The organism is Streptomyces sp. NPDC030798, from assembly GCF_055572275.1.
Genome location: NZ_JBVIDR010000004.1, coordinates 421,447 through 479,117, shown reverse-complemented (window position 1 = coordinate 479,117; position 57,671 = coordinate 421,447). Strand labels below are relative to the sequence as shown.

Below are 57,671 nucleotides of genomic sequence, written 5' to 3'. Positions count from 1 at the left end.
CCGGGGCCGCGTGCGCGGGCGGGCGCCGGGCCGCGCGTGCGTCCTGTCCGTCGCCGCCACGGTCCGGGTGCGCGGTCGCCGGCGCGTCGGTGGTCATCTCGCTCCCTTCAGCCGGCGTCCGCACTCGCCTCCGCAGTACACGGAGTCCGCGGGGCCGAGCCATCCGCAGTCCGGGCACTCGACGAGGTCGTCGGCGCCGGCCGGGGCGCGGGCGTCGGTGCCGGGCGGGGCGGCGGCCGGCGGGGAGAGCTGCTCCGGCGGTGCGGTCATGGCGCTGGAGAGGATCAGGTGCTGCCAGTCGACGTCCTTGAGGCCGTCACGGACCCGGCCCGCGCCCGGCTCCGCCTCGATCCGGCGCAGCGCGCCCAGCAGATGGGCGTCGCCCAGTTCCCCGGCCAGCGTCAGGGCCCGGGCGAGCGCCCGGTCCGCCTCCGCCCGGCCCTCCGCGCGGCGCAGCCAGGCCCGGTACGCCTGGGCGACCGCCGCGCTCGCCTGCTGGTACAGCTCGTACCGGCGCACCCCCGGATGCTGCCGTGACGCGTCGAGCGGGTCGTCGGTCCAGCGCACCAGGACGGGCCGCGGCGGGGGCAGCCGTACGGTGCGCCCGAAGTCCGGCACGGCCACCTCGACGGCGGCCAGCTGGAGGTCCTCGCCCGTCTCGCGGCCGGTCGGGTCGGCGCTCAGCACGACCTGGAAGTGCCGGGTCTCCTCGCCCCAGGCCCGGGTGACGTACTCGGCGCCGCGACCGCCCGACTCCGGCCCGGTGGCGAGGAGTTCCTGCTCGCCGGGCACCACCTGCTTGACCTGGCGGATCACCGTGCCGGGCGTCGGGGTGAGCCGGATGCGCAGCTCGGGGACGGCGGTGCCGAGCAGGCCGTTCACCAACTCCTCGTAGGCGGCCGGGAGTTCCGACTCACGGCGGACGGCTCCGGCCCGGCCGTGCAGCCGCCGGGTGATGCGCAGCAGCAGATCGGCGTCCCAGTCGTCGCCGATGCCCCAGGCGTCGCAGACGAAGCGGCCGTCGCAGGCCTCCAGGGCGGTGTCCAGGCTCATGGTGGCGCGGTGGTCGTGCTCGTTGCGTCCGTCGGTGAGCAGCAGGACGTGTTTGATGGGGGCGGTCTGCCGGCTCAGCAGTCGCCGGGCGAGGTCGAGCCAGTGGCCGATGGCGGTGCCGCCGTCCGCGTCCAGGATCCGTACGGCGCGTTCGGCGGCCTCGCGCTCGGCGGGTCCGGCGACGGCCATCGCCTCCTGGCCGGGGCCCGGGTGGACGAGCGTGGCGTCGAACCGGCCGGAGAGCACGGCGAAGGCGGTGCCGTCCGGCAGCAGGCGCAGGGCCGCGACCGTGGCGTCCTTGGCGGCGTGGAGTTTGGCGGCCGGGTGGAGCATGGAGCGGGAGGTGTCGACGACGAGCACCTCGGCGAGGGCGGGTCCGGAGCCGGGGGCGGGGCCGGCGGCGAGGACCGGGGTGCCGTTGTTCCTGACGCCGATCTCCAGGATGGCGTGCATCTCCCGGTCGCGCGGCTGCCCGGCGCCGGCCGGAACCACGGGCAGTTCCTTCTCCTGGCCGACCTCGAGGGTCACCACGACGTCCTCGGTGCCCTCGGCCTGCTCGGCGCCCCCGGTGCCTCCGCTGCTCCCGCTGCTCCCCGCGTACTCGGGGTGTGCGCCGTACTCGGTGTCCCCGGCCCCGCTCATGGCTGCGTCCCCCTCGCTTCCCTGTGCCGTCGGTGTCGTCAGAACCTGCTCATCGGCCGTACCGCGTGCGCCAGGTCGAGCAGCCGGCCGTGCTCGCTCGCGGTGCGCGCCTGGGCGGCGAGCTGCCGGAAGGACTGCTCCAGCAGGGTGCGCAGATCGCCCTCGCTGCCGGAACCGAGCAGGTCCCCGGCGGGGAACGCCGCTCCCCAGCCCGACTCCGGGCGGCCGTGCAGGGCGTTCTCCCGGACCTCGGCGACCAGCCGGGCCCGTGACTCGCCGGTGGCGGCGCCGCCGTCCAGGCGCAGTTCGGGCAGCCGCCGGGCCGCGTCCCGCAGGTCCGCCACGGACGGCGCCGCACCGTGCAGGAGGCCGGCGCGGATGCGGACGGCCGCGATCCGGGCGGCGTCGTAGTGGCGGGAGGTGGAGGGGACGTCGTCCAGGACCCGTACGGCCGCGTCCCGGTCACCGGCGGCCAGGTGTCCGCGGGCCAGGCCGAACGCTGCGGCGGTGTGCGCGAAGTCCCGGGCCCACACGGCCTCGTACGCCCTCATCGCGCGGGACGTGCGCCCGTCGGCGCCGTGTTCGGCGCAGTAGCCGAGGGCGAGCTTGGGCACGTACTCGCCGGGCAGCGCCCCGTAGACCGCCTCGAAGCAGATGCCGGCCCGACGCACCTCGCCCTTGCTCAGGTGCAGCACGCCCCGGTGCCAGGCGATGCGCCAGTCGTAGCCGGCGGCGTGTTCGCCGAGCTGGGTCTCGGCCTCGGCGAGCCAGCTCTCCGCCTCCCCCTGCCGGTCCTGCCTCAGATAGGCGCGGCACAGCCACAGCGCGGTCTCCGGGGTGCCGAGGCGGGACTCGCGGGGCCACTGCCGGGCGACGCGGTCGGGGGCGTCGGGCGGGAAGGTGTCCAGCAGCAGCGCGGCGCCGTCGTCGGGATCGGGGACCGGCTCCGGGAGGGCGCCGGCCACCTCGGCGGGGTCGGGCGGCGAGACGTTCAGCCCGGCGGGGTGCGCCCCCGGGCGGGTGGTCCAGTGGTCCAGGGCGGGAATGGCGCCGAGCCCGGCGTCGAGTCCGGCGTCGGTGGCGCGGAACCGGGTGGAGCTCTCGGGAAGCTGCTCGCCGAACTGCAGCGAGCGGAACTCGCGCAGCACCTCCCAGAGTTGGCGGGACATCTCGGCGGCCGAGCGGAACCGGGCGCGGGGTTCGGGGTGGGTGGCGCGGTCGACGATCCGGCGGAAGGAGTCGGGGGCCAGGCCCCGGGCCGGCTCGGTGCCCCGGAACAGGGCCTGCAGGGTCATGCCGACGGTGTAGAGGTCGCTGTCGACGTGCCAGCCCCGGCTCTCGATCTCCTCCTTGGGCGGGGCGAAGGTCGCGGTGTACACGTAGGCGGAGGTCCGGTCGCCGATCGCGCGCACCGCGCCGAGGTCGATGACCTTGACGGCCCGGCCGAAGTGGATGACGTTGGCGGGCTTCATGTCGCAGTACAGCAGCCCGCGTTCGTGCAGGTACTGCAGGGCGCCGAGGATCTTGCAGCCGTAGGTCAGGACGTGGTCGAGGCGCGGGCGGCCCTGGAAGATCCGCTCGGCGTCGTCGGCGTCGAACAGCTGCTGCAGGGAGCGGCCGCCGATGTAGTCCATGACGAGGTAGCCGGTGGGTGGGCGGCCGGGGGCCCGGTGTTCGGCGTAGGTGATGATGCGGACGATGTCGGGGTGGTGCAGGTCGGTGAGCGAGCGGCGTTCCTCGACGGCGTTGCGGCGGGCGAGCGCGTCGTGGACGTCGATCAGCCCCTTGAGGACGACGCGGTGGCCGTCGGCCTGGGTGTCCTCGGCGAGGTGGATCCAGCCGAGGCCGCCGCGGGCCAGGCAGCCGAGGATCCGGTAGTGCCGGTCGACCACGTCGCCCTGCTCCAGCTGGGGCAGGAAGGAGTACGGGGTGCCGCAGCGGGGACAGCGGCCGGTGGCGCGGGCGGGCTGGCCGCCGTAGCCGACGCCGATGGTCATGGTGCAGCCGTTCGCGCCGCAGCGGCGGCCTCCGGTGGGCGGCCGGGGGTCCTCGATCAGGCCGCCCTCGGGTGCGGGCACGTCGGGCAGGACGACCAGTCCGTGCTGGTCGAGTTCGCCGACCCCGGCGACGACGTGGACGGGCTGCGGCGCGGGCGGTTCCTCGGGGCCGGGGCCGGGAGGCGGGGACGTGGGCTCGGACGCGGGTGCCGACGGGGGTTCGAGGTGCCGGTGGCCGCAGGTGTCGCAGTAGCCGGTGCCCATGATGTGGCCCGCACAGCCGGGCCGGATGCACGAGGTCATGAGGCTCCCTCCCTTCCGGGTGCCGTGCCGGAGCAGAAGCCGACGAACCGCTCGACCGCGCCCTCGGCCCGGTCCACGTCGCAGGGGGTCTGCCGGAGCAGGGTCAGGGCGTGCTCGTAGAGCCGGTAGGCCTCCATGACCCGGTCGCCCTGGGCGGCCGCACGGTCCCGGCACAGCGGCCAGGCGGCGGTGACGCGGCCGAGGAGCTCCGCGCGGCGGCGCAGCCGGGCCTCCAGGAGGCCGGTCGCCTGTTCCAGGCGCAGGCGGCGGCGTTCGACGGCGTCCTCGAAGGTGAACAGCAGGTCGGCGCGGCCGGGTTCGCGCTCCCGGTCGGGGGTGTGCTCGACCCAGGCGCGCAGCATCCGGGTGCGCCGTACGCCGGCCTGCGCCTGGTCCAGGAGCTGCCGGGTGGCCGGGTCGGGCAGCACGAGGTCGCGCTGTTCCTCGAGAGCCGGGCCCAACGCGCCGACGATGTGGTCGATGTCGCGGTGCAGCCGGGTCCAGCGGTCGCGCAGCGGGCGCCGGACAAAGGATTCAGCGGCCTGGGTGGCGTGGCCGGTCGCGCGGCGGAAGACCAGCAGGAGCCGGGCTCCCTGCCGGGCGAGGTGGTCCAGCAGGCCGAGCAGCGCCTCGGGTTCGGCGGCCCGGTCGACGCCCACCAGGACGGCGGCGAGCGGGACGCGCAGGGCGCCGAGCCGTTCGGGCCGGGGATCGCCGCGGATGCCGAGCCGCTCGGCGATCCGGTCCATGACCTGATGGGCCGTCATGTCCTTGACGTCGAGGGCGAGGTCGTGGCCGCCGGCCGGGGGCACGGTCTCGGGCGGGTCCTGGCCGGTGGCGCTGGTGTTCTGCCGGGTGCGCAGCTCGCGGTCGGCGAGGGTGACGGCGCGGGTGAGGGTCCAGGCGCGGGCGCCGCGGGCGGGGACCACGGTGACGAGCACCGGCCAGCCCTCGCCGCGGAACCAGGCGGCGAGTTCGGTGGCGAACGGCACGTCGAGCCGGCCGGCGGCGGTGGTGCGCAGCGCCGGGTCGACCGCTTCGGCGCCGTGGGTCCAGTCGGCGACCTGCGGCAGATGGCTGATGATGGTCTCGGTGGGGCTCATGTAGCTGAAGACGGAGCCGGGTCCCTGGTCCACGCTGAGGACGATCCCGATGACCTCGCCGGTGGCGTGGTCGACCACCGCCCCGCCGCTGAATCCGGGGACGGCCCGTTCGTCCGGGGTCTGCGGGCGCAGTTGCACCTGGCTGTCCCGGCCGCGGGCGGCGAGCAGGGTGGCGCCGTGCCAGCGGCCGCCGTCGTCGCCGGCCGGGAAGCCGTACATGCTCACCGGCCCGTGCGGCGTGGCGCGCCGGTGGAGCCGGATGGTGTGCCCGGCCGGGCGGGGCTGGGCCAGCCGGAGCAGGGCCAGGTCGCCGCTGCGGTCGCCGGAGCTGTCCTCCCGCTGCGGCACGTACTCGTCCTCGTGGACGGTGGCGGTCACGCCGGGTGTGCCGGGCGCGCCGACGAAGTGGACGACGTAGGACCGGCCGGGCCGGACCACATGGGCGGCGGTGAGCACCCGGTCGGGGGCGAGCAGCACCCCGGCGCCGAGGACGCGCCCGTCCGGTGTTCCGACGCGCGCGATCCAGGGCGGCGTCCTCAACCGCGACGTGACGGCTCGCTCCCCCGTGCCGGTCATGTCATCGAAGGTTACTCCGCGTGCTCTTCCGGTACCACTGGTGTGCACGGGGTTCAACGGCCGGAACGCTCCTGGCGTGCCTCCCAGCCCGTCCAGTGCCGCACGGTGACGGTGATCACGGGACCGGTCGGCGGGCGGTCCCGGTACTGCGGGTACTTGGCGCGGAGCAGGGCGACGGCGGTGGCGTGGGCCTGCCGTACGGCGGGGTCGGCGGCGTCCGGCGGGAGGAGGCGGGCGTCGCCGTCGGCGCGGGCCCACCACAGGTGGTCCCAGTTCTCGTCGTAGGCGTCCGCGAGCAGGCACACCGCCGGGTGGGCGGCGATGTTCCGCAGCCGTTCGAGGCGGGTGGTGGTCTTCGGTTTGTGGTCGACGGCGGTGACGAGCCGGTCGGTGCCGCCGGCGGCGTGCCGGGCGAAGACCACCGGGACCAGGCAGGGCCTTCCGGCCGCGTCGACCGTGGCCAGCCGGGCCACCCGGGAGGCGTCGAACCGCCGCCGGGCCTCGGCCGGGTCCAGCCGGGGCATCGTCGTCCTCAGTGCGGGGCGTGCAGGGCGTCGAGCACGTCGGCGTCGGTCAACTGGTCGAAGTCGTCGTACCACTGGCCCACGGCGCTGAAGGCGGCCGGCCGGTACGGGCAGACGACCAGGTCGGCCTCGGCGGCGAGCAGGTCGAGGGAGTCGGGGGCGCCGACGGGGACGGCGAGGACGACCCGGGCGGGCGCCCGGCGCCGGACGTGGCGCAGCGCGGCTCGGGCGGTGGCGCCGGTGGCCAGGCCGTCGTCGACGACGATCACCGTACGGCCCGTCAGGTCCGGGGCGGGCCGGTCGCCGCGGTAGCGCCGCTCGCGCCGGGCCAGTTCGCGCCGCTCGCGCTCGACGACCGGGGCGAGCCGCTCCTCGGTGAGGCCCAGATCGCCCAGGGTGCCGGTGTCGAAGAGGGGCGGGTCGCCGGCGGCGAGGGCGCCGACGGCGAACTCCTCGTGATGCGGGGCGCCGATCTTGCGGACGACGAGCACGTCGAGCGGGGCCCCCAGGGCACGGGCGACGGGCGCGGCGACGGCGATCCCGCCGCGGGGCAGAGCCAGCACGACGGGGTCGGGGAGTGCGCCCCCGCTGCGCAGGTCGCTCAGCAGGCCGGCGAGTGCGCGTCCGGCCTCGGCGCGGTCCCGGTAGCGCATGACTGGTCCTCTCGCCGGGGGTGGTGGTCCGCCGGCAGGTTCTCCTGCCGGCCTTCCCGCACCTCCATGGTGCTACGGCGGTCCGGTCCGCTGCCCGCACACCCGAGGATTCGCACACATGCGCTATACACAGTGTGTATAGTCCGGGCATGCCTCTGACGACTTCGCCCACGAGTTCGACCGAAGAGAACCCGGTCTCACAGCCCGCACCCAGGAAGATGCGCAGACCGGGCCGAAGGTTGCGTCCGGCGGCGCTCGCCTCGGTCGCCGCCTGTCTGGCCCTGACCCTGTCCGGCTGCGCGGAGGTCGACACGACCGCGCCGAGCACCGCGCGCGCCGAGGCGGCGCACGGGGCACCGGCCCGGTTCGGGACCGTCGACTGCCGCGAGGCCAAGTGCGTCGCGCTCACCTTCGACGCCGGGCCCAGCGAGAACTCGGCACGGCTGCTGGACATCCTCAAGGAGAAGAAGGTCCCCGCGACCTTCTTCCTGCTCGGCAAACGGCACATCGAGAAGTACCCGGAGCTGGTCAAGCGGATGGCCGCCGAGGGCCACGAGGTCGCGAGCCACACCTGGGACCACAAGATCCTCACGCGGATCTCCGACGCGCAGATACGCGAGGAGCTGAAGCGGCCCGACGACGCGATAGAGCGGCTCACCGGCCGCAAGCCCACCCTGATGCGCCCGCCGCAGGGCCGCACCGACGCCGACGTGCACAGGATCTGCAAGGAGCTGGGCCTGTCGGAGGTGCTGTGGAGCGTGACCGCCAAGGACTACACGACCGACGACTCCTCCCTCATCACCCAGCGCGTCCTCGACCAGGTGTCCCGGGACGGCATCATCCTGCTGCACGACATCTACCGGGGCACCGTGCCCGCCGTGCCCGGCATCATCGACGCGCTCAAGGCCCGCGGCTACGTCTTCGTGACGGTGCCTCAGCTGCTCGCGCCGGGCAGGGCGGAGCCGGGGAAGGTGTACCGGCCCTGAGGCACCGGGTCACCGGAGCAGGTGAGCCGGCGGGCGAAGGCGCAGGTGGCCGCCGCCGGTTCTCTACGATCGTGGCGTGCCCCTCTTCACTGTTGAACGCACCGTGCCGCTGCCCCTCGAGGAGGCGTGGCGGCGGCTCACCCAGTGGCCCCGTCACGGTGACGTGGTTCCGCTGACCCGGGTCACCGTGGTCACCCCGGGGCCGACCCGCGAGGGAACACGCTTCGTGGCCCGCTCGGGCGTCGGCCCCCTCGCCTTCGACGACCCGATGGAGGTGACGGTGTGGCGCCCGCCGGCGGACGGCGAGCCGGGGCTGTGCCGGCTGGAGAAGCGGGGCCGGGTGATCCTCGGCTGGGCGGAGATCGAGGTACGCCCGGGCCCGGGCGGCCGCAGCCGCGTCGTCTGGCGCGAGGAACTGCGGGTCCGCTTCCTCCCCACCGCCCTCGACCCGCTCCTGCGCCGCACGGCCCGCTCGGTCTTCGGCCGCGCCGCCAACCAGCTGCTGCGGCGGGCCTGAGGGGGCCCGGTCGTCTTCCGGCTGAGGGACCACCGGAAGCCCGGTCGAAGGCCCTCGGCATCGTCGTACCGGGGGCGGTGGCACTTGGGCCGGACGGTTTTGCCCGGGTGGGGCCGCTGGTCCCGGCGACCCTGCGCCGGCCGGGGCCGTGCGGCGCCCGGAGGGCGGGGTGGGGCTGTACGTGGCCGGTCGGCACGGACCGTCCCGCGCTCCTGCAGCGGCGGCTTCGGGGAGCCGTCAGGCCACCGATCCGATGCGCCGGGCCGGTTGCGACGGGGTGTCGTGGTGGATGGGGGTGTGCGCGCCGGTCAGGGAGGCGCCGCTGCCGCCGCGCCGGGCGGCGACGATCTCCGCGGCGATGGACAGCGCCGTCTCCTCGGGCGTACGGGCGCCGAGGTCGAGGCCGATGGGCGAGCGGAGCCGGGCCAGTTCGAGTTCGGTGACGCCGACCTCGCGCAGGCGCGCATTGCGGTCGAGGTGGGTGCGCCGGGAGCCCATCGCGCCGACGTAGGCGACCGGCAGGCGCAGGGCGAGCTGCAGCAGGGGTACGTCGAACTTGGCGTCGTGGGTGAGGACGCACAGGACGGTGCGGCCGTCGACCTCGGTGCGCTCCAGGTACCGGTGGGGCCACTCGACGACGATCTCGTCGGCCCCCGGGAAGCGGGCCCGGGTGGCGAAGACCGGGCGGGCGTCGCACACCGTGACGTGGTAGTTCAGGAACTTGCCGACGCGGACCAGCGCGGAGGCGAAGTCGATCGCGCCGAAGACGATCATGCGGGGCGCGGGGACGGAGGACTCCACCAGGACCGTGAGCGGGGCGCCGCAGCGCGAGCCCTGTTCGCCGACCTCCAGGGTGCCGGTGCGGCCCGCGTCCAGGAAGGCGCCGGCCTCGGCCGCGATGGCGCGGTCCAGCTCGGGGTGGGCACCGAAGCCGCCGTCGTAAGAGCCGTCGGGGCGGACGAGCAGGGCCCGGCCCCGCAGCTCCGCCGGGCCCGACACGACCCGCGCGACCGCCGCCGCGTCCCCTCGCGCGGCGGCGGCCAGCGCGGCCGCGACCACCGGCCGGGCGGGACCGTCCGCCCGGACCGGTGTGACGAGGATGTCGATGACGCCGCCACAGGTCAGGCCGACGGCGAACGCGTCCTCGTCGCTGTAGCCGAAGCGTTCGAGGACGGTCTCCCCGTCCTCGAGCGCCTGCCGGCACAGCTCGTACACGGCGCCCTCCACGCACCCCCCGGAGACCGAGCCGACGGCCGTGCCGTCCGCGTCCACCGCGAGGGCGGCACCGGGCTGGCGGGGGGCGCTGCCGCCGACGGCCACCACGGTGGCGACGGCGAAGTCACGGCCCTGCTCGGCCCACCGGTTCAGCTCCTCGGCGATGTCCAGCATCTCTCGGTCTCCTAACGGGATGGTGCGACAGGGGCGTTGACGGGCTAGTGGACGCCCAGCCAGCCCTCGATGGGGTGCAGGGCGAAGTAGACGAGGAAGACCACCGTCAGACCCCACATGAAGGCGCCGATCTCGCGGGCCTTGCCCTGGGCGGCCTTGATGGCCACGTAGGAGATGACGCCCGCGGCGACACCGGTGGTGATGGTGTACGTGAACGGCATCAGGACCACGGTCAGGAACACCGGGATCGCGGTGGCGCGGTCGGCCCAGTCCACGTGCCGGGCGTTCATCAGCATCAGGGCGCCGATGACGACCAGGGCGGCGGAGGCGACCTCCTGCGGGACGATCGCGGTGACCGGGGTGAAGAACAGGCAGGCCGCGAAGAACAGTCCGGTGACGACGGAGGCGAGCCCGGTGCGGGCGCCCTCGCCGACGCCCGTGGCCGACTCGATGAACACCGTCTGGCCGGAGCCGCCCGCCACACCGCCGATCGCGCCGCCGGCGCCGTCGATGAACAGCGCCTTGGACAGGCCCGGCATCCGGCCCTTGGCGTCGGCGAGTTCGGCCTCGGTGCCGACGCCGATGATGGTGGCCATCGCGTCGAAGAACCCGGCGAGGACCAGGGTGAAGACGATCATGCCGACGGTCATCGCACCGACCTTGCCCCAGCCGCCGAACTCCACGTGCCCGAAGAGCGAGAAGTCCGGCATCGACACGGCGCTGCCGTGCAGCTCGGGGCTGCCGCCCGCCCACTGGTCGGGGGCGACGACGCCGAGGCCGTTGAGAACGGCGGCGACGACGGTGCCGGAGACGATGCCGATGAGGATGGCGCCGGGCACGTTGCGGGCCTGCAGCATGAAGATCAGCAGCAGGGTGCCGGCGAAGAGCAGGACCGGCCAGCCGGCGAGTTCCCCGGCGGGGCCGAGGGTGACCGGGGTGGCCTTGCCCTGGTGCACGAAGCCGGACTTGTAGAAACCGATCAGGGCGATGAACAGGCCGATGCCCATGGTGATCCCGTGCTTGAGCGCGAGCGGGATCGCGTTCATGATCATCTCGCGCAGGCCGGTGACGACCAGCAGCATGATGACGACGCCGTACATGACGCACATGCCCATGGCCTGCGGCCAGGTCATCTGCGGGGCGACCTGCGAGGACAGGACACCGGAGACGGAGAGGCCGGCGGCGAGCGCCAGGGGCACCTTGCCGACGAAACCCATCAGCAGCGTGGTGAAGGCCGCGGCGAACGCGGTCGCGGTGATGAGGGCCTTCTGGCCGAGCGTGTCGCCGGCCGCGTCCTTGCCGGACAGGATCAGGGGGTTGAGAAGGAGGATGTAGGCCATCGCCATGAAGGTGGTGATGCCGCCGCGCACCTCTCGCGCGACCGTGGATCCTCGCCCGGATATGTGGAAGTACCGGTCGAGCCACGACCTGCCGGCCGGGATACGGGTGCCGGCACCCGCTTCCTCCGCGGTGGTCGTCGGCTCCAGTGACTGCTGGGTCATGTGGGCCTGCTCCCAAGGTTCATAGGGGCACCCGTGCGATCGCCCTCGGGCGTTGCGCGGGATTTGGGGAGGTGCACGACCCGGGGGACGGCCCGAGACGAACAGTGGGGGGTCCTGGGGGACTCGCGTCCCCCAGGACGACTCAGAGGTTCAACCCTCGGAGTGTCACGTGCCGGTGAGGTGCTCTGGGCGCACCGGCGTGCGGTTCAGCTCCAGCCCGGTCGCGTTCCGGATCGCCGCGAGGACGGCCGGGGTGGACGACAGGGTCGGGGCCTCGCCGATGCCGCGGAGCCCGTAGGGCGCGTGGTCGTCGGCGAGTTCGAGCACGTCGACCGGGATGGTCGGCGTGTCGAGAATCGTGGGGATCAGATAGTCCGTGAAGGAGGGGTTCCTGACCTTCGCGGTCTTCGGGTCGACGATGATCTCCTCCATCACCGCCACGCCCAGCCCCTGCGTCGTGCCGCCCTGGATCTGGCCGATGACGGAGAGCGGGTTGAGCGCCTTGCCGACGTCCTGGGCACAGGCCAGTTCGACGACCTTGACCAGGCCGAGCTCGGTGTCGACCTCGACGACGGCGCGGTGCGCGGCGAAGGAGTACTGCACGTGGCCGTTGCCCTGGCCGGTGCGCAGGTCGAAGGGTTCGGTGGGGCGGTGCCGCCACTCCTCCTCGACCTCGACGGCCTCGTCGCCGAGGACGTCGACCAGGTCGGCCAGCACCTCGCCGCCGTCGGTGACGACCTTGCCGCCCTCCAGCAGGAGTTCGGCCGTCGCCCAGGCCGGGTGGTAGGTGCCGAACCTGCGGCGGCCGATCTCCAGGACCTTCTCCCGGACCAGTTCGCAGGCGTTCTTCACGGCGCCGCCGGTGACGTACGTCTGCCGGGAGGCCGAGGTGGAACCGGCGCTGCCCACCTGGGTGTCGGCCGGGTGGATGGTCACCTGGGTGACGCCCAGCTCGGTGCGGGCGATCTGCGCGTGGACGGTGACACCGCCCTGGCCGACCTCCGCCATCGCGGTGTGCACGGTGGCCACCGGCTCGCCGGCGATCACCTCCATGCGGACGCGTGCGGTGGAGTAGTCGTCGAAGCCCTCGGAGAAGCCGACGTTCTTGATGCCGACCGCGTAACCGATGCCGCGTACGACGCCTTCGCCGTGCGTGGTGTTGGACAGGCCGCCGGGCAGCTGCCGTACGTCGGCGCCCTCGCTGGACTCCCACTGGCGCTCGGGCGGCAGCGGCATCGCCTTGACGCGGCGCAGCAGTTCGGCGACCGGGGCCGGGGAGTCGACCGGCTGCCCGGTCGGCATGATGGTGCCCTGCTCCATCGCGTTGAGCTGCCGGAACGCCACCGGGTCCATGCCGAGCCGCTGGGCCAGCTTGTCCATCTGCGCCTCGTAGGCGAAGCACGCCTGGACCGCGCCGAAGCCGCGCATGGCGCCGCAGGGCGGGTTGTTGCTGTAGAGGGCGAGGGCCTCGATGTCGACGTCGTCGACGACGTACGGGCCGACCGAGAGGGAGGCGGCGTTGCCGACGACGGCCGGGGAGGCGGAGGCGTAGGCGCCGCCGTCCAGCACGATGCGGCACTTCATGTGCGTCAGCTTGCCGTCGCGGGTGGCCCCGTGCTCGTAGTACAGCCGGGCGGGGTGGCGGTGGACGTGCCCGAAGAAGGACTCGAAGCGGTTGTAGACGATCTTCACGGGCTTGCCGGTGCGCAGCGCGAGCAGGCAGGCGTGGATCTGCATCGACAGGTCCTCGCGCCCGCCGAAGGCGCCGCCGACGCCGGCCAGCGTCATCCGCACCTTGTCCTCGGGCAGGCCGAGCACGGGCGCGATCTGGCGCAGGTCGGAGTGGAGCCACTGGGTGGCGATGTAGAGGTGGACGCCGCCGTCCTCCTCCGGCACGGCGAGGCCGGACTCCGGGCCGAGGAAGGCCTGGTCCTGCATGCCGAAGGTGTACTCGCCCTCGACGATCACGTCGGCACGCCTGCGGGCCTCCGTCACGTCGCCGCGGACGATCGGCTGCCGGTGGACGATGTTGGGGTGCGGGACGTGACCGGCGTGGTGGTCGGTGCGGTTCTCGTGGACGAGGATCGCGTCGGGGGCGGTCGCGGAGGCCTCGTCGGTGATGACGGGGAGTTCGCGGTAGTCGACCTTGATCTTGGCGGCGGCGCGGCGGGCCGTCTCCGGGTGGTCGGCGGCGACGATCGCGACCGGCTCGCCGTGGTGGCGTACCTTGCCGTGGGCGAGGACCGGGGTGTCCTGGATCTCCAGGCCGTAGTTCTTCACCTCGGTGGGCAGGTCGTCGTACGTCATGACGGCGTAGACACCCGGTGTGGCCAGGGCCTCGGAGGTGTCGATGGAGACGATCTCGGCGTGGGCGACGGTGGAGCGCAGGATCTGGCCCCAGAGCATGTCCTCGTGCCACATGTCGGAGGAGTACGCGAACTCGCCGGTGACCTTGAGGGTGCCGTCCGGGCGGAGCGTGGACTCGCCGATGCCGCCCTTGGTCTGCGAGCCCTGCGTGATCTTCGTAGGAGCGCCGTTGGCCGGCATGTTCAGACCCCCTCGGACTGGCGGGCGGCCGCCAGGCGGACCGCGTCCATGATCTTCTCGTAGCCCGTGCAGCGGCACAGGTTGCCCGACAGCGCCTCGCGGATGTCCGCGTCGGTCGGGTTCGGGTTGCGCTCGAGCATCTCGTCGGCGGCGACCAGCAGGCCGGGCGTGCAGAAGCCGCACTGGACGGCGCCGGCGTCGATGAACGCCTGCTGGACGGTGCTGAGCTCGGTGCCCTCGCCGGTCTGGGAGTCGGTGCCCTTGGCCTGCCACTGCTTGGCCTCGTCCAGCGAGGTGCCGCACGCGCCCGTCGCGCAGGAGCGCTGCTTGGCGTAGTCCGCGAGGCCCTCGACGGTCACGACGTCGCGGCCCTCGACCTGACCGGCCGCGACCAGACAGGAGCAGACGGGGACGCCGTCCAGGCGGACGGTGCAGGAGCCGCACTCGCCCTGTTCGCAGGCGTTCTTCGAGCCGGGCAGGCCGAGGCGCTCGCGCAGGACGTACAGCAGGGACTCGCCCTCCCAGACGTCGTCGGCCTCCTGCGGGCGTCCGTTGACGGTGAAGTTGACGCGCATTACGCAGCTCCCTCCGAGGTGGTGCGGGTGCCGCGGTACGACTCCCAGGTCCAGGTGAGTGTCCGGCGGGCCATCACGCCGACCGCGTGGCGGCGGTAGCTCGCGGTGCCCCGGACGTCGTCGATCGGGTTGCAGGCGCCGGCGCACAGGTCCGCGAACTGCTTGGCGACCGACGGAGTGATGATCTTTCCGTTGTCCCAGAAGCCGCCCTCTTCCAGGGCCGCGTTCAGGAAGTCCTCGGCCGCCTTGGCCCGCACGGGCGTGGGAGCGGCGGAGCCGATGCCGGTGCGCACGGTGCGGGTCTCGGGGTGCAGGGCGAGACCGAAGGCGCAGACGGCGATGACCATGGCGTTGCGGGTACCCACCTTCGAGTACTGCTGCGGGCCGTCCGCCTTCTTGATGTGCACGGCGCGGATCAGCTCGTCCGGGGCGAGCGCGTTGCGCTTGACGCCGGTGTAGAAGGCGTCGATCGGGATGCGGCGGGTGCCGCGGGCCGCCGACTCCGCCTCGACCTCGGCGCCGGCCGCGAGCAGGGCGGGATGGGCGTCACCGGCGGGTGAGGCCGTGCCGAGGTTGCCGCCGACGCCGCCGCGGTTGCGGATCTGCGGGGAGGCGACCGTGTGCGAGGCGAGCGCCAGGCCCGGCAGCTCGGCACGGAGATTTTCCATGATCTTCGTGTAGGGGACGGAGGCGCCCAGCCGCACGCTCTCCTCGCCGACCTCCCACTCGTAGAGGTCGCCGACGCGGTTCAGGTCGAGGAGGTACTCGGGCCGGCGGTGGTCGAAGTTGATCTCGACCATCACATCGGTGCCACCCGCAATCGGCACAGCGGTGGGGTGCTCGGCCTTCGCGGCGAGCGCCTCCTCCCAGCTGGCGGGGCGAAGGAAGTCCATGACCGGCTCTCTTCTTCGTCTCGAGGTCGTACAGATTGAGCCAATCCGTGTGCGGCGGGCGCGGCTCGTTCATGTGCTGTTCACGCGGAGTGGACTCATTACACGGCGCCGTACTCCGGCGGGGTCAGTCACCGAAACCATGAAGGAGTTGGCTGGCCAGCGCGATCGTCTTGTAGATTCGTATGAACGGAGGTCATCGGTAACCTCTCCGATTCCCCGGGGACACGCAGGTGACGGCCCCGCGGCCCTGCTCGGCGGCCCGCGCGCGCCCGCACCGGACCGCTCCCCGGCCCCCCACCCGTGATCCATCGTAGATTTCGAGACACAGAACGGCGGCGACGAGATGCGGCTGCGCGCACTGCTGGACACCGATGCGCTGGGGCTGCGGCTGCTCGGCGGCGAGGACGAGCTGGACCGCTCCGTGCGCGGGGTCATGACGACCGACCTGCGCGATCCGAGCCGCTACCTGTCCGGGGGCGAGCTGGTGCTCACGGGCCTGGCCTGGCGCCGGGACTCCGCCGACTCCGAGCCGTTCGTACGGATCCTGGTGCAGGCCGGGGTGGCGGCGCTGGCGGCCGGTGAGGCCGAGCTCGGCGATGTGCCGGACGACCTGGTGCTGGCCTGCGCCCGGCACCGGCTGCCGCTGTTCGCGGTGCACGAGTCGGTGGCGTTCGCGACGATCACCGAGCACGTCGTACGGCAGGTCTCCGGCGAGCGGGCCGGTGACCTGGCGGCCGTGGTGGACCGGCACCGGCGGATGATGACCTCGGGCCCGGCCGGCGGCGGCCCGGACGTGGTGCTGGACCTGCTCGGCTCCGACCTGGACCTGCGCGCCTGGGTGCTGTCGCCGACCGGCCGGCTGATCGCGGGCTCGAAGGTGACCGGTCCGGCGCTGCCCGCCGAGACCTGCGCCCAACTCGCCGCCGAGCACCTGGCCGCCACCCGCTCCGGCCGGCGCGGCCCCTACCGGGTGCAGCTCGGCGGGACGACGTACTCCCTGTTCCCGATCCGCTCCTCCGGGCGGTCACCGCAGGCCGCCCGGGACGTGCGCGAGACGGTCCTGTCCGACTGGCTGCTGGCCGTCGAGGCGGACGCCGGGGACTGGCCCGAGGAGCGCCTGGACCTGCTGCAGGGCGTCACCCAGCTGATCGCCGTCGAGCGGGACCGGCGCGACGCGGCCCGCACCGTGCGGCGGCGGCTCGCGCAGGAGGTCCTGGAACTGGTGCAGACGGGCGCGGCGCCCGCCGAGATCGCGGCCCGCCTGCGGGTGGCGGCGCCGGTGCTGCTGCCCGGGCTCGGGGCGGCCCCGCACTGGCAGGTGGTGGTGGCCCGCATCGAGTGGGACGGCGGGGACGTCGAGGGCGGCCCGGTCGCCCAGTCGCTGCTGGAGGAGGTCCTCGTCGACCCGCTGGCCACCGGCCCGGAGCCCTCCGACCGCATCGCCGTCGCCCACACCGGCGACGAGGCGATCGCGCTCGTCCCGCTGCCGGCGGTGTCCTCCGAGCACGACGGCTCGGAGACGGGCCTGCTCGCGGACGCGCTGCTGCAGGCCGTACGGGAGTCGCTGTCGGCGGGCCTGGACGGCGACGGGCGGCTCACCCTCGGCGTCAGCGCGGCCGTGCACTCGGCGGAGGGGCTGCGCGGCGCCCTGGAGGAGGCCCGGCACGCCCGCCGGGTCGCCGCGGCCCGCCCCGGCCGGGTCTGCGCGGCCGGCCACCAGGAGCTGGCCTCGCACGTGCTGCTGCTGCCGTTCGTGCCCGACGACGTGCGCCGCGCGTTCACGGCCCGCCTGCTGGACCCGCTGCAGGACTACGACCGCCGGCACCGCGCCGAGCTGATCCCGACCCTGGAGGCGTTCCTCGACTGCGACGGTTCCTGGACCCGGTGCGCCACCCGGCTGCACCTGCACGTCAACACGCTGCGCTACCGGATCGGCCGGATCGAGCAGTTGACGGGAAGGGACCTGTCGCGCCTGGAGGACAAGCTCGACTTCTTCCTCGCCCTGCGCATGAGCTGAGGTCGGGCGGGTTCAGGGTGGCCGAACCACGTCACGGCCACGCCCCACGACTTTGTGAAAACTTTCACCCACCCTCTTGGCCCCGCCGGTGCATTGGTGCTGGAATGCCGCCACCACTCAACAGCTCGATGGCGTGCTCGGGGAGGGCAACGTGGCGCATCCCGCCATGTCTGGTAACGGAACGACCGCCGGTGACGATCCTCTCCAGACCGCGGTGTGGCGGCTGCGCTCGCGGGCCTGCTGGGCCGACGCGGCGGCCCTGCTGCCCGCCGACACCCCGGCCGGCTCGCTGCAGCGGGCCGCGCTGCTCGTGGAGCGCTGCCTGTACACGGAGCGGGGCTGGCAGGAGGCGGAGGACGCCCTGCGTACGGCGGAGGCGCTGGCGCACACCGACGACGAGCGGGGAGCCGCCGCCTGCGAGCGGGGCCAGCTGGCGTACGCGGCGACGCTGCACGGGGTGCGGGACCGGGCCGACGAGGCGCGGGCGGCGCTCGGGCGGGCGGCGGCGCTGATCCCTCCGGGGGCGGCGGGTAGGGCGTTGCTGGACTTTCGGCGGGGGTTGCTGGCGGAGAACCTGACGCGGGCACCGCAGGCCGCGCGGGCGGCCTATCGGCGGGCGCACGCGGGGGCCGCCGCCTCCTCCGACCCGTTTCTGCTGTCGTTCACGTGGCGTCACCTGGCGGGGCTCGCCCTGCGGGACGGTGAGGTGAAGGAGGCGCGGCACGGGTTCGCCGAGTCGCTGCGGATCCTGGAGGAGCTGGGGTACCTGGTCGGGACGGCGCCCGCGCTGGCCTCACTGGCCGAGACGGAGTCCGAGCCGGAGGCTTCACGGCTGCGGGAGGAGGCTCGGCGGCTGTTCCGGTTGCTGGGCGGCGTCCCCACATGGCTGGCCCGCCAGCTGACGCCGCCGGCTCCGGGGGTGGCTACGGCGTAGTCCGGCGGTGTGGGCGGTGGGTGACGGTTCCGTCGCCGGATGCGGGTGGGTGGGGGCTGATCGCGCAGTTCCCCGCGCCCCTGAGGCGAGCTGCCGTCCCGTGTTCGGGGTGCGACTGTGTGGGGGCCGGTCGCACAGCTCCCACGTGCCCCTGAGATGGGCTGCCGTCCCGTGTTCGGGGTGCGACTGTGTGGGGGCCGGTCGCACAGCTCCCCCGCACCCCTGAGGGTCGGTCGCGCAGCTCCCACGTGCCCCTGAGGTGGGCTGTTCGGGGTGCGGCGCCTCGTTGCGTGTCGTGGCGACCGCGCGCCCCGCGCAGGGATCAGCTCGCGCCTGCGAAGTGTTCGCCCACCAGGTTCCGGACCACGTCCAGATCGCGGGCGATCAGGGCGTCCAGGAGGGTGCCGTGCTCCGCCGCGTCCGCCAGCAGGTCCGCCCGGGCGTGCCGGACCGGGCCGCCGACCAGGGGCCACTGGGCGCGGCGGTGGAGGTCCTCGGCTATCCGGACGAGCTGCTGGTTGCCGGACAGCGACAGCAGCGCCCGGTGGAAGGCGCGGTCGGACTCCGCGTAGGTCGCCGGGCAGCCGGAGGACGCCGCGCGTGCCGTGTCCTCGGCGAGGGGACGCAGGGCGGCCCACCGCTCGGCGGGCACCGTACGGGCGAGGTGGAGCATCACCGGCACCTCGATCAGCGCCCGCACCTCCGCCAGCTCGGCCAGCTCCCGGGCGCCCCGCTCGATGACCCGGAACCCGCGGTTGGGCACGACCTCGACGGCGCCCTCGAGGGCCAGCTGCTGCATGGCCTCCCGGACCGGCGTCGCGGAGACCCCGAAGCGATCGCCGAGGACCGGCGCCGAGTACACCTCGCCGGGTCTCAGCTCGCCCGCCACCAGGGCCTTGCGCAGGGCGTCCAGGATCTGCCCGCGCACCGAGGAGCGCTGGACCAGGGGCCGCGGCTGCGAGATCGGTCGCTCACCGTGCGTGTGTTCGCCCCGCGCGCCCGGCAGGGCGGTGTCCCGCTCCCGGGCCGGGCCCGCCGCACGCGCCTGCGCCGGCACGCGGGCCTCACCCCGCACCTCGGCGGAGCCCTGCGCGCGCTGCTTCACGGGTCCTCCTCCGGGTGATCGGCACTTGGGGTCATTAACGTCAGGTTGTTACTTGTCCGTCAAGCACCTTAGGCGCACAAGGCGCCAGTTCAAACTCCCCCAGGAGGGATAAGGCCAGCCTTGCCTTCCCCGGCCGCCGGTCGAGGGCCGGAGCATCGCGCCGCGTCCACTACGATCATCGGCAGTCGAGACCCCCGGCCCGACGGGCAGGCACTTCACAACTTCCCCACTGTGCACGGGAACTTTCCGAGGAACCACCCGTACGGGTAGTCTTATTCGAACTCAACTCCCGCCCCTCACGCGGCAGTTCGAGCAGATCGTCGTCCTGGGCAACCCCTTGCACCTTTATGGCGGCCTCTTGCCCCGAAACCCCCTGAGGGCGCTCGGGTGTGGGCCACTATGGCGGGCGTTACGCCCTATCCCAATGCAAGGGACCCCTGATGAGACTGACCGACATATCGCTGAACTGGCTGCTTCCGGGCGGCGTCCTGCTCCTGGGCATGCTGGTCGCGGTGGCGGTGCTCGCGCGCGGCAAGCGCTCCTCCGGGGAGAGCGCGAGCGCGGACGACTCCTGGGAGCGCAGCGAGGAGCGCCGCAGACGCAAGGAGGCCATCTACGGCACCGCCTCCTATGTGCTCCTGTTCTGCTGTGCGGCGGTCGCGGCCGCCCTGTCCTTCCACGGCCTGGTCGGCTTCGGCGAACAGAACCTCGGCCTGACCGACGGCTGGCAGTACCTGGTGCCGTTCGGCCTGGACGGCGCGGCGATGTTCTGCTCCGTCCTCGCGGTGCGCGAGGCCAGCCACGGTGACGCGGCCCTCGGCTCCCGCATTCTGGTGTGGCTGTTCGCCGCTGCGGCGGCCTGGTTCAACTGGGTGCACGCCCCCCGGGGTGCCGGACACGCGGGCGCCCCGCAGTTCTTCTCCGGCATGTCGCTGTCCGCGGCCGTCCTGTTCGACCGCGCGCTGAAGCAGACCCGCCGGGCCGCGCTGCGCGAGCAGGGCCTGGTGCCGCGTCCGCTGCCGCAGATCCGCATCGTGCGCTGGCTGCGCGCCCCCCGCGAGACCTACCGGGCCTGGTCGCTGATGCTCCTGGAGGGCGTGCGCAGCCTGGACGAGGCCGTGGAGGAGGTCCGCGAGGACAAGCGGCAGAAGGAGGAGACGCGCCGGCGCCGTCGCGACCAGCAGCGCATGGAGCGCGCCCAGTTGAAGGCCATCAGCCGGGGCCACCGCGGCTTCGTCGGCAGGGGCGGCGGCCGCCAGGTCGAGGTCCAGGCGGTGGAGCGCGGCCCCGCTCCGGCCACTGCGGAGCCTGCCATATCCGCGCCGGAGCCGCTGCCCGTACGCTCTCGGCCCTCCCTGCAGCCGGTCCGCAAGGGCACTGAGCCGGTCACCGTCGACCTCACCGCGGAGGACGACACGATGGCCCTGCCCCGCCTGGACTCCCTGGAGCGCAAGCTCAAGGACCTGGAGCAGCAGTTCGGCTAGGGACGACGCAGCTCATCACGGGACGGGGCGTGACCGCGCGGGTCACGCCCCGTCCCGTTCGTGTGCTCGCCCCGCATCGCTCTCAGACTCTCGCTGTCGGGCTGCCGCTCTCAGGCGGCCTCGGCGCCGAGTTCGAACCACACCGACTTGCCCACACCGTGCGGCCGTACGCCCCAGGCGTCCGCGAGGGACTGCACCAGCACCAGTCCCCGGCCGTGGGTGTCCTCCTCCTTGTCCGGCACGCACAGGCGCGGCCTGCGGGCGACGAAGTCCCTTACCTCCACGCGCAGTCCGTGTGGCAGGACGACCGCGGTCAGGACGGCGTCGTCGTCGGTGTGGACGAGTGCATTGGTGACGAGTTCGCTGGTGAGCAGTTCGGCTATCTCCGAGCGGCCCGGCTTGCCCCAGTGCCGCAGCAGCAGGCGCAGTTCCCGGCGCGCCTCGGGCACCGCCCCGAGATCCGCCCGCCCCAGTCTGCGCCTGAGCTGGGTCGGATGCGCCCGTTCCGTGATGGTGTCGGTCTCTTCCCCCGCCTTCGCCGAGGAGGCCCCGATGGCCACGGGACCGCCTCCTCGTGCCTGCCTCTTCATGACCCCCGCCCGCACGCCGCTGGACCCTGCCCCTCCTGGTCGAACACGTTCACGGGGATCCATGCCCAGCGAGTCCGCGGGCAGTCATGGGGCCTCACCGACGGTCACCTGTTCGGCCACCGTCCGCGGCGCTCCCGCCCGGCCCGCGGAGGCCGTTGCACCCGCGCGCGGCCCGGCAGGAGCGCCGTACGGCGCCCCGCGCGCCCCAGCACGGGCGGTCCGGCACGTCTCGCACCCGCTGTCGACGGGTCGTCACCGGACGTGAAACTGGCCGGAAAGCGCCGTTCCAGGCGCCGGGTCACCGCAGGAGCGGGCCATCGCGGCGAAGTGGGGACGGGCGTCGGCGGTGCCGTACGGGGGCAGGCCCGCGACCGGCAGTCCGACTCGGCCCTCACAGGGGCCGCCGTTACGCCTCCCAGACGGCGGCCGCCGTACGGTCGTCGGCGTAGCCCTTGACCCGGACCTGGGCGTCCGCGAGGAACGCGGCGAGGCCGGGCGGGGGGCCGGACCAGCGGCGGGCCAGGTAGGCGCAGAGGGCGGGCTCGCCGCGCAGCGGGTCGGCGAGCCCGCTCGTGGCCATCACGAGCACGTCACCCGGACGGGCTACCGAGGCGCGGAACCGGAAGGGTTCGCGGGGCGGCTCGGGGGCGGGCTCGTACGGGCTCGGCGGGGTCGGGATGCCGAGGTCCATGGTGAGCCGGTCGCCCTGCGGGGTCTCGGCGGGCGCCGAGCCGAAGCCGGCGACGGGGGCGCCGGAGGTGTCGGCGGGGCTCACGCGGGGCTCGATGTCCTGCCACTCGCCGTCCCGGAGCCGGAACAGGCCCCCGTCGCCGGCGCCGAAGAACACGCGGGTACGGCAGTCGGGGTCGGCGGGCAGCAGCAGACAGCGCAGGCTCGCGGTGTGCTCGTCGGGGTCCAGGCCCTGGGCGACGGCGTCGGCGCGCAGCCGGCCGAGGCTGCGGTCGGTCAGCCGGTTCAGGCCCGACTTCAGCTCGCCGCGCCGGGCCGCCAGGATGTCGTCCACCAGCCGCTGATGACTGCGGCCCACGGCCCGCCCGATCAGCCGGCACGCCTCGGCCGCCGCCCGGTGCGCGCCGGGCGTGGCCCGCACGCCGGTCGCCACCGCGACGAGCAGCAGCGCGTGCTCCCCCGCCCCGAACCGCGCGGTCAGCAGCGCGTCCCGGCGCGGCTCGCCCCGGTACCGCGCGGAGTCTCCCCGCAAGGACACGGCCCGCACCGTACAGGCCCCGTACCAGGCCCCGTCCAGCACGGTGTCGGCGACCAACTCCCCCAGCCGGTCCGGATCAGCGGCGGGAAGCGCGGTGGGCTCGGGGTCGTAGGTGGGGGGCCCGGAACCGACGTAGTCGAGCGCGGAGGGGGGTACGGGGGGCGGTGAGGCCGGGGAGCGGACGGGTGTTGAGGGGTTGGGGGCGGCTGAGGGCTGGGGGTCGGCGGAGGGCTTGGGATCGGTGGAGGGCCTGGGGGCGGCTGAGGGCTTGAGGTCGGTGGAGGCCTTGGGGTCGGTGGAGGCCTTGGGGCCGGCGGAGGATGTGGGGTCAGCGGAGGCCTTGGCGGCGCTTGAAGGTTGAGGGTCGCTCGAAGGCGCGGGGTCGGTCGAGGGCCCGTAGTCGGTCGAGGACCGGGGGGCCGTGGAGGGCTTGGGGGTGCTTGAAGGCTGGAGGTCGCTCGAAGACCCGTAGTCCGTCGAGGACCCGTAGTCGGTCGAGGGCCGGGGGGCGGTGAGGGCCTGGGGGTCGGATACGGGCTGTTCGGTGCCGTGAGGTTGAGTGGCGGGGAAGCCTGTGGCCCTGGGGTCCGGCAGGGCGTCGGTGGGCTGGGAGGGAGCGGGGGGTGCGGGGTCCACCCTGTGCCGCGAGCCCGTGGGGAGGTCCGGCGTCTGCGGGGGCGCGGCGAGCTGGGGCTCGGAAGGCTCGGGTTCCTGCCCGGGTGGTGCTGTGGGGCCCGTCGGTGTCGGTGAAGCCGTCGGCGCGTCCTCGGGGGGAGGCACCGGTGGCGGGGTTGCCGTGCGTTGGGGTGGGAGCAGCGGGTCCCGGGGTGGTGGGGCGGGGCGCGCGGTGTCGGCCCCGGTCTCCCGTGTCCCGCTCGGGCGCCCCGTGACCGTGCTGCTCGCCGAGGCGTAGCGGTCGTCGAGGGAGTCCGGGGCGGGCGTGGGGCCCGTGTCCTCGGTGGAGTCGTCGTACAGCTGCTCCCACCAGTCGTCCTCGCGACGGGCGGGCCTGCCCCCCTGCTGGCTCATGCCCGTAATTGTCCACCGCACGGGCCGTATGAAAACGGGGCATCGGGAAAATCGGGCGCACCGACCCGCAAGGGCGGCGCGTCGGGGGACGGCCCGAACTGCCGTACGTCAGGCGGGTGACGACGTGAAGAGGCCGCCGGGCGGTCCCACGCTGGTACGCCTACGAGCGGGGCTGGGTCTGCCGCGATCAGGACCGGGACGGCGACGCCACCGCCTCCCGCTGACCATGGGCCGGCGTCAGGGCGTCGGCGACGGTGTCGGCGATGCGTCGCATGCCGGTGTCGTTGAAGTGCAGGTGGTCGCCGGGGTCGTAGCCGGGCAGGATCCGGTCGGGGGCGGCCGGGTCGCGTACGGCGGCGTCGGCGTCGGCGACGGCGTCGAAGGCGCCGCCGGTGCGGATGAACGCGTTGACCCGCTGCCGTACCGCCTCGCCGGACGCGGTGAAGGCGGGGTAGCCGCCGTACGGGGTGAGGGTGACGCCGACGACCCGGATGCCGCGGGCGTGGGCGCGGGCGACGAGCGTGCGATACGCGGCGGCGAAGGCGGCGGGATCGTCCGCCAGGGGGGTGCCCTTGATGTCGTTGATGCCCTCGAAGACGATCAGGACCCGCACGCCGGCCCGGTCCAGGGCGTCGGCGTCCAGGCGGGCCAGGGCGCTCGGCCCGGCGCCCTCGCGCAGCAGGCGGTTGCCGGCGATGCCGGCGTTGAGCACGCCGAGGCCGGGCAGGCGCTGGGCCAGCAGGTCGGGCCAGCGGTGGTTGGTGTCGGGGGTGGAGCCGTTGCCGTCGGTGAGGGAGTCGCCGAGCGCGACGACGCTGCCGGTGGCGGGGCCGAGGACGTCGACGCCGGTGACGTAGTACCAGAAGGCGGTGCGGGTGGTGTACGCCGAGCCGCTCTCGTCGGCGGTGTGGCCGGTGCCGGCGCGGGCCAGGTAGCTGGTCTGCAGCGCGGTGCGGTGGTAGGTGGCGGGGCCGGAGTCGGCCGGGGTGAGGACGGTGACCAGCAGGTCGGCGGCGGCCGGTACGCGCAGCGGCACCGGGTCGGTGAGCAGGTCCGTGCCCGGCGGGACGGTGGCGGTCGGAACGCCGTGGAAGGTGGCGGTGCGCAGGCTGCCGGGCACGGCGTCCGGCCCGGCACCGCGCCGCAGGGCGACCGTGACCGCGCCCAGCCGCAGCGGGGCGGTGCCGAACCGGTTGCTGACCCGGATCCGCACGGCGACGCCACCGGCGCTGAGGTGCACGACATTGCGGACGGCGGCACCGGGCAACGCGGGCGCGGTACCGGAGGGAGCCGCCTCCCAACTGCCGATCCAGGATGCCGGGGCGGGTACGGGGGCGGCAGCTCCGGCGATACCGGGGGCGGTCGGTCCGGGGATGCCGAGGGCGGGGGCGGTCGGTCCGGCGATACCGAGGGCGGGGGCGGTCCGTCCGGCGATACCGAGGGCGGGGGCGGTCCGTCCGGCGATGCCGGGCGCGGCGACGGGCTGGCCGGTGACATCGGATGCGGCTGCGGACCCTCCGGAGCCAGGCTGCGCGGTGACCGGCTGTCCGGTGATGCGGGACGCGACGGCGGACCGTCCGGAGACAGCCTGCGCGGCGGCGGCCCGTTCCGTGACGGCCGGCGCGGCGGCGGCCGTTCCGGAGAGACCCGTCGCGGTCGCCGCCGTGGTCGGCAGTGCCGTGAGCAGGAGCGTCGTGAGGAGCCGCCGGACCTTGCCCATGTGTGCCGCCCGCCCTTTCCCGTGGCCGTCGGAGGCGACCGTGCCACACGCCCGGCGCCCGGCACCGGAACCTCACCACCGGTCCACCCGCACGGCGTAGGACGAGAGCCCTAGGGCGGAGTGCCGATGTGCGGGGCGGGTGCGGGTGCTTGGCTGGCGTCATGACCGGATTCAGCGAGGCCGAAGTGTCGTACCTGCGCTCGCAGCGGCTGGCCCGGATGGCCACCGTCGATCCGCACGGGCAGCCGCAGGCGAACCCCGTGGGCTTCTTCCTCCAGGACGACGGCACGATCCTGATCGGCGGCTACGCGATGGGCACCACGAAGAAGTGGCGCAACCTGCGGGAGAACCCGAAGATCGCCCTGGTGGTGGACGACGTGGTGAGCGTACGGCCCTGGCGGGTGCGCGGGGTCGACATCCGCGGCGAGGCCGAACTCCTCGTCGGCCCGCACGAACTGGGCCCGCAGTTCAGCGAGGAGCTGATCCGCGTCCATCCCCGCCGGGTGCACAGCTGGGGGCTGGAGGAGAGCTAGACCTGTTCCGGGCCCTTGAGGGCGCCCTCCAGGGTCAGCAGCCGTACCTTGCGGTCGAGGCCGGCCGCGTAGCCGGTCAGGGAGCCGTCGGCGCCGATGACGCGGTGGCAGGGGCGGAGGATCAGGAGCGGGTTGGCGCCGATCGCGCCGCCGACCGCGCGGACGGCGGCGCGCGGTGCGCCGATCCGGGCGGCGATCTCGCCGTAGCTGGTGGTGGCCCCGTACGGCACGGAGTCGAGGGCGGCCCAGACCCGTTCCCGGAACGCGGTGCCGTCCGTCCGCAAGGGCAGCCGGAAGTCCTTGAGTTCACCGGCGAAGTACGCGCCGAGCTGCTCGGTGGCCTCCCGGAACGGTCCGGCATCCCGGCGCCAGTCGTCCCGCACGGTCCGGCGGCCCTTCTGGCCGGGCAGGGAGAGGGAGGTGAGCGCGCCGTCGGGACCTGCGGTGAGCAGCAGGTGCCCGAGCGGGGTGTTCACGTGCGTCCAGTAGGTCGTCGTCTCCATCAGTGCGTCAACTCTCCTGCCAGGTAGAGGTGTTGGGCGGCGTACGAGCGCCACGGGCGCCAGGTGTCGGGGGCGTCCGGGCCGGGCGGGGTGACGTCCGGGTCGCCGAGGGCGCGGACGCGCAGGGTGGCGACGGCGGCCGGGGTCATGCCGGGCAGGGCGCGCAGGGCCCGCTCTGCCTCGTCCCGGTCGGCGCCCGGATCGAGCCGCAGGGTCCCGTCGGCGAGGGCGGTGGCGAGCGCGCCGAGCGGGCCGCCGGGCTCGGCTCCGGCCAGTGCGGCGGGCTCCGGGAAGAGGTGGGTGAGGCTGCCGCTGGGCGCGTCGAGCGTCTTGCCGTACCGCCGGACCAGGTCGGCGGCCCCGGCCACGCCCACCAGCGCCCGTACGGCGGGCTCCAGCGGGTCGACGGCGCCGGGTGAGCGCAGGCCGGGCCGGGCGGCGACCAGCGGGGCGAGTCGTGGGTCGGCGCCGAGCCGTTCGTCGACGGCGTACGGATCCGCGTCGAGGTCGAACAGCCGGCGCAGCCGCTGCACGGCGGTGGTCAGGTCCCGGGGGTCGGTCAGCTCCAGCCGGGCGTCGAGCCAGCCGCCCGGATGGGTGCCGGTGCCCGCCCGGGGCGCCCGGGTGCGCTCGGCGACGGCGACGAGCGCGGTGCCGTGGGGCAGCCGCAGGGTGCGCCGGTAGGTACGGCCGCCGGGGGCGCCGCTCACCTCCTCGACACCGGGTACGGCCTCCCGCGCGAGCTGGTCGAAGACGACGCCGGCCTGGTAGGGGCCGCGGTGGGCGAGCCGGAGGGGGATGCCGGTGCCTGGGGCGGCCCGGCGGCCGTCCCTGCCCCGGGGTGCGGTGGCCCGCACCTCGGTCGGCGTCGCGTCGTACACCTCGCGGATCGTGTCGTTGAACTGGCGCACGCTGGCGAACCCGGAGGCGAACGCGATCTCCGTGACCGGCAGCTCGGTGGTCTGCAGCAGCACCCTCGCGGTGTGGGCGCGCTGGGCCCGGGCCAGGGCGACGGGTCCGGCGCCGAGCTCGGCGGTGAGCTGGCGCTGCACCTGCCGGGCGCTGTAGCCGAGCCGGGCGGCGAGTCCGGCGACGCCCTCGCGGTCCACGACGCCGTCGGCGATCAGGCGCATGGCCCGGCCCACGGCGTCCGCGCGGACGTTCCACTCGGCGGAGCCCGGCACCGCGTCCGGCCGGCACCGCCGGCAGGCCCGGAACCCGGAGCGCTGCGCGGCGGCGGCCGTCGGGAAGAACCGCACGTTGCGCCGCTTCGGCGTCACCGCCGGGCAACTGGGCCGGCAATAGATCCCGGTCGTCTCGACGGCGAAGAAGAACGCTCCGTCGAACCTCCCGTCCCGACTGCGCACCGCCTCATACCTGCTGTCCTCGTCCATCACGGTGTCCAGTCTGGATCGCGGCGGCGGACGGGGCTGGCGGAAATCGGACACACAGATGAGGACAGCGCCACCCGGCCCGCCCCACACCCCGACCGAGCCTCCGGACGGCTCCGGTCGGCAGGCCGCCACCGCGTGCCGGACGGAGTCCACCACACCCGGGGCGGGACGCTCCACCGCGCACCGGACGTGCCGCCGCCGGGCTCCGGCGGAGGCCGCCACGGCGCCGCGCGGGCCCACCGTGCCAAGGGCGGACGCCGTCCTCACGCCCCGGGGCTCCGGCCGGGCAGTCCTCACCGGTCACCGGCGGTCTGCCGCCGGGCACGGGGCGGGAGGAAGGCGGTGGGGGGCGGGCCGGACCCGTGGGGAGGCCGGCGCCGCGCCGGGAGGTCCGTCACCGCGCGCCGCCGGCGGGTGGCCGGCGGCGGGGGCGGGGTGCGTCGGGGGGCTAGTGGCGGCGGCCCCGTTTGGCCGCCAGCGCTGCTCGGCCCTCCGCTCCCTTCCGTTTCCAGTCGCGTCGAAGCTCCGCACGGACCCGCGCGTCGGTCTTGGCGACGATCCACTGGTTCTCCCGGAGCAGCTTGCGGTAGCTCTCCAGGCGGCGGACCGGAAGGTCGCCGTTCTCGACGGCGGAGCGCACCGCGCAGCCGGGCTCGGAGTCGTGCGCGCAGTCGTGGAAACGGCACTGCCCGGCCAGTTCCTCGATCTCCGCGAACACCTGCCCGACCCCGCTCTCGGCGTCGAAGAGCCCGACGCCACGCAGCCCGGGGGTGTCGATGAGCACGCCCCCGGAGGGCAGCGGCAGCAGGTTGCGGGTGGTCGTGGTGTGCCGTCCCTTGCCGTCGACGTCCCGGGCCGCCCGTACGTCCATGACGTCCTCGCCGACCAGCGCGTTGGCCAGCGTCGACTTGCCGGCACCGGACTGCCCGAGCAGCACGGACGTACCCGTGCCGACGAGGGCGCCGAGCACGTCGAGCCCGTCGCCGTGCAGCGCGCTGACGGTGAGCACGGGCACGCCGGGCGCGCTCGTCTCCACGTCCTGGACGAGATGGGCCAGCGTCACCGGGTCCGGCACGAGGTCGGCCTTGCTGAGCACGACCACGGGCTGTGCGCCGGACTCCCACGCCAGGGCCAGGAACCGCTCGACGCGCCCGAGGTCGAGTTCGACGGCGAGGGACACGGCGACGACGGCGTGGTCGACGTTGGCCGCGAGGATCTGCCCCTCGGACCGCTTGGAGGAGGTGGAGCGCACGAAGGCGGTGCGGCGCGGCAGATACGCGCGCACATAGCGGGGGTTGCCGCCGGGTTCCACGGCGACCCAGTCGCCGGTGCACACGACCCGCATCGGGTCGTGCGGGGTGACGAACGCGGTGTCGGCGCGCAGCACGCCGTCGGCCGTGACCACGTCGCACTGGCCACGGTCGACCCGTACGACACGGCCGGGCAGCAAGCCCTGCTCGGCATGGGGAGCGAACTCGGCTTCCCAGCCCTCGTCCCAGCCGTAGGCGACAAGAGGGTGCGACGAAGCCGAAGGAGAAGAGAAATTCAAGGGGAACCCTTCACAGGGGCGGCCCCGGCTCTGCGCAAGTGCGCGTGTGGGAAAGGTCAGCCGGAGACCACGGAGGTGGAGTGGATGAACTTCTGATTGCGGGCAGCGCCCATCACAGAGACAGCCATCGGTCACACCTCCCGTTCTTCGCACGACTGACCGCGGCAGCCGACGGCCACCGCGAGGAGCACGCCCCACCCTAGAGGGGCTCGCTCTGCCGCACCACAGAATTTTCCCTTCGCTCATGAAGCGTCGTTGTGACCGCCTCGGCCGCGGCCGGCCTGGAAAAACGGAGACAACGGAGACATATGTCAGAGTGGAGGGGCGAGACGGCGTCGTCAGCAGGTGGAGGAGACAGGAGAGGCGGCCTGTCATGTCCATATATTCCGATCCCCGCAGTTCGCCCACGGCCCGCTCCGTTCCCATCGACCGGCGGAGCGAGGAGTACGCGGACCTCTTCGGGCAGGCCCCGGTGATCTTCGCCGCGCTCAGTGGGCCGAGGCACCTGCTGGAAGCGGCGAACTCGGGATTCTGCGAGGCCGTGGGGTGCGACCGCGTGCGCGTCGGCGAGCCGATCGCAGAGATGATTCCGGAACTGGTTCCGCAGGGTGTCCTCGACCGGCTCGACGAGGTCTACCGCAGCGGCGTCGCATACCGGGCCCAGGACGGGCGGCTCCTGCTGGGAGAGCCGAGCAGGCAGCGGGAGGGGTTCTTCGACTTCACCTACGAGCCCCGCCGGGACGAGGCCGGGCGGATCGACGGGGTCGTGGTGATCGCGGTCGAGACCACCGCGTACCACGACGCGCATCTCCTGGCCTCGGAGCAGCGCGTGTTGCTCGAGCAGATAGCGCGCGACGCCCCTCTCGCCGAGATCCTCGACGGCATGGCCAGGGCGATCGAAGAGTTCTCCCCGGACATGATCGTCTCGGTACTGCTCGTCGATCCCGACGGACGGCGCCTGCGGCACGGCACCGCACCGCGCCTGCCCGACTTCTACAACGAGGCGATCGACGGAACACACATCGGCGAGGGTGCCGGCTCGTGCGGCACGGCCGCCTTTCGGCGCGAACCCGTGATCGTCACGGACATCGCCACGGATCCCCTGTGGAAGGACTACCGCGACCTGGCGCTGCGAGCCGGGGTCGCGGCGTGCTGGTCCACGCCGATCCAGGACGCGGACGGCCGGCTCCTGGGCACGTTCGCGATGTACCACCGCGCTCCCAAAGCTCCCGCGGACCGGGATGTGACGCTCAGCGCTGTGTTCACGCGCATAGCCGCGCTGGCCATCGAACGCCACCTCACGGTGAGGGCGAGGCACGTCGCCCAGGAGCGTGAGAACGCAGTCCGTGAGGATCTGGCCTTCCTGCTGGAAGCGAGCACCGCCATCACGGGCGAGACGCACTATGCGGAGAGTTTGCAGTGCCTGGCCAGGCTGACCGTGCCGGCCCTGGCGCCGCTGTGCGCCGTCCATGTGGTCGAGCGCGGCCGGACCCGCCGCATCGCCGTCGCCGCCTCGACGCCCGAGGAGGAACAGCTTCTCTGCTCCCCCGCGCTGTGCGACGACGTGGACGCCGCCGTCGCCCGTGTACTGGCCTCCGGCACCATCGAGACGGCACACACGGGCAGCCACTGCGCCCAACTCGGCGTCGCGCGCTACGTGTGCGTGCCGCTGGCCACCCGGGGCCGTACGTTCGGCACGCTGACCCTGCTGACCACCTCCCCGACCATGGACGACCACACGATCGCCCTGGCGCAGGAGCTGGCCCGCCGGGCCGCTTCGAGTGCCGACAACGCCCACCAGTTCACCGACCGTGTCCGGCTGGCCCACGATCTGCAGGCAGGCCTGCTGCCTCCCGAGTTGCCCAGGATTCCCGGCGCGGCCCTGGCCGCCTCGTACCGTCCGGCCGGGGAAGGACTCGATGTCGGCGGCGACTTCTACGATGTCTTCCCGCTGTCCGGTGACCGTTGGGCGTTCATGATCGGCGATGTGTCGGGGCGCGGCGCACTCGCGGCCACCACCACCGGAATGGTGCGCCACACCGCACGCGCAGCCGCCCGCCTTCTGGACGACCCGGCCGCGGTGGTCGCCGCCATCAATGACGCGTTGACGGCGGGCCCCGCCGAAGAGGACCAGTTCGTCTCGCTCGTTTACGGCGAGCTGCGGCGCTCCGCGTCCCACCTCGCGCTCAGCCTGATTCGGGCAGGCCACGTACCGCCCCTCGTGCGCCGAGCCGACGGCGCGGTCGAAGAACTCACCCACCCGGGCCTGCTGTTGGGCATCCGTCCCGACCCCGGCTTCTGCCCGTGCGATGTCGCCCTGCACCCCGGCGACAGCCTGGTCCTGGTCACCGACGGCATCACCGAGGCTCGTTCCGCCGACGGCGCATTCTTCGGCGAGGACCGCCTGGCCCACGCGCTCGTCGCCGACCGGACCGCGACGCCCACTGCCGCCACCCTCGTCGACTCCGTCACCGCCGCGGTCACCACGTTCGCGGGCGATGCCTCCCTCGACGACCGGGCCGCGCTCGTGGTGACCGCCACCTGACGGGGGTGCGACGAAGCCGAGGACGGACGTGCTGCGGCAGACTTCACAGGCGTCCGTGGCCGAGGCGAACCGGGGCAGCCGGACGCCGGATCCGCCCGCAAGGGCCGCGAGGGCGCGCCGCTCCCCCGAGCCGGTCCTCGCCGGGGGTCGCGGCGCAGTCACCACTGACACCGGCACCGCCCGACAAGGTGGGGGGTCCGATCACCGTCTCCGGCCTATCGGCCGGTGGAGTCGGGCCCGTCGAGAAGGGCGCTCAGGGGTACGCCGGGGTCGGCGAGCCGCGCCGGATCGACCGGTTTCCCGGAGGTGACGAGGGTGCGGAGGGTGTCGGTGACATCCCAGACGTTGACGTTCATGGCGGCCTGCACCCGGCCCTTGGCGAGCCAGAACGCGATGAACTCACGGGTGTCGGTCCGGCCGCGGAAGACCACCTGGTCGTATCCGCCGGGTTCGACGTGGCCGATGTACTCCATGCCCAGGTCGTACTGGTCGGTGAAGAAGTAGGGAACGCGGTCGTACGTCACGTCCTGGCCGAGCATCGACTTGGCCGCGACCTGGGGCTGGTTGAGTGCGTTGGCCCAGTGCTCGACGCGGATGTGCTTGCCGAGCAGCGGATGGAAGGCGCACGCGACGTCGCCGGCGGCGTGGATGTCCGGGTCGGAGGTGCGCAGACGGGCGTCGACGCGGATGCCGTTGTCCACGTCGAGGCCGGCGGCGGTGGCGAGTCGGGTGTTGGGGGTGATCCCGATCCCGACGATCACCGCGTCGGCGTCGACGCGGCTGCCGTCGGCCAGCAGCACGCCGTCCGCCCGGCCGTCGGCCCCGGTGATCCCGGTGACCCGGGCACCGGGGCGCAGGTCGACCTGGTGGTCGGTGTGCAGGTCGGCGAAGATCTGGGCCACTTCGCGGCCCAGCACGCGCAGCAGGGGCAGCTCCCCCGACTCCAGCACCGTGACCGCCACGCCGGCCGTGCGGGCGGCGGCCGCGGTCTCCAGACCGATCCAGCCGCCGCCGACCACCGCGATGCGGGACGCGGATGCGACGGCCTTCCTGATGCTGTCGCTGTCGGCGAGCCGGCGCAGGTAGTGGACCCCGTCGAGGTCGGCGCCGGGCACCGGCAGGCGGCGCGGTGAGGAGCCGGTGGCCAGGAGCAGCTTGGCGTAGCCGAGCCGGCTGCCGTCGGCGAGCGTCGCTTCGTGCCGGGCCGGGTCGATCGCGGTGACGGCGACGCCCAGGCGCAGGTCGACGTCGTGCTCGGCGTACCACTGCGCGGGGTGGACGTAGACCGACTCCCGCTCGTCCTTGCCCATCAGGTAGCCCTTGGAGAGGGGCGGCCGCTCGTAGGGGCGCTCCGTCTCCTCTCCGACCAGGACGACCGGGCCGTCGAACCCCTCTTCGCGCAGGGTCTGCGCCGCCTTCGCACCGGCCAGGCCGGCTCCGACGATCAGGAATGCCGTGTCGGCGGTCATGTTCTCTCCTCTGCGGCTCTTGCTCCGCTTCAGTGGAGCTGCGTCTTGGCGTGGTGGTGCTGGGCGAGCCGGGCGAGGGCGACCGCCGCGAGCAGGAGTCCGAAGTCCCGCAGCGCGATGTCGTAGTACCCGGGGATGGTCAGCAGGTCGACGATGATGCCCGCGAGCCATCCGGCGACCAGCCAGCCCCCGAAGCGCGGGGCGACGGCGACGACGAGGCCCGCGACGATCTCGATGACACCGACGGCGTACATGGCCGCCTGTGCGCTGCCGGGGACGATGTGGTCGATCCACGGGGCGAGGTAGGTGGGCCAGTCCACGAGGAGATTGGCGAACTTGTCCAGCCCGAACAGGATCGGCGCCACGGTGAAGCCGACGCGCAGGATGGCGAACGCCTGGTAGCCGGGGTCGCGGAACACCTCCCGCCGGGGTGTGGCGGACGTGGTGGTCGTGGTCATGGACGACATGACGCGCCTCTCTTCTCTGTTCTTCTCCGGGTCTTCTATCTACAACTCTCACTAACGATAGAAGCGCACCCTGCCTTCTTTAGTCAATGCCTGTGTGTTTTAGACTGGTGTTCGTGGACACCCCGAAGGAAGCACCCCGCTCCGACGTCTCCGCGGTCGCCGCTCTGGACGAGCCGACACGGCGGCGGTTGTACGACCACGTCGTGCGCCAGCCGGGCCCGGTCAGCCGCGACGAGGCCGCCGAGGCCCTGGGTCTCGCCCGGCAGACCGCGGCCTTCCACCTGGACCGCCTGGCCGACGAATCACTGCTCGATGTCGTCTACGAGCGGCGCAGCGGCCGGACCGGCCCCGGAGCCGGCCGGCCCGCCAAGCTCTACAAGCGCTCCACCAAGCAGGTCACCGTCAGCCTGCCCGAACGGCACTACGAGCTGGCCGGACGGCTCCTGGCCCAGGCCCTGGAGGAGTCGGAGGCCACGGGCGAACCGGTGCGGGCCGTCCTGCACCGAAAGGCCCGTGAACTGGGCACCCGGCTCGCCGCACCGGACCGGAGGGACGTGTTCGGCCTGCTGGAGGAGAACGGCTTCGAACCCCGCCGCGAGGGCGACGTCATCGTCCTCGGCAACTGCCCCTTCCACGCGCTGGCGCGCGAACACACCGAGACCGTGTGCGGCATGAACCTCCACCTGCTCCGCGGCGTGCTCGAGGGCCTCGACGAAGGGGGGCTCCAGGCCTGCCTGGAGCCCCGCCCCGGTCACTGCTGCGTGTGCCTGCGGCCGGCGTCCTCACCGTCCGCTGCCGCGCGGCGCCACTGAGCAGTACCGCCTCCCCTCGCCCACAGGACCTTTCCGACCCACCAGGAGTACGACATGGACATCGCCGCACCGATCACGGCCTCGGTTTCGGACACCGCCGACCTGCCCGCCCGCTCCCTCGGCATCCCCGCCCCCCAGACTCCGATACCTGCCACCCCGCTGCGCGTCGTCCACGAGACGGGCGGCATGGATCTGGCCGCCGCCGAACGCGCCGCCGCTCAGTTCCTCCAGGCGCTCGGCGTCGGGACCGACACGGAGAGCATGAGCGGCACCCCGGGCCGCATGGCCCGTGCCTATGCCGAACTGTTCAGCCCGCGCCCCTTCGACCTGACGACCTTCCCCAACGACGAGGGCTACGACGAACTGGTGCTGGCACGCAGCATCCCCGTCCGATCGGTGTGCGAGCACCACATGCTGCCCGTGGTCGGCACCGCCCACGTCGGCTACCTGCCCGGCCACCGCATCCTCGGCCTGTCCAAGCTGGCCCGCGTCGTCGAGCACTTCGCCTGCCGGCCCCAGGTCCAGGAACGCCTGACGAAGCAGGTCGCCGACTGGCTCCAGACCCACCTCGAACCCAAGGGCGTCGGTGTCGTGATCGAGGCCGAGCACAGCTGCATGACCCTGCGCGGTGTCCAGGCCACCGGCTCCAGCACGATCACCTCCACCCTCCTCGGCACACTCCGCCAGGACGCCCGCTCACGTGCCGAATTCCTCTCCCTGACGGGTCTGCCGGGCTGACCCGGGCCCTCCCGAGGCCGGCGTCACAGGACGGCGATCAGGACGATCCCGATGAGTACGGCGATCACGCCCAGGCCTACGCCGAGCACGCAGCCGGGGTTGTTCGACAGGTCGCCGACCCGAGTCGTGAGGCCCGGCTTGCGCCGGGCACGCGGGGGCAGGGCGGATGCTCTGACGTTGTGGATCTCGTTGCGCAGGATGTTGCTCCACACCTGCGGCGGCAGGTCGGGCGCCTGGCGGCCGTTCTTCGGCTCGACCAGGACGTCCCTGATCCAGTTGCCCGCGGCCGGCGGGCGGTTTCGGTTCAGGAACTCGAACAGCTCCAGCAGATCGTGCAGATGGCGTGGGTCCCGGGCCGACGGTGCCACGGCCCAGTGGAAGACCCGGGCCGCCCGCTCGGCCACGGCCGCCTGTGACGTGCGGTGCGCCGCACCCGACTCCTGCGTGGAGAAGTACAGGGTCCTCCTGAGCACCTCGGCGCACAGTGCGTCCCGCATCTCCGGGCTGCGCCCCTGGACACGGGTGGACCTGCCCAGCTCGTCCAGCACGAGGTCCAGGGAGTCCGGCGAGAGTTCACCGGAGCGCAGTTCGGCGAAGAGCGTCCCGTCGGCGTGGCCGGCGAGTTCCACCTGCAGATGACCGTGCCGCGTGCTGTCCGTGCGCTGGTGCTCGCACAACTCCCGGTGCAGGGCGTCCAGATCACGGGAGGCCGGACCGCCACCCGTCGGGACGGCGCCGAACGGCACACCGGCCACGTACCCGGGCGGCGGGCCGGACGGCACCTGTGGAGTGGGATGCGGGGCGGTGGGGGGTGCAGCGGCGGGTCCGGAAGGCTGCACGGTGGGTGGTGCGTCAGGTGGTGCGTCCGGGCGTGCGGCAGGTGGGGCCGCTGCGGTCACCGAGCCCGTGTCCGCCCCTGCCGCGGCCCACGCCTGGCCCGGGGCGAACCCCTGCACCGGCCCGTACGTGGGCCCCTGCGTCTGTTCCGGCACTCGGACCGCTCCGGCAGACCGCTCATGCTCCAGGGCCCGGTCCCGTGCCTCGTTCCTGGCGAACTCGGGGTCCCGGTCCGAGCCCCGGTCCAGGTCCCGGTCCAAGTGGTCTCGGTCTCGGTCCCGGTCCCGGTCCGAGTCCCGGTCCCGGTCCAGACCTCGGTCTCGATCCAGGCCTCGGTCCCGATCCAGGCCTCTGTCTCGGTCACGGTCCAAGCCCCGGTCCCGGTCCAGGCCTCGGTCCCGGTCCACGTCCGGGTCCCGGTCTCCGTCCCATTCCCGGCGCCGATCCAGGTCCCGGTCCCGATTCCGGTCCCGATACAGATCCCGATCCAGGTCCCGGTCCCTGCCCAGCTCTCGGTCCGGCTCCTGGCCTCGGACCCGGTCCCCGTCCCGGTCCAGGTCCCGGTCCAGGTCCCGGTCAAGATCCCGTTCCCATGCGCGGTCCCGGGCCGCCTCCCGCCTGCGGCTGCCCGGCGGCCGCCGGTCCAGGTCCCGCTCCGAGGTGCCGCCCGGACCGCGGTCGACGTCCAAGTCCCCTTCCGGATACGGTGCTTGGGCCGGTCCTTCCGGCACCGCCGGCACCCTGCGTCTCCGGGCGATCCGGCGGGCGAGGATCTCATGGAGCCGGACACGGCGGTCTCCCCAGTCGAGGGCCGCGCCGCCGCGGAGTTCGTGGACCAGTTGGGGTACGCCGGAACCGTCCTCCGGGTGCTCGAAGAGGTGCTCCACGAGCTGGGCCGCCGCTCTGTGTTCAAAGCGAGGACCGGCGAGGGGGCGGCCCGAGATGCGGGCGAGCGGGCCGGGGCCGCCCGTCTCCGGCTCCCAGCGCGGGACGGCCATCAGCCGCAGGGGATGCGTGTCCACCGTGTCGTAGGTGGCGAACGTCCACTCGTGGGGCAGCCAGTTGCCGAAGATCATGAACAGCCCGAGGTAGACCAGCGGCACCGACTCCGTGTCCGGCCAGTGGAGCGGTGTCTCCTCCTCCAGGAGCAGCGACACCCGCTGCTGCGGGTCGCGCAGCAGCTCCGCGGTGGCCCGGACCAGCGCGTCCCGGACGCTGTCCAGCTGGTCCTGCATGACGGACAGCCGCTTGCGGGCCGTCCGGTCGAGGACCGCGCAGTCGATCTCGTCCTGGCTACCGGAGGCCTCCTCGGCCTTCTCGCGCATGCCGAAGCCCTGTTGGTACGCCAGCGCGATGCACTGACGCGTCTTCAGGACCATGGGATGACCGACGAGGACATGACTGACCGTGCTCCGCCGGCCGGCCCGGTCGGTGGTGGACCACCGCTGCACGAGCATGACGTGGCGGCCGTCCCGGGACACGGTGCGTACGACGCTCCCCCGGTCCGGCACCGCACCGGACACCCACAGCAACGGACCGAGTTCCCGGCCCAGTTCCTCGGCGCGCTCGGCCGAACAGGAGTGGGCGACGGCGCTCATGCCGGTGCCCTGGCGGCCGTGGTTGCCGTCCCAGCGGAAGACGACCTGATGCACCGGGCCGCGCTCCTGGAATCCGCTCACTGTCGTTCCTCTCCCCCGGGCACCCCGGCTTCTTCCGTCTGCTCCCGGGGGACCGCCTCGATCACCGGCGTCTCCCCCACGGCGAGCGCGTCCGCGCCGCCCGGCACGTCGATCAGTCCGTGCATCGCCAGCAGCGCGAGCAGCGGCTCCAGCACCCGCCGGGGCTCCGTACCCGCCGGGTACCGGCCGCCCGCCTCCTGGCCCCCGGTCGCGGACGCGATGTGCAGGGTGCAGCGGCGGATCGCGTCGAAGGGGCGCAGCCAGGCCTGGCCGGCGTGCCGGCGCAGCAGCCCGTACACGTCCCGGCTCTCCTCGCGCACCAGCTCGGGGTCGAGCGAGGTGGCCGGCGGCCGGGCGAGCCACCGGTCGACCGGGGGCTGGAACCGGAGCAGGTCCGCCTTGCCGAGCACCACGGCGGACGGTACGTCCAGGTAGGAGCCGTTCTTCGGCAGCCGGTCGAGAACGGTGCTGAAGGCGAGGTCGCCGTCCCGGTTCACCTCCACGCCCCAGCGCTCCCGAACGTGGTCGAGCTGGGGCAGGGGCAGGGCCAGCGCCGGGTCGACGACGAAGATCAGGGCGTCGACCCCGAGCAGGAACCGCAGCGCCGCATCGGTGCGGACCAGGTCCTCGCCGCCCAGGTCGAAGAAGCCGACGGGACGCACCTGCCCGCGGGGGTCGGTGATCAGCAGCGCCTCCACGAAGCGGGCGAAGTCGCCGAGGGCGGCCGTGTGGTCCAGGACCTTGCCGCCCCGCAGCGGCTGCACCCGGTCGCGGACGAAGCGGGCGTGCTGCTCGGGGTTGACGGACTGCCACTCCAGGCGGAACGGCTTGAGGCCGCCGTCGGTGATGGCCGCGATCATCTGGGTCAGCAGATGGCTCTTGCCGGTGGAGGACTGGCCGACCATCGCGACGGTCAGCGGGCGGCCGTACGTCAGGTAGGGCACCGGGATGAAGTGCTCGGGGAAGGACGGGTTCGCCGTGCACTTCTGGACGGCACCACGCATGGCGTCGTGCCGGGTGACGGGGCTGGTGATGCTCTTGAGGTCGAGCGGCTGCCGGTACTGCATCGTGTCGTCGGCGACGAACAGCTTGGACAGGTCGAGCTGGATGGTCTCCAGGCAGTAGGGGCAGAGCACTTCGCCGTTGCTCCGTCCGGCCGCCGTGGCCGCGTCCTCGGCCCGGGCCACCGGAGCCTGCCGCTTGACGCGCAGCGCCTCCTCGAACGCCTCCCGGTGCGGACGCATCTCGTCGGCGGGCACGGCGACCCTGATGCGGCCGGCGGCGCCCGGTGCCATGAGGTCGAGCACCTGGGCGGGCGTCGGCCGCTCGGCGGCCCGCGGGGCGAAGGCGCGCCGCAGCGTCTGGTCGAGCACCCGGTGGTCGGCGAGGTCGGCGGGCGGCCCGTCGGCCGGTCCCGGCCGCCCGGTGACCAGCCGGTAGAGCACCTGGGCGGCGCTCCACACCGCGTCGCGCGGGTCGGTGAGGCCTTCGCCCCGGCGCTGTTCGGGCGGGCAGAAGGGCTGCCGGCCCCACGGGGTGCGACGGGTTCCGGTCCTGGTCACCGACTCAAGGCCCCACAGCTGCACCCGGGCGCCGTCCCAGAGGACGGTGGCGGGCGACAGGCCGCGCGGCACCAGGCCCTGGCCGTCCAGCAGGCACAGGGCCAGCATCAGGTCCCGGGTGAAGCGCTGCTGGTCGGAGGCGGCCATCACCTGGGTCCGTGCGGCGGGCAGGCCGCGCGGCGCCGCGTACAGCAGGAACGGCTCGGCGGTGTCCGGTTCATAGCCGACGACCCGGGGGAAGAGCGCCGCGTACTCGGTGTCGTCGAGCAGCCGGTGCAGGTGCAGGGCGGTGCCCGCCTCGGTGTCCAGCAGGGCGCGGGCGGCCGGGTGGGCGGCGTCAGCGGCGGACAGGCGCACCTGCACGCACCGCTGTCCCTCGTCGTCCAGCACACACTTGCGGATGAGCTGGGGCAGCGGCCGCTCCCTGCGGGACTCGGGGCCGAAGCGGGCGGGGGTGACGCGGCGGTGGCCCGAGGGCGTGGTGAACTCGAGCTTGTCCGGGCGGGTCACCAGCGGTCACCGTCCCCTCGGTCGGACGGGTCGGGGCGGCGGCCGGAGGCGCCGGTGCCGTCGCCGCCGTACGGGTCGGTCCGGTCGGCGCCGGTTCCGTCGTCGTACGCACCGCGCGGCCGGTCCTGCGCGTCCGTGCGGTCGTGGGCGTTCCGCTGCTCGTAGGCATCGCGTCGGTCGTGCGGGTCCGTGCGGCCGTCATCATCGCGCCGGTCGTGCGGGTCGGTCCGGTCGTAGGCGTCCCGTCGGCCGTAGGCCTCCCGTCGGTCGTACGCGTCGGTCCGGCCGTACTCGTCGCGCCGGTCGTAGGTGTCGTAGGCATCCGCACGGTCGTACGCGTCCGGTCGGGCGTGTGGCCCGCGTCCGTTGCCGTACGGGTCCGGGCGGTCGTAGGGGTTGCGGAACTCCTCGCGGTGGCGGCGCTCGTAGGGGTCGGTGCCGTCCTCGGTGCCGGTGCCGTAGCGGGGGCGGACGGTGTCCACGACTCCGGTGCGCAGCGGGGTGAGCCGGACCAGGCCCGCGTAGCGGCCCGACGACGTCCACAGCACGTTCTCCGGCTGGGCGGGACCGGTGGCGCGCCAGGCCTTCTCGACCTCGTCGCGGACGGCCCGGGGGGCGAATCTGATCCACACGGCGGCCGCCGGGTCGCGGCTGAGCAGGGTGGCCTGCTCGGGTGAGGACAGCTGGACCACGGCCTGCCGGTCGGCCTCGGTGCCGACCAGTTCCGCCGGGCGGTGCGGGTCGGTGCCGAGCAGGTTCGCCGAGGTGGCGCGGACCCGGCGGGCGGCGGCGAACGGCGGTGCCGCCAGGACGCCGTTGTGCTGGAGGTGGCGACGGGCCGTCGACAGCAGATCGCGGACCCGCTCCTCGGTGCGCCGGACGGCGGGGGTGCCGGCCTGGCCGCGTTCGACGGCGCCCCAGTACGGCTTCATGGCCTCCAGGGCGGCGTCGGTGAGGTCGCCGGCCAGGGTGGCGACCAGTTCCGGTCCGCCCTCGCCGCTCTCCCGGTCCAGCCAGCGCGGGGGCTCCTTGGCGCGGTCCTCCCAGAGCCCGGCGGGGCTCTTCTCCCGGTGCTCCGCCGCCCGCCGGTCCGGGCCGGCCGGCTCTTCCCAGACGGGTTCGTCCTGCCAGGCGTAGGCGCTCGTCCAGTCGCCGTCCGTCTCGTCGGAGCCGGAGTCGGTGTCGTCCGCCTCCAGGGCGGAGGGGCTGGAGAGCCAGTCGTCCTCGGCGGGCGTGCCGGTGCGCGGGCCGCCGAAGCCACCGGGCGCGGTGAGCCGTTCGGGTTCCGGCAGCGCCTCGGCCTCGGCCGCGGCGGCCGTGGCGCGCAGCATGCCGGCGACGGAACGGGCGGCGTCGGCGCAGTACAGGCGCTCCTCGACGGCCCAGTGCTCGCGGACCGCCTCGGCCAGCAGGTTGTCCAGCCCGTTCAGGGAGCGGCGCAGTACGGCCGTCGTACGGCCCGGCGCCCAGGCGGCGGCCGCCGCGCGCCACAGCCGGCCCGCCGCCTGCCAGGTCACCAGGAGGCCCGCGACGAGGCCGGCACCGCCGACTCCGAGGGAAGGTCCGGCCGCGAGGGCCAGGGCCACTCCGGCCACCGCGCCGACCAACGCCGCGACGTTCGGGGTCACGGCCCAGCGGCCGGGCCGGCCGGAGCCGCGCAGCCGGACCGCCCCGAGGAGCGCCATGCCGAAGAACACCAGCGGGACGACGAGGGCCAGCGGCAGGTACAGCCCCTGCCACAGCCCGCCCAGGAGCCCCGCCAGGAACGGCAGCAGCGCGGCGACCGCGAGGCCGGGCGGCGGGGTGTCCTCCAGGCCGGTCCGCCGGGCCACGGCCTCCGGGGCGTGGGTGGCGAGCTTCGGCAGCAGTGCCGAACCCGGTACCGGCTGCACCCGGCCGGCGAGGCCGGTGAAGCGCTGGGCCACCGCGCGCATCGGCAGGCCCTGGGCGAGGAGCTTGGCCGCGAACTCCTTCAGGCCCTCGCCGATCCGCTCGCCGATGCCCTCGGCCGACGGCACGCGCAGGCCGAGCGCGGTGAGCCGGGCGGCGGACTCGGCGGGCGGTGCGGTGCCGCCGCCGCGCAGGGCGGTGCCGACCAGGTCCCGGTACTCGTCGAGGGCCCGGCGTGCCTGGTCGACGTCCGCCTCGAACGCGTCCCGGCGCGCGGGCCGTACCAGCCCGTGCAGGCCCTGCAGCCCGGCCAGCGCCTCCTCGGCGTGGTCAAGGGCCTCGGCGCAGGCGTGATATGCGTCGTCGGCGACCCCGCCGGGCTCCCGGTGCGGCTTCTCGCGGACGGCCCGGGCCGCGATCAGGGAGCGCAGCGGCTCGGGCAGATCGGCCCCGGTGGACGCCGACTGCAGGACGTCCGGGGCGAGGTCGGTGTCCTCGCCGGCGAACCGGGTGAGCGCGTCGCGCCAGGCCCGGTCGCGCACCTCGGGCGGCAGGTCCTGCTCCAGCAGGCGTACGCCGGGTGCGGCGACGGCCTCGGGCAGGGACCGCAGGCCGTCCAGCACCTCGAGGTAGAGGTCCGGGACCGACAGCACGTCCACCAGGACCGCCAGCGCGTCCGGGTCGTCGGGCGCCGGCTGCTCCAGCGCGGTGCGGGCGGAGCGCAGGTCGCCGGCCCACAACAGGCCGGTGCCGGTGGTCCGCAGCACGGCGGGGCGCACCAGCCGGCGGTCGGGCTGGAACGCCTCGTCCTCCCCGGCGTACGAGCCGGGGGCGCTGCCGACCAGCAGGACCAGCAGCCTGACCTCGCCGACGGCCCGGTAGCCGGTGAGCAGTTCGTACTGCAACTGGTGATCGGTGAGGCCGGCCGGGGTGTCGACCACCAGGAAGAGCGGGTCGTCGGGTTCCGCCAGCCCGGCACGGCCGAGCTGGCGGGCGACCCGGGAGCGCAGGGCCGGCGCGCTGTCGAGCTCGGCGGCTCCGGCGCGCAGGTCGAGCTGGATGACGGCGCCGTAGTCCTGAGCCATCGTCACTGGTCGTCACCGTCCCAGGGGTTGTCGCGGTAGCGGTCGCGCGCGTCGTCGGTGCCGCCGCCGCGGTACGGCGGGGGGCCTGCGGGGTCGTCCCAGGGCGCGGGGCGCTCCGCGTCGCCGCGGCCGCCGCGGTCCTCGTCGTCGCGGCGTCGGCCGGCCGGGCCGTCGTCGTCCTGCCACTCCTCCCGGCCGCGACGCTCGCCGGCCGGCGCGTACCCGTCGTGACCGTCCTTGGCGATGGCGTCGGCCCGGCGGCTCCCCCACGCGTGGGAATCCTCCGGCCGGTCGGCGTAGCCGTCGGCACGATCACCGTCCTCGGCGAACCGGTCGCTCCTGGCCCCGTCGAACGCCCCGGCACGATCACCGTCCTCGGCGAACCGGTCGCCCCTGGCCCCGTCGTACACCGCGCCGTGATCGTCCTTGGCGAACCGGTCACTCCTGGCCCCGTCGAACGCCCCGGCACGATCACCGTCCTTGGCGAACCGGTCGCCCCGGCCACCGTCGTGGGCGCCACGGTCGTCGCCGCCGAACCGGCCGTCACGGCCACCGCCGTACGCCCCGGCACGGTCGTCGGCACTGGCTCGGTCACCGGCGTACCGGTCGGCACGGCCGCCGTCATACGCACCGGCACGGTCGTCCGCTCCATGCCGGTCGCCGGCGTACCGGCCGCCGCCGTAGGTCCCGCCGCGGTCGTCCTCGGCGAACCGCTCGCCGCCCCGGCCGCCGCCGTACGCGCCGGAGGTGAAGCGCTCGCCTCGGTCGTCCTTGTGGGTCTCTTCGTGGCTCTCCCCGTGCGCGGCGCCATGGCCGTTCGCGGAGGGTCGACGGGTGCGCTCGCCCTCGGTGCGGTAGGTGTCGAAGGACGAGACCGGCGTCGTGCCCCAGTCGTCGTCGGAGTGGCGGGGTTCCGGGATGTCGTCGCGGTGGCGCGAGCGGGTCGGTGTGCCGCCGCGGACGTGTTCCAGCAAGGTGCGCAAGGTCGGCTGGACGGCGCGCTGGTCGCCGAACTCGGTGTCCAGCGCGGCCGGCAGGGTCTCCGCCCAGAACTCCCACAGCGGCCGCACCCAGCCCTCGACCCGGTCGCCGCCCCGCTCCCGGCGGTCGGCGAGCAGCTCGAGCTGGCGGGGGGCGATCTTCTCGACCAGGTCGACGAAGAGCGGGTGCGGTTCGCTGCCGGCGCGGGCGAGGCCCCGCGGCTGGGCGGTCATCAGCTCGCGGCAGTAGTCCTCGACGGTCCGCTCGTCGTCGAGGACGGTCCACCGCTCGTAGGAGCGCAGCAGCTCCGCCCAGCTGGACACGCCGCCGGGGAAGTCGCCGAGCCGGAGCCGTACGCCGGGCACGTGCGGGCCGGTCTCGGGGAACAGCCGCAGCCGGACCCGGTCCGGCGAGGCGGGGTCGCCGTCGACGACGTCGACCTGGCCGTTCCACATGCAGCACAGCAGCCGGTGCAGGATGGTGCGGCGGTCCTCCTCGCTGCTGACCATCCAGTTGTCCCGGTAGCCCAGCCGCTGCCGCCAGCGCAGCACGTCCTGGGCCTGCTCGGACTCCTTGGCCCGGGCCCACTGGCGCAGCACCTTGCGGGCTTCGGGCACCTGGGTGAGGCTCATCTCGCTGCGGAAGAGGACGACGGTGATCGAGTCGCTCTCCACGCCCCGGTACTCCACGGAGTTCTTCGCGTCGGAGGGCAGCCTGAGCGTCTTGGCGAGGTACTCCTGCACCTCCTCCACGGCCTGCACCCGCGGGTGGGTGACGAGGACCCGCAGCGGTCCGGTGCCCTCGGGGGTGAACCCGACGGGCAGCAGCCCGGCCAGCTTGCGGCCGAACAGGTCGAGTGCCTCCTTGCTGACCTGGTCGGTGGCGTCCTGGTCGCCCGCCGCGGCGGCCAGCAGGGTGCCCATCGAGGGCAGCAGGGGCCGTTCCTCCAGGTGGGTGCCGCTCTCGGCGAACAGGCGGGTGACACGGGCCTCCAGCTGGCCCTTGACCTGGGCGACGGCGCCGTCCGGGTCGCGGCGGCTGCGGGTGTGGACCCGGCGCCAGGTGTCCCCGTCGACCAGCTTGAGCAGCAGCCCGTCGACGTAGTCGGTCTCGCGCAGCCCCTCGCGCCGGATCAGGCGGGTGACGACGTCCTCGTAGAAGTGGTTGAGGGTGCGCTGCGGCGGCAGCAGGTAGGAGATGCCGGTGCGGTCCTCGTAGAGTTCGTGGCCCTTCTGCTCGGAGGCCTTGCGCTCCTGGTCGCCGTGGCCGCGGAAGGCCCGCACCAGCCGGTCCAGGTCGGTTCCGGCCGCGTCGGCGTGGGGCTGCCAGATCTGCTGCTGCTCGCGCCAGGCCTCGTGCCAGATCAGCCGGGAGCGCCACTGGTACCAGGCGTCCTGTTCCTGGATGGCGGCCTGGACGGCCTCGTCGCCCCAGCGGGCGGGGGCCATGCCGGCCAGCTGGCCCTTGATCCGGGGGATCTTGGGCGGCTGTTCGGTGACCCCCGGTGGGCGCTGCGGGGCGCGGGCGCGGCTGTCGAGCATGCCGAGGAAGCCGAGCTTGACGATCGCGTTGTCGCTGTCGGTTATGCCGCGTACGACGCGTTCGGCGAGGAAGGGGTCGACGCTCTGCAGCAGCTTGTCGATGGCGGGGCGCGGCGCGAACCGGTCGGCCATGACGGCGGCCTCGTGCTCGGCCTCCACCCGCAGGGCGGACAGCTGGCGCTGCATGTCGGCGATGCGCTCGCCCAGCGCCTGCTCGATGTTCTTGCCGCCGCGCGGCAGCGGCTCGGGCTCCGGCACCGGCAACTGCCGCCGCTCCCACAGCGCTTCGAGGTGGGAGTCGGCGAACAGCTGGCGGATCATCAGCACGGCGTTGTCACCGCGCAGCGCGGCCCGCGGCCGTTCCACGAGTTCGCTGACCGCCTCGCGCAGCATGCGGCCGGCGACCAGGTCGGCCAGCTGGTCCATGGGGGCGGTCATGGAGGCCACGAGGCTGGTGGAGACGCCCTGCCGGCCGATTCCGGTGGGCGAGAGCGAACTGCGGGCGACGCCGCGGTTGATGAAGCTCGCAGAGAAGGTCTGGTAGTCGTCGTCGGCCGCCATCTTGCGGCCCCGGGAGCGGCCGTCGCCCAGTTCGGTGCCGATCAGCGACATCACCAGGGAGACGATGGAGCGGCGCAGGTCGTCGGCGCGGATGCCGGCGGTGGGGCTGAACAGGAACGCGGTCGGGAGGATGCCGGTGCGCAGCCGGACGGGGGTGGTGCCCGGGTAGTGGATGGCGAAGCCGGCGTCGTGGTCGAGGTCGCCGATCTCGGCGCCCTCGGTCGGTGCGTTCTGCCGGTCGACCAGCCGGAACAGGTCGACCAGGGCCCGGGCCGCGTTGAGCTCCGCCTCGCGCCCGCCGCCGGTGGCGGCGGAGAAGGAGGACGGCATGACCACGAGCGGGTAGATCTTGACGCCGTCGAACCGCCGGAGCTGGAACGCGTAGTTGATGAGGTGCAGGTAGTCCAGGAAGATGCCGGCGCCGGTGCCGCCGGCCACCGAGAAGGCGACGAACACGTCGCAGCCGTTGACCCTGCTGCCGCCCAGGTCGCTGAGTTCGCCCGCCGACTTGGCGAGGGCGTCGATCGCCTGCAGCAGCGGTTCCAGGACGGGGCCGAGGCCGTGCCGGAGCGTGGCGAAGAGGGCGGCGCGTCCGACGGTGGGGAGCTGGCCGGCGCCGTTGTGCAGCGGGGTGACCTCCGGCTCGCCGATGACCGGCGGGAGCCAGCTCGCGACCTCCTCACGCAGGCTGGCGCGGAGCATCTTGGTGACTTCCGGTGAACTGTCGAAGTTCGGCAGCAGGTTGTGGGTGGCCCGTGAGGTGCGGGAGTAGGCGGCCCGCAGCGAGGGGTCCACGTTGAACTGCGGCAGCCGGTGCAGGTCGGTCTCGCTGTAGTCGGCGTAGACGAACTGGAGGCAGTCGGGCAGCTGGAAGGGGGCGTGGCCGCTCTGCCGGGTGAGCGCCATGCCGTCGGGGCCGCACAGTTCGGTGCGCAGTCTGCGTTCGAGTTCGGCGCCGACGAGTCCCCCGGTGCCGCCCAGGCCGACGAAGAGCATCGGCTGGAAGATCTTCATGGTTTCCTCCCCGCTCGCGGCCGGGGCGGCCGCGGGTTGGTGCTGGGCACGTCTGGTGACGCGGCGCGGTGGCCGCGGTGGGTGCGCCGGGCGGGCGGAGCGGTCGGATCGTCCGCCCGCCGCGGCGTCACTCGTAGGAGCTGAAGGCGCTGGTGCTGCCGGACTCGGCGGCGTCGGGCGCGGGGCGGGTGGTGGACGGTTGCGGCCGGGAGCGCTTCTTCTTGGCGGGGCGCTTGTCCTCGCCGAGGGCCAGATGCAGTTCGTCGGTCAGCGGGGCCTGTCCGCCGACGGACACCAGGCTCCGGCCGCCGCCCTTGCGGCGCAGGACCGCTCCACCGCCCTTGGGGTTGCGCTGGACGGCGTACGGGCCGTGGGGGCGCCGTTCGATGCGGGGGCTGCGGTGGGGTTCGGCGACCGTGAACTCGTACCACTGCTTGTGGCCGTGCCCGGCCTCGTGCTTGGCGAGGACGCTGCCGTCGTCGGCGACCAGGTGCAGCACCAGCCCGTACGGGTCCTTGGCCCGGCGGCGCCGGCGTACCCGGGCGGCGACCAGGACGGCGGCGGCCAGCAGCACGACGGCGGCGGACACGAAGGCCCACCAGTACTGGTCGACGATGGTCGGCCGGGGCGTGACGTCGACGGAGAGCGGGTTGCGCACCAGGGTGCGGTCGTGGTCGGTGGTGTCGACGACGGTGACGGTGCCGGCGAGCCGGAGACCGCCACCGAGACGGTCGCCGAAGACGCCGGCGGGGGCGACCTCGACGGTCACCTTCCGGGTGCCGGACTCGCGGGGTTCGACGGTGATCCGGTCCGGGCTGATCGAGAGCAGGCCGCTGCGCAGGTCGGTGACCGCGAGCCGCAGAGTGTGCGCGGTGCCGCTGGTGTTGTGCACGGCCAGGGTGCCGGTGATCCGGTCACCGGGGTGGGCGTTCGCGTCGGACAGGTCGAGCGAGGTGGTGACGGGCAGTTGGCCGGGGGCCACCTCGCCGCTCGCGCTGCGGGTGTCGGCGCTGAGGCCGGAGGCGGTGAGCGTGGCGCTGACCTTCAGCGCGCCGTCGGCGGCCTGCGGGATGCGTACGGAGCCGGTGAAGGAGCCGTCGCCTGCGGTGGGGTCGGGTGCCGTGCCGGCGTCGGCGAGGTCCAGCGCCAGCGGGCTGAAGCCGTCGCCGGTCAGCTCGCTGCGGACCCGCAGCCCGGCGTAGTCGCGCGGGTCCTTGATGCCGTAGCCCTCGCGGGTCTGCAGCCGCATGGTCACCGTGACCTTCTCCCCGGCCTGCGGCGAGGGCGGGTCCATGGTGATGGCGCCGCGCAGTTCGCCCTGCCAGAGCACGCTGACGGCGACGGGCAGCGAGCGGTGTCCCTCGGGTGCCTCGGCCTTCACCTTCCAGGCGCCGGGCAGCGGGTCGACGACCTTCAGCGCCTCCACGGGCCCGTTGCCGCCCGCGAGTTCGAAGCTGGAGTTCCTGAAGGTGCCGTGGGTGGGGACCTTGGCGCCGCTCGGGTCGTAGTAGGTGATCTTCACCTGGGGGTCGCCCTTGTCGACCACGATGCTGCCCACGGTGGCGAGCGGCGAGATGCCGATCTTCAGGGTGGCGGGCGGCGGCAGGCTGGGCCCGCGTTCGTGGCGCAGGCAGTGGGCTGCGGCGAAGATGTCCTCGAGGGTGCTGCCGAGGTCCTCCGGCTCGACCTTGTGCGGCTTCGGCCGGGCGGAGGGCAGGTCGACGCAGCCCTTCTGGTAGCCGCCGGCGGCCATCCGCCGCAGTTCGTCCAGGCGCGGCTCGGAGCCGAAGCCGAGCGGCCAGATCTGGACGTTCTTGGCGGCGGCCTCCTTCAGCGCCAGGGAGAGCTGGTGCCGGCCCTCGGCCTCGCGGTGGGCGGGGTCGCCGTACTGGGGGCTGTCGGTGACGTCCATGTACCCGTCGGTGAGCAGGAACAGCACGCGCGGCTGGGAGGCGTCGGTGCCGTCGGTGAGGTCGTGCACGCCCTGCCGTATCGCGTTCGGGAAGTCGGTGCCGGTTCCCTCGCTCTTGGTGCGGCTGTGCAGCTTGCCGACGCACGCGCCGATCGTGTCGCGGCCGGCCGTGTCCAGCGCGGTGCGCGGGCACACCGGGTCCACCGCCTTCTGGTCGGCGGCCTCGGCGGCGGCGAACCCGTAGACGGAGACGTGGGAGTCCGCGGAGACGTCGCCGAGCGCGATGCGGGCGGCGGCGGCCTTCTCGGCCTTCATGTCCTCGGTGCTCAGGCTCGCGGACTCGTCCACGGCCACCGCGTAGTTGACCGCCGGGAACGCCGGCCGGGTGTCCGCCGCCGGTACCGGATCCCGGCCGCCCGGTGCCACCAGGGACGCGATCAACGCGGCGCCCGCCAGCAGCGGGACCATGGCGCGGCGCACCCGGCCCCTACCTGTCTGCCGTCTTCCCGTGACTGTTTCCACGGCCGTCCCCTGTTTCGTCGTTCGTCTCTGCATGAAGTGCTCGGTGCGGGCCGGCCACGCGTCAGCGCGGGGTGAGGCCCCAGACCAGTGCCAGTGCCGCGGACAGGGCGAGTGAGCCCATGCCCCAGCGGATGGCCCGGTATTTGGCGGCAAGGATCGAGCTGAGGTCCACGGCCTGGACGAGCAGCCACTCGGCGGGATCCCGCCCGGCCTCGGCGACCCGGTCGGCCAGGCCCGCGAGGTCGCGGGAGGCCACCAGGTCGCCGAAGTACGTCACCCCGTCCCGGCCGCGGACCGTGCCGGTGCGCGGCATCAGCGCACCGACCAGCGCGACCACCGCGCCGGCCCAGAGGGCCCCGGCGACGACCAGTGGCACCTCGGTGAGCCCGTAGCCGCCCGGGGCGCCGTGCCAGCCGATCAGGAACGCGGGCAGCGCGAGCGTTCCCGACAGCAGCACGGCCGCCTTGGAGTCGGCCCGGCCGAGGTCCTCGCGGACCGTGGTCAGCAGCCGCTCGGCGATGCGCTCCCCCGCCCGGTCCGGGCAGTGCCGACCCCCGTGCGGCACAGGCCCGGCCGGGTCGGGGGAGGTCCAGGAGCCCCCTTCGGCGGTCATCGGTCCTCTTCCGCCCAGGACCACCCGTCGTCCCGCGACCGTCTGCGGCGCCGGGGCACCTGGCCGGGGTCGTCCTCGGGCGGATAGGGCTCGGGGCGGTAGGTCCGGCCGCGCGGCGGCTCGGCGTCCGGGTCGTCCTCCGGGCGATACCCGCGGCCACGGCCGCCGCCCCGCTCCGGGTCGCCCTCGGACGGGTGGAGCACGGGGCGGTGGGGCCGGCCGCGCGAGGCGCCCCAGCCGAGGTCGTCGGCCGGCCGCCGGCCGTCGTCGTCCGGCGGGTAGCCGTCCGGGCGGTACGAGCGGGCGCGCGCCGGACCGTCGGGGCCGTCGGACGGGTGGGGCCGGCGGCCGCGCCCGTAGCCGGGCTCGTCCTCCGGGCGGCGGTCGGACCAGGTGCGCCCGCGCGCCGGCTCCCCGTCGGGGTCGACGACCGGGCCGGGCCGGCGGGGCCGGCCGCGCGCGGGCTCGCGGCCGGTGTCGTCCGCGTAGTCCTCCGGGTAGTCCTCGGGGTGGTCGTCCCGCCGGTACGAGCGGCCGCCCGGCGCGTTCCGGTCGCCGTCGTCGCGCCGGCGGTCGCGGGGGCCGGCCTCCTCGCGGTACGCGTCGCGCCGGGGCGGCTCGTCCGACACCCAGTCCGGGGTGTACGGCCCGTCGGCGGCGGCCTCGAGCCGGCGCGGCTCCCGGCGGGCCGGCACCGCCCCGATGGGGCCCTGCAGCGGGCGGCGCTGGTCCTGGTTGAGGAGGTTGAGGACCTGCGTCTCCACGTCCGCGGAGTGCAGTTCACCTCTGAGGGCCATGCTGTAGAGCCGGTCGACGCGCTCCTTCTCGTCCTGCCGGCCCTCCTGCCGGATCTTCTCCAGGAAGTCCTTGGCGCCCTCGGGGTCGGCGGCCAGCATGAAGCTGAGCTGCTCCAGTTCCCCGCCCAGCAGCATCCGCCGGAAGGAGTCCTGGCGCACCCGCGTGACCTCGGCGTCGACGTGCACCTCGCGCTTCCTCTTCTCGTGCTCGATGGCCTCGTCGTCCACCCCCAGGCGGACGTACAGCCGCACCCGCAGGCCGAGGTCGGCTCCCAGGTCGCTCCACCGGCCGCCGACGCACTCCCGGGTGATGACCCGGTTGGCCTGTTCGGCGTCGGTCACCCGGAAGGTCCGCGTCACCTCGTGCAGTCGCTCCAGCACCGGGGAGGTGAGCCGGGCCGCGACATCGGTGACCACCTGGACGGCGGCCAGGTGCGGGTCGGTCGCCTCCCACTCGATGTCCACCTCGGCCTTGAAGAAGCGGTTGGCCCCGGCGGCCGGCAGCTCCAGCTGGAGCGTCGACACGAAGGTGCCCTGCGCGATCTCGCAGACGGTGTACGGCCGGGCCAGCGCCCGCTTGTCGACGTGCCGTGCCCCGGCGACGGTGATCACGCTGTAGCCGCCGTTGCGGTAGAACAGCACCGAGGCCCGCTGGGCGCTCGCCTGGGGCAGCATGCCGTTGGGCGCGTACTCCCGCAGAAACGGCCCGGCCGGCGCTCCCTGACCCGCCGTCCCGTCCTCGTCCTCAGCCATGCCTCTCCTCCTCGCGGGTCCTCTCCCGGCGCGGACCGCGCCCGCGTGTCCTCGGCGGCGGCGTGACGGCGAGCCACCACAGGTCGCGCGCCTGAGCGTCGGGGAGGGGGTTCTCGGGGTCGTCCATCATGCGGCGCAGCAGCCAGTCCAGCCGCCGCCGGTCGAACTCCTCGGTGGCCAGCGCCGGCAGCAGTGCCGCGAGCCCCGGCCGGGTCCACTCGGTGCCGTCCTTGCGCACGGCCGACCTGAGCAGCCGCTCCAGCGCGTCCATCGCCACTTCCCTGGCCCGGGCCGTGTTCAGCGCGGTCCACAGCAAGTCCGCCATCGCCGGGACGAGTTCGGGCCGGGTGGCGGCGAGGGCCAGCGGCAGCGGCCAGTCGCCGCGGCCGGCCAGCGGGGCGTCGGGGTCGTCCATCAGCACCTCGTCCACCGTGGTCACCGCGAGCCGGACGGTGGTCAACAGCCCCAGGTCCTGGTACGGCTCGCGCTTGTGGTGGGTCCAGTCGGACATCCGCGCCAGCACCTCCCCGGCGTCGGGCAGGGCCAGCAGCCGCACGACGTTGAAGGAGGCGACCGCGAGCTGCTCCCCTTCGTCCCGGACGCCGATCCGGGCCAGGGCGTCCAGGGTGTCGTCGGTCGTGGCCTGGGCGTTTCCGTAGCCGAGGGCCATCGCCGCCGTCCAGCGCAGGGACGCGGTGCCGCCCCGGCTCCAGTCACCCACCAGCCGGTGCACGGTCTTGCGGTGCGAGTCGTGGCCGGCGGCCTGGTCCAGGGTGGTGGCGGCGAAGATCCGGCGGCGGGGGGTGGCCGCCTCGGCGAGCGGACGGACGAGTTCGGTGTAGCCGTGGTCGAAGTCCCGCACGCACAGCTCTCCGGCGGCGACGGCGGCGCGCATCCACACCTGGGAGCGCGGGTCGTCGGCCAGTTGCCGCAGCCAGCGCACCACGGGCGCGCGGACCGGGAAGTGCCGGTCCCACAGTTCGCTGAGCACCGCGGACGGCAGCGCGCTCCCCCGGTACCAGATGAGCCGCGCCGGCACCTCCGCCCCGGCCACCTCGACCTCGCCGGGCTTCACTTCGGCGCGTGAGAGCGCCAGGTCGGCCTCCGGGTCGTCACAGAACAGCGGGCGGGCCGGGGTGTTGTCCGGGTCGCCCTGCACGGACAGTTCCCAGGTCAGCAGGTGGGCGGCGGCCGCCACCGCGCTGTGCGAGGCCCCGCCGAGCACGGCGAGGGCGACGCGGAACGCCACCGGGTGGAACAGGGTCGCCGTGCCCACCCGGCCGGGGTGGCCGTCCGGCTGGGCGGGCAGCGCCGTCAGCGCCCGGTCGACGCCGGCGAACCACTCCTGGGCCTGGCTCGCGGCGAGGCTGCGGCAGCCGGTCAGCAACGCCTCGTAGGAGACCTCGTCGTCGAGGACGTGCCCGGCCAGCAGCGAGGCGAGCAGCTCGGCCTCGGCAGGGCGCAGCTCCTTCAGCCCGACCGCGTCCCTGACCTCGTCCCGGGCCCACAGCTCCTCGGCGCGGGCCAGCAGGTCGGCGGGGCGGGGGCCGCCCTCCGGTGCGGCGTCGCCGGCCCGGCGCGTCAGTCGCTCGGCCAGCCGGGTGCGCAGCAGCTCCTCGGTGGGCGCGGGCGGGCAGAGCATGCCGTACCGGCCGGCGAGCAGCGGGTTCGCCGCCGATCCGACCGGCACGACGATGACGGCGTAGGCCTCGCGGCGGTCCAGCGCGGCGGCCAGTTCGTCGAGGTCCATCTCGTCGGGGGGCAGCGCGCCCGGCCGGGTGAGGGACAGCTCCAGCAGATACCCCGATCCCTGCGCCTCGGCGCCGCGCGCCTCGTCCAGGGACGCCGCCAACTGCCGTACGCCGCCCTCCGCGTCGACCCGCCGCACCCGGGAAGCGGTGCCGGGTTCGGTGTCCGTGGTGTGGGTGACCTCGTCGAGGAGGGAGAGCGCCGTGCTGGTCCGGCCGGTGCCCGGGGCGGCGCCGAGGACCAGCAGCCGGCGGGAGCGCAGCGCGTTGCGCAGCCGCAGGTAGCCGTGGGGTTCCACGTAGATGCGGCGCAGCCTGCGCAGTTCCTCGTCGGGCACGGGCCCGCTGCGCATCCCGGCACCGACGCGGCCGGTGTCGAGGCGGAGGTTGATGTCGCCGATGTGGGCGCTGCCGAAGTACGAGCGGTCGAAGCTGGTCCAGTCGCGGCCGACGTCGAAGAGGGACCGGGTGGCGCGGCGGGCGCGCGCGGCCGCCGCGAAGTCGGTGGGGACGTCCTCGCCGTCCTCCTCGGCGAGAGGGTCGCGGGTGCGCTCCTTGAACCGCCCGGCGGCGCGCTCGCGTTCCTTCTCCCGTTCGGCGGCCTCGTCCCCGGCGGACTCGTCGTCGCCGTGGTCGTCGGACGGGTCGTCGTCGCGGGACCTGTCGTCGCGGTCCCGGCGCCTGTCGCTCTTCCTGTCGTCCGCCTTCTTCTTGTCGTCGGCGTTCCTGCCGTCGGCTTTCTTCTCGCCGGTCCTCTTCTCGCCGCCGTCGGGCGAGCGGGCCGGGTCCGGCCGGGCGGGGGCGTCCTCGGCCGGGGCGCCGGCCTGTTCGTCGTCGCTCACTCGGCTCACCCCTTCCGCTGCTCGTCGTCGCGGCCGGTGATGCGGCCGATGTGCACGGGCTGCTGGTAGACGTTGTCGTGGTGCTCGGACATGTCGCCGTGGACGGTGATCCGGGTGTCGCCGGGGTGCCGGTCGGGGCGGGGGGCGGGGGACTTGGCGGGGGCGGTGTCCGCCACTCCGTCGGGGGCGGCCGGCTCGGCGGGGGCGCCTTCGGCGGCGGCCGGTGCCTCCGGCTCGGGGATCGTCGGGGCGGGCCGGCCGGGCAGCTGGAACCAGGCGGTGACCTCGCCCTCCTTCAGCCGCAGCCGGGCCCGGGAGTAGTGGGCCGGTTCGATGAACTTGCCGCCGCATGAGACCACGTCGGCGTACAGGGACTCGGAGATCGCCAGCACGAGATCGGCGCCCTCGGCGTCGAGCAGCTGCCGGGCGACCGCGGAGTCGGCCAGCCGGCAGGCGAGGTCCACCGCGCGCCCGCTGATGCCCCAGCTGTCGTGCCGGACCGGGCCGACGTGCATGCCGATCCGAAGCCCGAGGGGATTGCGCAGATCGCGGTTCTCGTGCCGCAGCAGCTCGTGGGCCTCGACCAGCCACAGGCCGAGCAGCCGGCTCGCCGCGATCCCCGCCACCGACGCCAGCACGCCGTCGCCGCGGTCCTCCAGGTGCAGGGCGTCGCCGCCCACCGAGGCGTGCGCGAACGCGGTCCTCACCACGCGATGGATCCGCTCGCGCATCCGCGTCTTGTCGACGTCGTCGTACTCCCCGGAGCGCCTGGCGTCGACGCTGATCACCAACTCGTAGTGTTCCTCGGTGAGTTCGGTTGCGTCGTGGTTCACCCGTGCCCCCTTGCACTGCTCTTCGCCGGTCGAAGTGGTGGTCCGTCCCCCTCAGCTTCGGGCCCGGGACGCAGGCCGTCTGTAGCCGTTTACACACGGCGCCGGGGTCTCTTACTCGTGATGGCCGTCCGCGAGGAGGGCGAGCAGCTCGGGATCGAGGATCTCCACCATCCGGTTGCCGGTGCGGACGACGTTCTGGGTGCGCAGCAGGCGCAGCGCCTTGGCGACGGCTTCGCGGGTGGCTCCGATGGTGGCTGCCAGTTCGTCCTGGGCCAGGTGGACGACGGGTCCGGCGGGCCGCAGACCGGTCGAGGTGCCCGCGACGGAGGGGGCGTAGGGTCCGGAGGGCTCGGCGCCGGAGAGTTCGGTGAGCCGGCTGGCCAGGCGCTGCAGCACGGTGAGGGAGGCGAGGGCGGAGCGCTCCTGGTCGGCGCTGCGCAGCCGGGAGGTGAGCTGACGTATCACCAGGCCGCTGACCCGGGGGTGCAGGGCGAGGAAGCGGCGGAAGGCGTCCCCGGGGACGACCTGGGCCTCGATGGGCCCGAGCGCGCGTACGGTGGCGCTGCGGGGGTGCCGGTCCAGCGCGGCCATCTCGCCGAGCAGTTCACCGGGACCGCGCAGCCCGAGTATCAGCCGGGTGGCGCCGCGGTCGGTGACCACCGACACCGTCACCCAGCCCTTGAGAATGATCACGACATGGCTGGAGCGGTCACCCTCGGTCAGGAGGTGGGCGTCGGCCGGGTAGCGCTTGCGGCTGCCGAGAGCCATCACGCTCTCGCGCTCCTGGGCGGTGAGAGCCTGCGCGAACGCCAGGTCATTGCCGAGCAGCCCCATGGCCCCGCCCCCCCGCCGCAGTCCCGATGGCTGGTTTTTCGATGGCGTAGATGGTGACAGAGCGCTTTTTTGAGTCGAGTAAATCGCGCCACATCGGGTCTACCGGGCGGTAATTGACAAAGCGCCAGGCAGGTGACCTGAGGAAACGGTTCCGCCGTCAACCGGACGCCAGCGGAGCGCTCCTCGGCGGCCCGGCGCGGTGCGTCGTCCGCACGGGCGACCTTCAGGTCAGACCCGGTGCCGGGTTTATGCCGCGCATATATGCGGCGACCGGCACAGGCAGGAGTTTTGGCGAAAACTCTGGTTTTCTGCGGAGGGGCCGGTAATGCCTGAGAAGCCGGTGGCGCAGTAGGGAACGGTACTGCGTCCGCGTCCGGGTGCCGGGCGGCGCCCGGTGGCCGGGATCGAGCGGGTGTCAGCTCGCGGCGCAGGAGCGGCCGTTGAGGGTGAAGTCGTGCGGTGCCCGGTTGCGGTCCTGCCAGGAGCCGAGGAAGCCGAAGGTCAGGGTGGAGTGGGCGGCGACGGACCGGTTGTAGTCGGCGGCGGTCGCGGTGACGTGGGAGCCGCGCTGGTGGACGGTCGCGTCCCACATCTGGCCGATCTCCTGGTCGTCACGGAAGGTCCAGGCGACCTGCCAGCCGGTGAGCGCCTCGTCGGTGGTGACGGTGACGGTGGCCTGGAAGCCGTCGGACCACTGGTTGACGAGGTCGTAGGCGACCCGGCAGGTCCTGTCGGGCTCCGCCGTGGCACTGGTGGTGGCGGAGGAGGTGCCCTGGGGCTCGGGTTCGGTGGTCCGGCGGTCCGGCTTGTGCCGCCGGATGGTGCTCGGGGAAGGGCTGGCGGAGGGCGCGTGGGGCGTGGACGGGCCGCCGGCCCGGGTGGTGGTGGCGGGGGCCGCGACCGGCTGCCGGTCGTCGCGGGCGACGGCCCGGTCGTCGCCGGAAGAGCCGAACGGCATCATCGACACGCCGAGCGCCAGCGCCGACAGCAGCACGGCGGCGGCGATCAGACCGCCGCGCAGCGCCCGGCTGCGGCCCGCGCGCTCCTGCGGATCCCCGGTGTGGGCGTCGGCGGCCGGGGCGGGGCCGCCCGCGCCGAGCCGGACCTCGGCGGCCCGGCGCCGGCGCTCCAGGTAGGCGAGGCCGCCCCAGCCGATGACCCCGCCGGCCAGCGCGGCGGGCAGACCACCGCCGTGCAGCCGCAGACAGGCGGCGACCTCGGCGCACTGCACACAGGTGGCCAGGTGCCGGGAGAGGTCGCCCGGGGTGTCGGCGGCCGGCGAGCGGGTGACCGCGTCCAGCAGCCGGGCGTAGCTGCGGCACTGCGCGTCCATCGGGCTGTCGAGGTGCGCGCGGCGGCAGCGGTCCCGGAAGAGGGTGCGCACCTCCTCCAGTTCCTCGGCCACGGTGGCCGGGTCGAGCCCGAGCCGCCGGGCGACCGCCGCCAGGGGCAGCGCCTCCACCTCGGCGAGCCACAGCAGCGAGGCGTCGGCGTCCTGCATGTCCCGCAGGCCGCGCAGCGCGACCGGGCGCTGCAGGGGCGGGCCGCTGTAGCGGGCGGCCTTGCCGGAGTTGAGCCACAACCGCAGGTCGGGGTCCAGCTTGTGGCCCTGCCCGGCGGCCTCCCAGCTCGCGGCCGTGTTCCGTACGGCGGTCAGCAGCTCCGGGATCACCGGCAGCCGGCCGGTGCGCCGCCCGGGGCCGCGCGCGGACGACGTACTGCCGGCGGCGCGCACTTCGCGCATGCCGAGGGTGAACGCCTCGGTCGCCAGCTGATGCGC

Annotated in this window: 40 protein-coding genes (2 of these 40 only partly in view); 9 read left to right on the top strand and 31 right to left on the bottom strand. The window is 74.1% G+C overall.

Annotated features, from left to right (window positions below; all coding sequences use genetic code 11):
- The 6 genes in view from ACZ404_RS12700 to ACZ404_RS12675 are tightly spaced (at most 53 nt apart) and all read right to left on the bottom strand, a layout consistent with a single transcriptional unit that may run on beyond the window.
- A protein-coding gene (locus ACZ404_RS12700; RefSeq protein ID WP_468438897.1) for a hypothetical protein crosses the window boundary here: on the bottom strand, positions 1-97 show its beginning. 980 nt of this gene lie to the left of the window's left edge; only the first 97 of its 1,077 coding nucleotides appear in the window; its start codon is at positions 95-97; its stop codon lies off the left edge, out of view.
- Positions 94-1,695 (bottom strand): VWA domain-containing protein, encoded by a 1,602-nt coding sequence (locus ACZ404_RS12695; RefSeq protein ID WP_468438895.1) that lies wholly within the window; start codon positions 1,693-1,695, stop codon positions 94-96. The genes ACZ404_RS12700 and ACZ404_RS12695 overlap by 4 nt, the downstream gene beginning before the upstream one ends.
- A 38-nt stretch (positions 1,696-1,733) precedes the next feature.
- Positions 1,734-3,995: a serine/threonine-protein kinase gene (locus ACZ404_RS12690; protein ID WP_468438893.1), complete on the bottom strand. Its 2,262-nt coding sequence runs from the start codon at positions 3,993-3,995 to the stop codon at positions 1,734-1,736.
- Positions 3,992-5,674 (bottom strand): S1 family peptidase, encoded by a 1,683-nt coding sequence (locus ACZ404_RS12685; RefSeq protein ID WP_468438891.1) that lies wholly within the window; start codon positions 5,672-5,674, stop codon positions 3,992-3,994. Before ACZ404_RS12685 ends, ACZ404_RS12690 begins: the two co-directional genes overlap by 4 nt.
- Before the next feature lie 53 nt (positions 5,675-5,727).
- Positions 5,728-6,198, bottom strand: coding sequence for a TIGR03668 family PPOX class F420-dependent oxidoreductase (locus tag ACZ404_RS12680; RefSeq protein WP_468438889.1), 471 nt, complete (start codon positions 6,196-6,198; stop codon positions 5,728-5,730).
- Between the two features lie 8 nt (positions 6,199-6,206).
- On the bottom strand, positions 6,207-6,851 hold the full coding sequence (locus ACZ404_RS12675; RefSeq protein ID WP_468438887.1) for a phosphoribosyltransferase: 645 nt from the start codon (positions 6,849-6,851) through the stop codon (positions 6,207-6,209).
- Positions 6,852-7,069: 218 nt separating this feature from the next.
- Here ACZ404_RS12675 and ACZ404_RS12670 point away from each other — a divergent pair, with 218 nt between their 5' ends.
- Positions 7,070-7,837 (top strand): polysaccharide deacetylase family protein, encoded by a 768-nt coding sequence (locus tag ACZ404_RS12670; protein WP_468439003.1) that lies wholly within the window; start codon positions 7,070-7,072, stop codon positions 7,835-7,837.
- A 76-nt stretch (positions 7,838-7,913) separates the two neighbouring features.
- Entirely contained in the window at positions 7,914-8,354 is a 441-nt protein-coding gene (locus ACZ404_RS12665) for an SRPBCC family protein (RefSeq protein ID WP_468438885.1), read from the top strand.
- Between the two features lie 237 nt (positions 8,355-8,591).
- Here ACZ404_RS12665 and ACZ404_RS12660 read toward each other — a convergent pair whose 3' ends face one another.
- The 5 genes from ACZ404_RS12660 to ACZ404_RS12640 all read right to left on the bottom strand — a co-directional run bounded on the left by ACZ404_RS12660 (position 8,592) and on the right by ACZ404_RS12640 (position 15,260).
- Complete coding sequence (locus ACZ404_RS12660) at positions 8,592-9,743, bottom strand: XdhC family protein (RefSeq protein ID WP_468438883.1); 1,152 nt, start codon at positions 9,741-9,743, stop codon at positions 8,592-8,594.
- 44 nt (positions 9,744-9,787) lie between these two features.
- Positions 9,788-11,245, bottom strand: coding sequence for an NCS2 family permease (locus ACZ404_RS12655; protein WP_468438881.1), 1,458 nt, complete (start codon positions 11,243-11,245; stop codon positions 9,788-9,790).
- A 165-nt stretch (positions 11,246-11,410) separates the two neighbouring features.
- Complete coding sequence (locus tag ACZ404_RS12650; RefSeq protein WP_468438879.1) at positions 11,411-13,792, bottom strand: xanthine dehydrogenase family protein molybdopterin-binding subunit; 2,382 nt, start codon at positions 13,790-13,792, stop codon at positions 11,411-11,413.
- A 2-nt stretch (positions 13,793-13,794) separates the two neighbouring features.
- The gene (locus tag ACZ404_RS12645) at positions 13,795-14,367 is read right to left on the bottom strand and encodes a (2Fe-2S)-binding protein (protein WP_468438877.1); all 573 of its coding nucleotides are present in this window, start codon (positions 14,365-14,367) and stop codon (positions 13,795-13,797) included.
- Complete coding sequence (locus ACZ404_RS12640; RefSeq protein ID WP_468438875.1) at positions 14,367-15,260, bottom strand: FAD binding domain-containing protein; 894 nt, start codon at positions 15,258-15,260, stop codon at positions 14,367-14,369. Before ACZ404_RS12640 ends, ACZ404_RS12645 begins: the two co-directional genes overlap by 1 nt.
- Before the next feature lie 343 nt (positions 15,261-15,603).
- Between ACZ404_RS12640 and ACZ404_RS12635 the strand changes: the two genes are divergently transcribed.
- Both ACZ404_RS12635 and ACZ404_RS12630 read left to right on the top strand, forming a co-directional pair.
- The gene (locus ACZ404_RS12635) at positions 15,604-17,277 is read left to right on the top strand and encodes a PucR family transcriptional regulator (protein ID WP_468438873.1); all 1,674 of its coding nucleotides are present in this window, start codon (positions 15,604-15,606) and stop codon (positions 17,275-17,277) included.
- A gap of 166 nt (positions 17,278-17,443) precedes the next feature.
- A complete protein-coding gene (locus tag ACZ404_RS12630; RefSeq protein ID WP_468438871.1) occupies positions 17,444-18,211 on the top strand; it encodes a hypothetical protein in 768 nt (255 codons plus the stop codon).
- Positions 18,212-18,533: 322 nt separating this feature from the next.
- Here the strand turns inward: ACZ404_RS12630 and ACZ404_RS12625 are convergent, their stop codons facing one another.
- Positions 18,534-19,316 (bottom strand): GntR family transcriptional regulator, encoded by a 783-nt coding sequence (locus ACZ404_RS12625; RefSeq protein WP_468438869.1) that lies wholly within the window; start codon positions 19,314-19,316, stop codon positions 18,534-18,536.
- Positions 19,317-19,756: 440 nt separating this feature from the next.
- On the opposite strand from ACZ404_RS12625, the gene ACZ404_RS12620 reads away from it, so the two are divergent.
- Positions 19,757-20,800 (top strand): DUF2637 domain-containing protein, encoded by a 1,044-nt coding sequence (locus ACZ404_RS12620; protein WP_468438867.1) that lies wholly within the window; start codon positions 19,757-19,759, stop codon positions 20,798-20,800.
- A 110-nt stretch (positions 20,801-20,910) separates the two neighbouring features.
- Here ACZ404_RS12620 and ACZ404_RS12615 read toward each other — a convergent pair whose 3' ends face one another.
- The 3 genes from ACZ404_RS12615 to ACZ404_RS12605 all read right to left on the bottom strand — a co-directional run bounded on the left by ACZ404_RS12615 (position 20,911) and on the right by ACZ404_RS12605 (position 25,367).
- Positions 20,911-21,360 (bottom strand): ATP-binding protein, encoded by a 450-nt coding sequence (locus ACZ404_RS12615; protein WP_468438865.1) that lies wholly within the window; start codon positions 21,358-21,360, stop codon positions 20,911-20,913.
- 436 nt (positions 21,361-21,796) lie between these two features.
- Positions 21,797-23,647: a protein phosphatase 2C domain-containing protein gene (locus tag ACZ404_RS12610; RefSeq protein WP_468438863.1), complete on the bottom strand. Its 1,851-nt coding sequence runs from the start codon at positions 23,645-23,647 to the stop codon at positions 21,797-21,799.
- A gap of 187 nt (positions 23,648-23,834) precedes the next feature.
- The gene (locus tag ACZ404_RS12605; RefSeq protein WP_468438861.1) at positions 23,835-25,367 is read right to left on the bottom strand and encodes a GDSL-type esterase/lipase family protein; all 1,533 of its coding nucleotides are present in this window, start codon (positions 25,365-25,367) and stop codon (positions 23,835-23,837) included.
- Between the two features lie 161 nt (positions 25,368-25,528).
- On the opposite strand from ACZ404_RS12605, the gene ACZ404_RS12600 reads away from it, so the two are divergent.
- Positions 25,529-25,900, top strand: a complete 372-nt coding sequence (locus ACZ404_RS12600; RefSeq protein ID WP_468438859.1) for a PPOX class F420-dependent oxidoreductase — start codon at positions 25,529-25,531, stop codon at positions 25,898-25,900.
- Here the strand turns inward: ACZ404_RS12600 and ACZ404_RS12595 are convergent.
- From ACZ404_RS12595 to rsgA, 3 genes are all read right to left on the bottom strand, one after another.
- Positions 25,897-26,403, bottom strand: coding sequence for a methylated-DNA--[protein]-cysteine S-methyltransferase (locus ACZ404_RS12595; RefSeq protein WP_468438857.1), 507 nt, complete (start codon positions 26,401-26,403; stop codon positions 25,897-25,899). The two genes, ACZ404_RS12600 and ACZ404_RS12595, sit on opposite strands and share 4 nt — an antisense overlap.
- Complete coding sequence (locus ACZ404_RS12590) at positions 26,403-27,797, bottom strand: bifunctional transcriptional activator/DNA repair enzyme AdaA (RefSeq protein WP_468439001.1); 1,395 nt, start codon at positions 27,795-27,797, stop codon at positions 26,403-26,405. The genes ACZ404_RS12595 and ACZ404_RS12590 overlap by 1 nt, the downstream gene beginning before the upstream one ends.
- A 448-nt stretch (positions 27,798-28,245) precedes the next feature.
- Positions 28,246-29,346, bottom strand: a complete 1,101-nt coding sequence (rsgA, locus tag ACZ404_RS12585; RefSeq protein WP_468438855.1) for a ribosome small subunit-dependent GTPase A — start codon at positions 29,344-29,346, stop codon at positions 28,246-28,248.
- A gap of 373 nt (positions 29,347-29,719) precedes the next feature.
- On the opposite strand from rsgA, the gene ACZ404_RS12580 reads away from it, so the two are divergent.
- A complete protein-coding gene (locus ACZ404_RS12580) occupies positions 29,720-31,891 on the top strand; it encodes a SpoIIE family protein phosphatase (RefSeq protein WP_468438853.1) in 2,172 nt (723 codons plus the stop codon).
- A gap of 215 nt (positions 31,892-32,106) precedes the next feature.
- Here the strand turns inward: ACZ404_RS12580 and ACZ404_RS12575 are convergent, their stop codons facing one another.
- Entirely contained in the window at positions 32,107-33,360 is a 1,254-nt protein-coding gene (locus ACZ404_RS12575) for an NAD(P)/FAD-dependent oxidoreductase (protein ID WP_468438851.1), read from the bottom strand.
- Between the two features lie 29 nt (positions 33,361-33,389).
- A complete protein-coding gene (locus tag ACZ404_RS12570; RefSeq protein ID WP_468438849.1) occupies positions 33,390-33,827 on the bottom strand; it encodes a hypothetical protein in 438 nt (145 codons plus the stop codon).
- A 107-nt stretch (positions 33,828-33,934) separates the two neighbouring features.
- Here ACZ404_RS12570 and ACZ404_RS12565 point away from each other — a divergent pair, with 107 nt between their 5' ends.
- Together ACZ404_RS12565 and folE are read left to right on the top strand one after the other, a co-directional pair.
- Positions 33,935-34,639, top strand: a complete 705-nt coding sequence (locus ACZ404_RS12565; protein WP_468438847.1) for a helix-turn-helix transcriptional regulator — start codon at positions 33,935-33,937, stop codon at positions 34,637-34,639.
- Positions 34,640-34,693: 54 nt separating this feature from the next.
- A complete protein-coding gene (gene folE, locus ACZ404_RS12560) occupies positions 34,694-35,377 on the top strand; it encodes a GTP cyclohydrolase I FolE (RefSeq protein WP_468438845.1) in 684 nt (227 codons plus the stop codon).
- A gap of 23 nt (positions 35,378-35,400) precedes the next feature.
- Here the strand turns inward: folE and ACZ404_RS12555 are convergent, their stop codons facing one another.
- The 11 genes from ACZ404_RS12555 to ACZ404_RS12505 all read right to left on the bottom strand — a co-directional run.
- Complete coding sequence (locus ACZ404_RS12555; protein ID WP_468438843.1) at positions 35,401-37,893, bottom strand: hypothetical protein; 2,493 nt, start codon at positions 37,891-37,893, stop codon at positions 35,401-35,403.
- On the bottom strand, positions 37,890-39,965 hold the full coding sequence (locus ACZ404_RS12550) for a hypothetical protein (protein ID WP_468438841.1): 2,076 nt from the start codon (positions 39,963-39,965) through the stop codon (positions 37,890-37,892). The genes ACZ404_RS12555 and ACZ404_RS12550 overlap by 4 nt, the downstream gene beginning before the upstream one ends.
- Positions 39,962-42,940 (bottom strand): hypothetical protein, encoded by a 2,979-nt coding sequence (locus ACZ404_RS12545; protein ID WP_468438999.1) that lies wholly within the window; start codon positions 42,938-42,940, stop codon positions 39,962-39,964. The genes ACZ404_RS12550 and ACZ404_RS12545 overlap by 4 nt, the downstream gene beginning before the upstream one ends.
- Positions 42,941-42,942: 2 nt before the next feature.
- Positions 42,943-47,037, bottom strand: a complete 4,095-nt coding sequence (locus tag ACZ404_RS12540) for a tubulin-like doman-containing protein (RefSeq protein ID WP_468438839.1) — start codon at positions 47,035-47,037, stop codon at positions 42,943-42,945.
- A gap of 127 nt (positions 47,038-47,164) precedes the next feature.
- Complete coding sequence (locus tag ACZ404_RS12535; protein ID WP_468438837.1) at positions 47,165-49,429, bottom strand: VWA domain-containing protein; 2,265 nt, start codon at positions 49,427-49,429, stop codon at positions 47,165-47,167.
- A 103-nt stretch (positions 49,430-49,532) separates the two neighbouring features.
- Positions 49,533-50,084: a Pycsar system effector family protein gene (locus ACZ404_RS12530; protein WP_468438835.1), complete on the bottom strand. Its 552-nt coding sequence runs from the start codon at positions 50,082-50,084 to the stop codon at positions 49,533-49,535.
- On the bottom strand, positions 50,081-51,634 hold the full coding sequence (locus ACZ404_RS12525) for a hypothetical protein (RefSeq protein ID WP_468438833.1): 1,554 nt from the start codon (positions 51,632-51,634) through the stop codon (positions 50,081-50,083). The genes ACZ404_RS12530 and ACZ404_RS12525 overlap by 4 nt, the downstream gene beginning before the upstream one ends.
- On the bottom strand, positions 51,627-54,224 hold the full coding sequence (locus ACZ404_RS12520) for a hypothetical protein (protein WP_468438831.1): 2,598 nt from the start codon (positions 54,222-54,224) through the stop codon (positions 51,627-51,629). Before ACZ404_RS12520 ends, ACZ404_RS12525 begins: the two co-directional genes overlap by 8 nt.
- 5 nt (positions 54,225-54,229) lie before the next feature.
- Entirely contained in the window at positions 54,230-55,057 is an 828-nt protein-coding gene (locus ACZ404_RS12515; RefSeq protein WP_468438829.1) for a nucleotidyl cyclase domain-containing protein, read from the bottom strand.
- A 111-nt stretch (positions 55,058-55,168) separates the two neighbouring features.
- Positions 55,169-55,891, bottom strand: a complete 723-nt coding sequence (locus ACZ404_RS12510) for a Crp/Fnr family transcriptional regulator (protein WP_468438827.1) — start codon at positions 55,889-55,891, stop codon at positions 55,169-55,171.
- A gap of 415 nt (positions 55,892-56,306) precedes the next feature.
- Positions 56,307-57,671, bottom strand: partial view of a cellulose binding domain-containing protein gene (locus ACZ404_RS12505; protein WP_468438825.1) — the 3' portion only. It continues 108 nt past the right edge of the window; only the last 1,365 of its 1,473 coding nucleotides appear in the window; the start codon falls outside the window, past its right edge — the gene reads right to left on this strand; the stop codon is at positions 56,307-56,309.

What these genes read in the sequence shown, in the direction of transcription:
- ACZ404_RS12600 (WP_468438859.1), top strand. Translation starts at nt 25,529, where the DNA reads ATGACCGGATTCAGCGAGGCCGAAGTGTCGTACCTGCGCTCGCAGCGG.
- ACZ404_RS12670 (WP_468439003.1), top strand. Translation starts at nt 7,070, where the DNA reads ATGCGCAGACCGGGCCGAAGGTTGCGTCCGGCGGCGCTCGCCTCGGTC.
- ACZ404_RS12640 (WP_468438875.1), bottom strand. Translation starts at nt 15,260, where the DNA reads ATGGACTTCCTTCGCCCCGCCAGCTGGGAGGAGGCGCTCGCCGCGAAG.
- ACZ404_RS12650 (WP_468438879.1), bottom strand. Translation starts at nt 13,792, where the DNA reads ATGCCGGCCAACGGCGCTCCTACGAAGATCACGCAGGGCTCGCAGACC.
- ACZ404_RS12540 (WP_468438839.1), bottom strand. Translation starts at nt 47,037, where the DNA reads ATGAAGATCTTCCAGCCGATGCTCTTCGTCGGCCTGGGCGGCACCGGG.
- ACZ404_RS12530 (WP_468438835.1), bottom strand. Translation starts at nt 50,084, where the DNA reads ATGACCGCCGAAGGGGGCTCCTGGACCTCCCCCGACCCGGCCGGGCCT.
- ACZ404_RS12510 (WP_468438827.1), bottom strand. Translation starts at nt 55,891, where the DNA reads ATGGGGCTGCTCGGCAATGACCTGGCGTTCGCGCAGGCTCTCACCGCC.
- ACZ404_RS12675 (WP_468438887.1), bottom strand. Translation starts at nt 6,851, where the DNA reads ATGCGCTACCGGGACCGCGCCGAGGCCGGACGCGCACTCGCCGGCCTG.
- ACZ404_RS12645 (WP_468438877.1), bottom strand. Translation starts at nt 14,367, where the DNA reads ATGCGCGTCAACTTCACCGTCAACGGACGCCCGCAGGAGGCCGACGAC.
- ACZ404_RS12575 (WP_468438851.1), bottom strand. Translation starts at nt 33,360, where the DNA reads ATGACCGCCGACACGGCATTCCTGATCGTCGGAGCCGGCCTGGCCGGT.
- ACZ404_RS12590 (WP_468439001.1), bottom strand. Translation starts at nt 27,797, where the DNA reads ATGGACGAGGACAGCAGGTATGAGGCGGTGCGCAGTCGGGACGGGAGG.
- ACZ404_RS12630 (WP_468438871.1), top strand. Translation starts at nt 17,444, where the DNA reads ATGTCTGGTAACGGAACGACCGCCGGTGACGATCCTCTCCAGACCGCG.
- ACZ404_RS12580 (WP_468438853.1), top strand. Translation starts at nt 29,720, where the DNA reads ATGTCCATATATTCCGATCCCCGCAGTTCGCCCACGGCCCGCTCCGTT.
- ACZ404_RS12660 (WP_468438883.1), bottom strand. Translation starts at nt 9,743, where the DNA reads ATGCTGGACATCGCCGAGGAGCTGAACCGGTGGGCCGAGCAGGGCCGT.
- ACZ404_RS12655 (WP_468438881.1), bottom strand. Translation starts at nt 11,245, where the DNA reads ATGACCCAGCAGTCACTGGAGCCGACGACCACCGCGGAGGAAGCGGGT.
- ACZ404_RS12570 (WP_468438849.1), bottom strand. Translation starts at nt 33,827, where the DNA reads ATGTCGTCCATGACCACGACCACCACGTCCGCCACACCCCGGCGGGAG.
- ACZ404_RS12635 (WP_468438873.1), top strand. Translation starts at nt 15,604, where the DNA reads ATGCGGCTGCGCGCACTGCTGGACACCGATGCGCTGGGGCTGCGGCTG.
- ACZ404_RS12690 (WP_468438893.1), bottom strand. Translation starts at nt 3,995, where the DNA reads ATGACCTCGTGCATCCGGCCCGGCTGTGCGGGCCACATCATGGGCACC.
- ACZ404_RS12685 (WP_468438891.1), bottom strand. Translation starts at nt 5,674, where the DNA reads ATGACCGGCACGGGGGAGCGAGCCGTCACGTCGCGGTTGAGGACGCCG.
- ACZ404_RS12610 (WP_468438863.1), bottom strand. Translation starts at nt 23,647, where the DNA reads ATGAGCCAGCAGGGGGGCAGGCCCGCCCGTCGCGAGGACGACTGGTGG.
- folE (WP_468438845.1), top strand. Translation starts at nt 34,694, where the DNA reads ATGGACATCGCCGCACCGATCACGGCCTCGGTTTCGGACACCGCCGAC.
- ACZ404_RS12620 (WP_468438867.1), top strand. Translation starts at nt 19,757, where the DNA reads ATGAGACTGACCGACATATCGCTGAACTGGCTGCTTCCGGGCGGCGTC.
- ACZ404_RS12680 (WP_468438889.1), bottom strand. Translation starts at nt 6,198, where the DNA reads ATGCCCCGGCTGGACCCGGCCGAGGCCCGGCGGCGGTTCGACGCCTCC.
- ACZ404_RS12605 (WP_468438861.1), bottom strand. Translation starts at nt 25,367, where the DNA reads ATGGGCAAGGTCCGGCGGCTCCTCACGACGCTCCTGCTCACGGCACTG.
- ACZ404_RS12525 (WP_468438833.1), bottom strand. Translation starts at nt 51,634, where the DNA reads ATGGCTGAGGACGAGGACGGGACGGCGGGTCAGGGAGCGCCGGCCGGG.
- ACZ404_RS12595 (WP_468438857.1), bottom strand. Translation starts at nt 26,403, where the DNA reads ATGGAGACGACGACCTACTGGACGCACGTGAACACCCCGCTCGGGCAC.
- ACZ404_RS12695 (WP_468438895.1), bottom strand. Translation starts at nt 1,695, where the DNA reads ATGAGCGGGGCCGGGGACACCGAGTACGGCGCACACCCCGAGTACGCG.
- ACZ404_RS12545 (WP_468438999.1), bottom strand. Translation starts at nt 42,940, where the DNA reads ATGGCTCAGGACTACGGCGCCGTCATCCAGCTCGACCTGCGCGCCGGA.